The 55,734-nt window shown below is 67.6% G+C and carries 54 protein-coding genes and 1 pseudogene (1 of these 55 only partly in view); 22 read left to right on the top strand and 33 right to left on the bottom strand.

From position 1 onward, the window contains the following. The 4 genes from H0X90_RS25510 to H0X90_RS25495 form a co-directional block, all read left to right on the top strand. On the top strand, window positions 1-763 hold the 3' portion of the coding sequence (locus tag H0X90_RS25510) for an efflux RND transporter periplasmic adaptor subunit (protein WP_006497210.1). Its footprint begins 347 nt before the window's first position; only the last 763 of its 1,110 coding nucleotides appear in the window; its start codon lies off the left edge, out of view; its stop codon occupies window positions 761-763. Continuing rightward, window positions 760-3,906: an efflux RND transporter permease subunit gene (locus tag H0X90_RS25505; protein WP_006489712.1), complete on the top strand. Its 3,147-nt coding sequence runs from the start codon at window positions 760-762 to the stop codon at window positions 3,904-3,906. The genes H0X90_RS25510 and H0X90_RS25505 overlap by 4 nt, the downstream gene beginning before the upstream one ends. A gap of 2 nt (window positions 3,907-3,908) precedes the next feature. Next, entirely contained in the window at window positions 3,909-5,474 is a 1,566-nt protein-coding gene (locus H0X90_RS25500; protein ID WP_060210680.1) for an efflux transporter outer membrane subunit, read from the top strand. Between the two features lie 124 nt (window positions 5,475-5,598). Further along, window positions 5,599-6,627 carry a MerR family transcriptional regulator gene (locus H0X90_RS25495; protein ID WP_034201736.1) on the top strand — a complete coding sequence of 343 codons (1,029 nt, stop codon included), beginning with the start codon at window positions 5,599-5,601 and terminating at the stop codon, window positions 6,625-6,627. A 48-nt stretch (window positions 6,628-6,675) separates the two neighbouring features. Here H0X90_RS25495 and H0X90_RS25490 read toward each other — a convergent pair whose 3' ends face one another. The 4 genes from H0X90_RS25490 to H0X90_RS25475 form a co-directional block, all read right to left on the bottom strand. After that, on the bottom strand, window positions 6,676-7,278 hold the full coding sequence (locus tag H0X90_RS25490; RefSeq protein WP_227739776.1) for a hypothetical protein: 603 nt from the start codon (window positions 7,276-7,278) through the stop codon (window positions 6,676-6,678). A gap of 70 nt (window positions 7,279-7,348) precedes the next feature. After that, the gene (locus H0X90_RS25485; protein ID WP_006488139.1) at window positions 7,349-7,573 is read right to left on the bottom strand and encodes a helix-turn-helix transcriptional regulator; all 225 of its coding nucleotides are present in this window, start codon (window positions 7,571-7,573) and stop codon (window positions 7,349-7,351) included. Window positions 7,574-7,581: 8 nt separating this feature from the next. Next, window positions 7,582-8,142 (bottom strand): DUF2975 domain-containing protein, encoded by a 561-nt coding sequence (locus H0X90_RS25480; RefSeq protein ID WP_006488126.1) that lies wholly within the window; start codon window positions 8,140-8,142, stop codon window positions 7,582-7,584. Between the two features lie 230 nt (window positions 8,143-8,372). After that, window positions 8,373-9,755: a sigma-54-dependent Fis family transcriptional regulator gene (locus H0X90_RS25475; protein WP_058901494.1), complete on the bottom strand. Its 1,383-nt coding sequence runs from the start codon at window positions 9,753-9,755 to the stop codon at window positions 8,373-8,375. 253 nt (window positions 9,756-10,008) lie between these two features. On the opposite strand from H0X90_RS25475, the gene H0X90_RS25470 reads away from it, so the two are divergent. The 3 genes from H0X90_RS25470 to H0X90_RS25460 are packed head-to-tail and all read left to right on the top strand — an operon-like array spanning window position 10,009 to window position 13,417. Then, window positions 10,009-10,893, top strand: coding sequence for an MBL fold metallo-hydrolase (locus tag H0X90_RS25470; RefSeq protein WP_077190421.1), 885 nt, complete (start codon window positions 10,009-10,011; stop codon window positions 10,891-10,893). 28 nt (window positions 10,894-10,921) lie between these two features. Next, window positions 10,922-12,592, top strand: coding sequence for a bifunctional protein tyrosine phosphatase family protein/NAD(P)/FAD-dependent oxidoreductase (locus H0X90_RS25465; RefSeq protein WP_077190423.1), 1,671 nt, complete (start codon window positions 10,922-10,924; stop codon window positions 12,590-12,592). An 18-nt stretch (window positions 12,593-12,610) separates the two neighbouring features. Next, window positions 12,611-13,417 (top strand): sulfite exporter TauE/SafE family protein, encoded by an 807-nt coding sequence (locus tag H0X90_RS25460; protein WP_060264937.1) that lies wholly within the window; start codon window positions 12,611-12,613, stop codon window positions 13,415-13,417. Between the two features lie 80 nt (window positions 13,418-13,497). Here H0X90_RS25460 and H0X90_RS25455 read toward each other — a convergent pair whose 3' ends face one another. The 5 genes from H0X90_RS25455 to H0X90_RS25435 form a co-directional block, all read right to left on the bottom strand. Further along, window positions 13,498-13,899, bottom strand: coding sequence for a hypothetical protein (locus tag H0X90_RS25455; protein ID WP_077215581.1), 402 nt, complete (start codon window positions 13,897-13,899; stop codon window positions 13,498-13,500). 128 nt (window positions 13,900-14,027) lie between these two features. Beyond that, on the bottom strand, window positions 14,028-14,849 hold the full coding sequence (locus tag H0X90_RS25450; RefSeq protein WP_006497202.1) for an ABC transporter permease subunit: 822 nt from the start codon (window positions 14,847-14,849) through the stop codon (window positions 14,028-14,030). Further along, on the bottom strand, window positions 14,846-15,772 hold the full coding sequence (locus H0X90_RS25445; RefSeq protein ID WP_196438237.1) for an ABC transporter permease subunit: 927 nt from the start codon (window positions 15,770-15,772) through the stop codon (window positions 14,846-14,848). The genes H0X90_RS25450 and H0X90_RS25445 overlap by 4 nt, the downstream gene beginning before the upstream one ends. Then, complete coding sequence (locus tag H0X90_RS25440; protein ID WP_006488129.1) at window positions 15,769-16,929, bottom strand: ABC transporter ATP-binding protein; 1,161 nt, start codon at window positions 16,927-16,929, stop codon at window positions 15,769-15,771. The genes H0X90_RS25445 and H0X90_RS25440 overlap by 4 nt, the downstream gene beginning before the upstream one ends. A gap of 86 nt (window positions 16,930-17,015) precedes the next feature. Next, complete coding sequence (locus tag H0X90_RS25435) at window positions 17,016-18,110, bottom strand: polyamine ABC transporter substrate-binding protein (RefSeq protein ID WP_006497200.1); 1,095 nt, start codon at window positions 18,108-18,110, stop codon at window positions 17,016-17,018. Window positions 18,111-18,529: 419 nt separating this feature from the next. On the opposite strand from H0X90_RS25435, the gene H0X90_RS25430 reads away from it, so the two are divergent. The 4 genes from H0X90_RS25430 (at window position 18,530) to H0X90_RS25415 (ending at window position 23,329) form a co-directional block, all read left to right on the top strand. Then, window positions 18,530-18,733, top strand: a complete 204-nt coding sequence (locus H0X90_RS25430; RefSeq protein ID WP_006493160.1) for a DUF1289 domain-containing protein — start codon at window positions 18,530-18,532, stop codon at window positions 18,731-18,733. 590 nt (window positions 18,734-19,323) lie between these two features. Then, complete coding sequence (locus H0X90_RS25425; RefSeq protein ID WP_006488135.1) at window positions 19,324-20,004, top strand: DUF1120 domain-containing protein; 681 nt, start codon at window positions 19,324-19,326, stop codon at window positions 20,002-20,004. A 114-nt stretch (window positions 20,005-20,118) separates the two neighbouring features. Continuing rightward, on the top strand, window positions 20,119-20,856 hold the full coding sequence (locus H0X90_RS25420; RefSeq protein ID WP_006488154.1) for a fimbria/pilus chaperone family protein: 738 nt from the start codon (window positions 20,119-20,121) through the stop codon (window positions 20,854-20,856). Next, window positions 20,837-23,329, top strand: coding sequence for a fimbria/pilus outer membrane usher protein (locus H0X90_RS25415; RefSeq protein WP_077190253.1), 2,493 nt, complete (start codon window positions 20,837-20,839; stop codon window positions 23,327-23,329). Before H0X90_RS25420 ends, H0X90_RS25415 begins: the two co-directional genes overlap by 20 nt. Before the next feature lie 60 nt (window positions 23,330-23,389). Here the strand turns inward: H0X90_RS25415 and H0X90_RS25410 are convergent, their stop codons facing one another. The 3 genes from H0X90_RS25410 to H0X90_RS25400 form a co-directional block, all read right to left on the bottom strand. Beyond that, window positions 23,390-24,028 (bottom strand): OmpW family protein, encoded by a 639-nt coding sequence (locus tag H0X90_RS25410; protein ID WP_006488120.1) that lies wholly within the window; start codon window positions 24,026-24,028, stop codon window positions 23,390-23,392. Window positions 24,029-24,093: 65 nt separating this feature from the next. Continuing rightward, window positions 24,094-25,284, bottom strand: a complete 1,191-nt coding sequence (locus tag H0X90_RS25405; protein ID WP_060210674.1) for a nitronate monooxygenase family protein — start codon at window positions 25,282-25,284, stop codon at window positions 24,094-24,096. 123 nt (window positions 25,285-25,407) lie between these two features. Beyond that, a complete protein-coding gene (locus H0X90_RS25400) occupies window positions 25,408-26,835 on the bottom strand; it encodes an aldehyde dehydrogenase family protein (RefSeq protein WP_077190240.1) in 1,428 nt (475 codons plus the stop codon). Between the two features lie 284 nt (window positions 26,836-27,119). Between H0X90_RS25400 and H0X90_RS25395 the strand changes: the two genes are divergently transcribed. After that, window positions 27,120-27,485 (top strand): hypothetical protein, encoded by a 366-nt coding sequence (locus tag H0X90_RS25395; RefSeq protein WP_006488152.1) that lies wholly within the window; start codon window positions 27,120-27,122, stop codon window positions 27,483-27,485. A gap of 151 nt (window positions 27,486-27,636) precedes the next feature. Here the strand turns inward: H0X90_RS25395 and H0X90_RS25390 are convergent, their stop codons facing one another. After that, complete coding sequence (locus tag H0X90_RS25390; protein ID WP_006493163.1) at window positions 27,637-28,125, bottom strand: DUF2501 domain-containing protein; 489 nt, start codon at window positions 28,123-28,125, stop codon at window positions 27,637-27,639. A 239-nt stretch (window positions 28,126-28,364) separates the two neighbouring features. Here H0X90_RS25390 and H0X90_RS25385 point away from each other — a divergent pair, with 239 nt between their 5' ends. Then, entirely contained in the window at window positions 28,365-28,928 is a 564-nt protein-coding gene (locus tag H0X90_RS25385; protein WP_006485230.1) for a hypothetical protein, read from the top strand. A 16-nt stretch (window positions 28,929-28,944) separates the two neighbouring features. Next, a complete protein-coding gene (locus H0X90_RS25380) occupies window positions 28,945-29,541 on the top strand; it encodes a polysaccharide deacetylase family protein (RefSeq protein WP_077190241.1) in 597 nt (198 codons plus the stop codon). Here the strand turns inward: H0X90_RS25380 and H0X90_RS25375 are convergent. Further along, window positions 29,538-30,524, bottom strand: a complete 987-nt coding sequence (locus tag H0X90_RS25375) for a phosphotransferase (protein WP_077190242.1) — start codon at window positions 30,522-30,524, stop codon at window positions 29,538-29,540. The genes H0X90_RS25380 and H0X90_RS25375 overlap by 4 nt on opposite strands. Window positions 30,525-30,549: 25 nt before the next feature. Between H0X90_RS25375 and H0X90_RS25370 the strand changes: the two genes are divergently transcribed. After that, window positions 30,550-31,239 (top strand): cephalosporin hydroxylase family protein, encoded by a 690-nt coding sequence (locus H0X90_RS25370; RefSeq protein WP_043205648.1) that lies wholly within the window; start codon window positions 30,550-30,552, stop codon window positions 31,237-31,239. Here H0X90_RS25370 and H0X90_RS25365 read toward each other — a convergent pair. The 6 genes from H0X90_RS25365 to H0X90_RS25340 all read right to left on the bottom strand — a co-directional run bounded on the left by H0X90_RS25365 (window position 31,196) and on the right by H0X90_RS25340 (window position 37,938). Beyond that, a complete protein-coding gene (locus H0X90_RS25365) occupies window positions 31,196-32,404 on the bottom strand; it encodes a glycosyltransferase (protein ID WP_077190243.1) in 1,209 nt (402 codons plus the stop codon). The two genes, H0X90_RS25370 and H0X90_RS25365, sit on opposite strands and share 44 nt — an antisense overlap. A gap of 7 nt (window positions 32,405-32,411) precedes the next feature. Continuing rightward, a complete protein-coding gene (locus tag H0X90_RS25360) occupies window positions 32,412-33,488 on the bottom strand; it encodes an asparagine synthase-related protein (RefSeq protein WP_077190244.1) in 1,077 nt (358 codons plus the stop codon). Continuing rightward, on the bottom strand, window positions 33,485-34,363 hold the full coding sequence (locus tag H0X90_RS25355) for a 4Fe-4S cluster-binding domain-containing protein (protein ID WP_077190245.1): 879 nt from the start codon (window positions 34,361-34,363) through the stop codon (window positions 33,485-33,487). The genes H0X90_RS25360 and H0X90_RS25355 overlap by 4 nt, the downstream gene beginning before the upstream one ends. A 1-nt stretch (window position 34,364) precedes the next feature. Further along, window positions 34,365-35,363, bottom strand: a complete 999-nt coding sequence (locus tag H0X90_RS25350; protein ID WP_077190246.1) for a phosphotransferase enzyme family protein — start codon at window positions 35,361-35,363, stop codon at window positions 34,365-34,367. Next, window positions 35,364-36,113, bottom strand: coding sequence for an FkbM family methyltransferase (locus tag H0X90_RS25345; RefSeq protein ID WP_077190247.1), 750 nt, complete (start codon window positions 36,111-36,113; stop codon window positions 35,364-35,366). A 232-nt stretch (window positions 36,114-36,345) separates the two neighbouring features. Next, window positions 36,346-37,938, bottom strand: a complete 1,593-nt coding sequence (locus H0X90_RS25340; RefSeq protein ID WP_062910594.1) for an ABC-F family ATPase — start codon at window positions 37,936-37,938, stop codon at window positions 36,346-36,348. Window positions 37,939-38,106: 168 nt separating this feature from the next. Here H0X90_RS25340 and H0X90_RS25335 point away from each other — a divergent pair, with 168 nt between their 5' ends. Further along, window positions 38,107-38,559, top strand: coding sequence for a lipocalin-like domain-containing protein (locus H0X90_RS25335; protein ID WP_034201722.1), 453 nt, complete (start codon window positions 38,107-38,109; stop codon window positions 38,557-38,559). A 93-nt stretch (window positions 38,560-38,652) separates the two neighbouring features. Here the strand turns inward: H0X90_RS25335 and H0X90_RS25330 are convergent, their stop codons facing one another. Next, entirely contained in the window at window positions 38,653-40,974 is a 2,322-nt protein-coding gene (locus tag H0X90_RS25330) for an AsmA family protein (protein WP_077190249.1), read from the bottom strand. A 152-nt stretch (window positions 40,975-41,126) separates the two neighbouring features. Between H0X90_RS25330 and H0X90_RS25325 the strand changes: the two genes are divergently transcribed. After that, on the top strand, window positions 41,127-41,828 hold the full coding sequence (locus H0X90_RS25325) for an ATP-binding cassette domain-containing protein (protein ID WP_077190250.1): 702 nt from the start codon (window positions 41,127-41,129) through the stop codon (window positions 41,826-41,828). Next, the gene (gene fetB / locus H0X90_RS25320; RefSeq protein WP_006485250.1) at window positions 41,825-42,628 is read left to right on the top strand and encodes an iron export ABC transporter permease subunit FetB; all 804 of its coding nucleotides are present in this window, start codon (window positions 41,825-41,827) and stop codon (window positions 42,626-42,628) included. The genes H0X90_RS25325 and fetB overlap by 4 nt, the downstream gene beginning before the upstream one ends. A 36-nt stretch (window positions 42,629-42,664) precedes the next feature. On the opposite strand, the gene H0X90_RS25315 is transcribed toward fetB, so the two are convergent. From H0X90_RS25315 to H0X90_RS25305, 3 genes are all read right to left on the bottom strand, one after another. After that, window positions 42,665-43,138 carry a PliI family lysozyme inhibitor of I-type lysozyme gene (locus H0X90_RS25315; protein WP_077190251.1) on the bottom strand — a complete coding sequence of 158 codons (474 nt, stop codon included), beginning with the start codon at window positions 43,136-43,138 and terminating at the stop codon, window positions 42,665-42,667. A 218-nt stretch (window positions 43,139-43,356) separates the two neighbouring features. Then, window positions 43,357-43,908, bottom strand: a complete 552-nt coding sequence (locus H0X90_RS25310; protein ID WP_034178470.1) for a DUF6013 family protein — start codon at window positions 43,906-43,908, stop codon at window positions 43,357-43,359. Between the two features lie 158 nt (window positions 43,909-44,066). Beyond that, window positions 44,067-45,083, bottom strand: coding sequence for a zinc-binding alcohol dehydrogenase family protein (locus H0X90_RS25305; protein WP_034201719.1), 1,017 nt, complete (start codon window positions 45,081-45,083; stop codon window positions 44,067-44,069). A 124-nt stretch (window positions 45,084-45,207) separates the two neighbouring features. Between H0X90_RS25305 and H0X90_RS25300 the strand changes: the two genes are divergently transcribed. After that, complete coding sequence (locus H0X90_RS25300) at window positions 45,208-46,146, top strand: LysR family transcriptional regulator (RefSeq protein WP_006485262.1); 939 nt, start codon at window positions 45,208-45,210, stop codon at window positions 46,144-46,146. Between the two features lie 166 nt (window positions 46,147-46,312). Next, window positions 46,313-47,158, top strand: a complete 846-nt coding sequence (gene serB, locus H0X90_RS25295; protein ID WP_012492650.1) for a phosphoserine phosphatase SerB — start codon at window positions 46,313-46,315, stop codon at window positions 47,156-47,158. 87 nt (window positions 47,159-47,245) lie between these two features. Here the strand turns inward: serB and H0X90_RS25290 are convergent, their stop codons facing one another. From H0X90_RS25290 to rimO, 4 genes are all read right to left on the bottom strand, one after another. After that, entirely contained in the window at window positions 47,246-48,427 is a 1,182-nt protein-coding gene (locus tag H0X90_RS25290; protein WP_006497182.1) for a cystathionine beta-lyase, read from the bottom strand. Between the two features lie 113 nt (window positions 48,428-48,540). Then, window positions 48,541-49,080 (bottom strand): hypothetical protein, encoded by a 540-nt coding sequence (locus H0X90_RS25285; RefSeq protein WP_048986474.1) that lies wholly within the window; start codon window positions 49,078-49,080, stop codon window positions 48,541-48,543. A gap of 118 nt (window positions 49,081-49,198) precedes the next feature. Beyond that, entirely contained in the window at window positions 49,199-50,125 is a 927-nt protein-coding gene (locus H0X90_RS25280) for a sugar kinase (protein WP_006485268.1), read from the bottom strand. Between the two features lie 3 nt (window positions 50,126-50,128). After that, entirely contained in the window at window positions 50,129-51,490 is a 1,362-nt protein-coding gene (gene rimO / locus H0X90_RS25275; RefSeq protein WP_006497181.1) for a 30S ribosomal protein S12 methylthiotransferase RimO, read from the bottom strand. Between the two features lie 563 nt (window positions 51,491-52,053). Between rimO and H0X90_RS25270 the strand changes: the two genes are divergently transcribed. After that, the gene (locus tag H0X90_RS25270; protein ID WP_048986472.1) at window positions 52,054-52,314 is read left to right on the top strand and encodes a transporter suffix domain-containing protein; all 261 of its coding nucleotides are present in this window, start codon (window positions 52,054-52,056) and stop codon (window positions 52,312-52,314) included. 143 nt (window positions 52,315-52,457) lie between these two features. Beyond that, complete coding sequence (locus tag H0X90_RS25265) at window positions 52,458-52,712, top strand: hypothetical protein (protein ID WP_012328614.1); 255 nt, start codon at window positions 52,458-52,460, stop codon at window positions 52,710-52,712. 84 nt (window positions 52,713-52,796) lie between these two features. On the opposite strand, the gene H0X90_RS25260 is transcribed toward H0X90_RS25265, so the two are convergent. The 5 genes and pseudogenes from H0X90_RS25260 to H0X90_RS25240 form a co-directional block, all read right to left on the bottom strand. After that, entirely contained in the window at window positions 52,797-53,405 is a 609-nt protein-coding gene (locus H0X90_RS25260) for a dihydrofolate reductase family protein (RefSeq protein WP_227739778.1), read from the bottom strand. A 40-nt stretch (window positions 53,406-53,445) separates the two neighbouring features. Next, window positions 53,446-53,580: a hypothetical protein gene (locus tag H0X90_RS25255; RefSeq protein WP_034201652.1), complete on the bottom strand. Its 135-nt coding sequence runs from the start codon at window positions 53,578-53,580 to the stop codon at window positions 53,446-53,448. A gap of 406 nt (window positions 53,581-53,986) precedes the next feature. Then, window positions 53,987-54,553, bottom strand: a complete 567-nt coding sequence (gene phaR / locus H0X90_RS25250; protein ID WP_006485265.1) for a polyhydroxyalkanoate synthesis repressor PhaR — start codon at window positions 54,551-54,553, stop codon at window positions 53,987-53,989. A gap of 119 nt (window positions 54,554-54,672) precedes the next feature. Continuing rightward, a complete protein-coding gene (locus H0X90_RS25245) occupies window positions 54,673-55,413 on the bottom strand; it encodes a 3-ketoacyl-ACP reductase (protein ID WP_006491801.1) in 741 nt (246 codons plus the stop codon). 121 nt (window positions 55,414-55,534) lie between these two features. After that, window positions 55,535-55,734: pseudogene (locus H0X90_RS25240) on the bottom strand (acetyl-CoA C-acetyltransferase); the annotation flags it as partial.

Raw genomic sequence — 55,734 nt, 5'->3', positions numbered from 1 at the left:
GAAGCAGCAGCTCGACCGCGATCGCGCGCAAGCCCGCGAAAACCTGATCGCGACCGCGCAGCTCGAACAGACGCAGAACAGCTACACGTCGGCGCTCGCGCAGCGCGACCAGGCGCAGCAGCAGCTCGCGCTCGCGAAGAACCAGCTCCGCTACGCGACGCTCGTCGCCGACCATGCGGGCACCATCACCGCCGAACAGGCCGATACCGGCCAGAACGTGTCGGCGGGCCAGCCGGTCTACCAGCTCGCGTGGTCGGGCGACGTCGATGTGGTCAGCGACGTGCCCGAAGCCGCGCTCGCGTCGCTCGCACCCGGCCACACGGCCAGCGTCACGCTGCCGTCGCTGCCGGGCCGCCAGTTCGCCGCGAAGGTGCGCGAAATCGCGCCGGCCGCCGATCCGCAAAGCCGCACCTACCGCGTGAAGCTCACGCTCGGCACGCCTGATCCGGCGATCCGGCTCGGGATGACCGCGGACGTCGCGTTCGACGGCGCACCGGTCGCCGGCGACGCGCAGCCGATCACGCTGCCCGCGACCGCGCTGTTCCACGACGGCGCGCAACCGGCCGTGTGGGTCGTACGCACGAAGGACGACACGCTCGAGTTGCGCCGCGTCGACGTCGCGCGCTTCAACGAGCGCACCGTTACCGTGTCGCATGGGCTGCAGCCGGGCGAGCGCGTCGTGCTGCAGGGCGTGCATACGGTCAGCGCGGGCGAGAAGGTGCGCGCGATCGCGCCGCTGCATCCGGAGGACTTCGCATCGTGAGCGTCTCCCACGAAGAAGGCCGCTTCAACCTGTCCGCATGGGCGCTGCGCCACCAGGCGCTGGTCGTCTACCTGATCGCGCTCGCGACGCTCGCGGGCATCCTCGCCTATACGCGGCTCGCGCAATCCGAAGACCCGCCGTTCACGTTCCGCGTGATGGTGATCCGGACCTTCTGGCCCGGCGCGAGCGCACGGCAGGTGCAGGAACAGGTGACCGACCGGATCGGCCGCAAGCTGCAGGAAACGCCGGCCATCGACTTCCTGCGCAGCTATTCGCGTCCCGGCGAATCGCTGATTTTCTTCACGATGAAGGACTCGGCGCCCGTGAAGGACGTGCCCGACACCTGGTATCAGATCCGCAAGAAGGTGGGCGACATCGGCTACACGCTGCCACCCGGCGTGCAGGGCCCGTTCTTCAACGACGAATTCGGCGACGTCTACACCAACATCTGGACGCTCGAGGGCGACGGCTTCACGCCCGCGCAACTGCACGACTACGCGGACCAGTTGCGCACCGTGCTGCTGCGCGTGCCGGGCGTCGGCAAGGTCGACTATTTCGGCGACCCCGACCAGCGGATCTTCATCGAGGTCAACAACGCGCAGCTCACGCGCCTCGGCATCTCGCCGCAGCAGCTCGGGCAGGCGATCAACGCGCAGAACGACATCTCGTCGACCGGCGTGCTGACGACCGCCGACGATCGCGTGTTCGTGCGGCCGAGCGGCCAGTTCGACAACGTCGCCGCGATCGCCGACACGCTGATCCGCATCAACGGCCGCACGTTCCGGCTCGGCGATCTCGCGACCGTGAAACGCGGCTACGACGATCCGCAGGTTACACAGATGCGAACCAACGGCCATGCCGTGCTCGGCATCGGCGTGACGATGCAGCCGGGCGGCGACGTGATCCGGCTCGGCAAGGCGCTCGACGCCGAATCGAAGGACTTGCAGGCGCAACTGCCGGCAGGCCTGAAGCTGACGCTGGTGTCGAGCATGCCGCACGCGGTCGCGCATTCGGTCGACGACTTCCTCGAAGCCGTCGCCGAAGCGGTCGCGATCGTGCTGGTGGTGAGCCTCGTGTCGCTCGGGCTGCGTACCGGGATGGTCGTCGTGATCTCGATTCCGGTCGTGCTCGCGGTCACCGCGCTGTTCATGTACCTGTTCGACATCGGGTTGCACAAGGTGTCGCTCGGCACGCTCGTGCTGGCGCTCGGGCTGCTCGTCGACGACGCGATCATCGCGGTCGAGATGATGGCCGTGAAGCTCGAACAGGGCTACAGCCGCGCGCGCGCCGCCGCGTTCGCGTACACCAGCACCGCGTTCCCGATGCTGACGGGCACGCTCGTCACGGTGTCGGGCTTCCTGCCGATCGCGCTCGCGAAATCGAGCACCGGCGAATACACGCGCTCGATCTTCGAGGTGTCGGCGATCGCGCTGATCGCATCGTGGTTCGCGGCCGTCGTGCTGATCCCGCTGCTGGGCTATCACATGCTGCCCGAGCGCAAGCGCCACGCGCACGAGGCGCACCTGCCCGACGATCACGAGCACGACATCTACGACACCCGCTTCTACCGGCGGCTGCGCGGCTGGATCGACTGGTGCATCGAGCGGCGCTTCGTCGTGCTGCTGATCACGGGCGCGCTGTTCGTCGCCGCGCTGATGGGCTTCTCGCTGGTGCCGCAGCAGTTCTTCCCGAGCTCCGACCGGCCCGAGCTGCTGGTCGACCTGCGGCTGCCCGAAGGTGCGTCGTTCGCGGCGACGCTGCGCGAGACGGAGCGCCTGGAAAAAGTGATCGACAAGCGCCCCGAGATCGACCATGCGGTGAACTTCGTCGGCAGCGGCGCGCCGCGCTTCTACCTGCCGCTCGACCAGCAGTTGCAACTGCCGAACTTCGCGCAGTTCGTGATCACCGCGAAATCGGTCGAGGATCGCGAGAAGCTCGCGACCTGGCTCGAAACCACGCTGCGCGACACGTTCCCGGCCGTGCGCTGGCGCCTGTCGCGGCTCGAGAACGGCCCGCCGGTCGGCTATCCGGTGCAGTTCCGCGTGAGCGGCGACAGCATCGCGACGGTCCGCTCGATCGCCGAGAAGGTCGCGGCGACGATGCGCGGCGATGCGCGCACGGTCAACGTGCAGTTCGACTGGGACGAACCGGCCGAACGCTCGGTGCGCTTCGCGCTCGACCAGAAGAAGGCACGCGAGCTGAACGTCACGTCGCAGGACGTGTCGAGCTTCCTCGCGATGACGCTGTCCGGCACGACGGTCACGCAGTATCGCGAGCGCGACAAGCTGATCGCCGTCGACCTGCGCGCGCCGCGGGCCGACCGCGTCGATCCGGCGAAACTCGCGGGCCTCGCGCTGCCGACGCCGAACGGCCCCGTGCCGCTCGGCTCGCTCGGCCGCTTCACGCCGACGCTCGAATACGGCGTCGTGTGGGAGCGCGACCGCCAGCCGACCATCACCGTGCAGTCGGACGTGCGCGCCGGCGCGCAGGGCATCGACGTCACGCATGCGGTCGACGCGAAGCTGAATGCGCTGCGCGCGCAGTTGCCGGTCGGCTATCAGATCAACATCGGCGGCTCGGTCGAGGAAAGCGCGAAGGCGCAGAAGTCGATCAACGCGCAGATGCCGCTGATGGCGATCGCCGTGTTCACGCTGCTGATGATCCAGCTGCAGAGCTTCTCGCGCGTGCTGATGGTCGTGCTGACCGCGCCGCTCGGGCTGATCGGCGTGGTCGCGACGCTGCTGCTGTTCGGCCAGCCGTTCGGCTTCGTCGCGATGCTCGGCGTAATCGCGATGTTCGGGATCATCATGCGCAACTCGGTGATCCTGGTCGACCAGATCGAGCAGGACATCGCGGTCGGCCACGGTCGCGTCGACGCGATCATCGGCGCGACCGTGCGGCGCTTCCGGCCGATCACGCTCACGGCCGCGGCCGCGGTGCTCGCGCTGATCCCGCTGCTGCGCTCGAACTTCTTCGGGCCGATGGCGACCGCGCTGATGGGCGGCATCACGAGCGCGACCGTGCTGACACTGTTCTACCTGCCTGCGCTGTACGCGACGTGGTTCCGCGTGAAGCGCGACGAACGCGACCCGCAGGACGGCCCGCCGCCAGGCGGCACGCCTGCCGCGCCGTCGGGAGCCTGACCATGGATCGATCGATGACCCTGAAAACGAAAGCCGCACGCGCGCTCGCGGTGGCGAGCATCGCCGCCCCGCTCGCGGGCTGCGCATGGTTCGCGCCGAGCGGCGAGCCGCCCGCGATGCCGGCGCCCGCGCACTACGGCGCCGCGCCGCAAGTCCAGCAGACCGTGTCCGCGCACGGCGTCGCGCAGCAGTTCGAGGTCGGCGCGCAGCCGGTGCCCGACTGGTGGAAACAGTACCGTTCCGACGCGCTGAACGCGCTCGTCGACGAAGGGCTGCGCAACAGCCCGACGCTGAGCGCGGCGTCGCATTCGCTGGATGCCGCGCGCGAACAGTTGCGCGGGCAGATCGGCAGCTCGATGCTGCCGTCGATCGACGCGGGCGGCCAGGCCACGCGCCAGCGCGCGCTCGGCGTGCCGATTCCCGCGCTCGGCGCGCCGACGCTGCTGTACGACACGTTCGTCGGGCAATTGCAGGCGAGCTATACGGTCGACCTGTTCGGCGTGTCGCGCTTCGCGAACCGCGCGCTCGCGAAACGCGTCGACGTCAGCGCGTTCCAGCTCGAATCCGCGCGGCGCGCGCTGGCCGCGAACATCGTCACCGCGTCGATCACCGTGTCGGTGCTCAATGCGCAGATCGACACGACCGAGCGGCTCGTCGCGCTCGCGAACGACCAGGCGCACGACGCCGAGCGCCGCCACGCGCTCGGTTCGGCCTCGCGCGGCGACGCGCTGAACGCCCGGCAAAGCGCCGACACGTTCGCGGCGAGCCTGCCCGCGCTGCGCCAGCAGCGCGACTCGGCCCGCCATGCGCTCGCGGTGCTGGTCGGCCGCACGCCCGACCGGCCGCCGGCCGATCTCGCGCTCACCGATCTGCACCTGCCCGAGCAGGTGCCCGTCGTCGTGCCGTCGGACCTGCTGCGAAGCCGCCCGGACATCCAGGCCGCCGACGCGGGGCTGAAGGCCGCCGCCGCCGAAGTGGGCCTCGCGACCGCACAGATGTTTCCGCAACTGTCGCTGTCGGCGGCGATGGGCAAAGGCGGCTTCAGCTGGCCGGCGATGCTGTCGGGCGCCGGCGCGATCTGGAACGTTGGCGCGTCGCTGAGCCAGCCGATCTTTCACGGCGGCGCGCTGCTCGCCCAGCGCCGCGCGGCGAAGGCGACCTACGAGGCCGCGGTCGACCAGTACAAGCAGGCGGTGCTCGGCGCGTTCCAGAACGTCGCCGATTCGCTCGCGGCGCTCGAGCACGACGCGGAGGCGCTCGAGGCGTCGTCGCGCGCCGCGCTGTCCGCGCGGGGCGCGTACGACGACGCGGCGGCTCGCGTGCGGCTCGGCGCGCTGCCGCCGTCGGCCGCGCGCGCGAGCGAGTTGCAGTACCGCAATGCGCGGCTCGACGAGATTCGGGCGACCGGCGCCCGGTTCGCGGATACCGCGCGGCTGTACCAGGCGATGGGCACGCCGCCGGCCGACACCGGCGACAAGTCCGCTGAAACCGGCCACGCGGCCGGCGACGGCACGGCCGGCACGCAGGCACGCGCCGCCACGCCCGCGGCCGCCCCTTCGGCGCAGTAACCGGCCCCTTCGATCGGACGCGCGTACGGATTCCCGACACGCGCGTCCGATCGCCGATCTTCCGCTTGACCCTCACGTAGCGTAACGTTCGAGACTCCAGTGTGCGCACCGAACGGAGGAACGAATGCGGCTGAAAGTGGGAGAACTGGCGAAACGCAGCGGGCTGACCGTCCGCACGCTTCATCACTATCACGCAATCGGCCTGCTGACGCCTTCGGCGCGCGCCGACAACGGCTACCGGCTGTACGACCGCGACGACATCGCCCGGCTCCACCAGATCCAGGCCCTGCGTCGCTTCGGACTGTCGCTCGCCGAAATCGGCGACTACCTGAACCGGCCCGGCACCCCGCTCGTCGATGTCGTCGCGAAACAGATCGCGTCGCTCGACCGCCAGCTCGCGCAAACCGCGCAGCTGCGCGAACGGCTCGTGAGCCTGCATGCGCAGCTCACGGCGGGCACCGAGCCGGAACTGGCCGATTGGCTCACCACACTGGAGTTGATGACCGTGTACGACAAATATTTTTCCGAGGAAGAACTCGCGCGCCTGCCGATGTACCAGAAGAGCCAGGCGGGCGACGCAGAATGGATCGCGCTCGTTGCCGACGTGCGTGCGCTGCACGATGCGGGCGTGCCCGCCGAGGACGAGCGCGTCCGTGCGCTCGCCGCGCGCTGGATGGCGCTGCTGGTGCGCGACACGAACAACGATCCACGCTTGCTCGCGAAGCTGAACCTGATGCACGAGCACGAACCGTCGATGCAGTCGAAGATCGGCATTTCGACCGCGTTGCGCGACTATGTGCTGCGCGCTTCGTCGGAAACGAAGATGCGGCTCTTCGAGAAATACCTCACGCCGGACGAGATCCGCTTCATGCGCGCGCACTACGCCGAACGCTCGATGGAATGGCCGCAACTGATGGCCGACGTGCGCGACGCGATCGATGCGGGCACGCGGCCCGATTCGCCGCACGGCCGCGCGCTCGCGCAGCGCTGGCTCGAGCTGTTCTGCAGCTACGCGGGCCAGGATCCGGCCACGCATGCGAAATTCCGCCACGCGCTGATGAACGAGCCGGCGCTGACGAAGGATTCGTGGACCGACGACACGCTGCTCGGTTTCGTGCGCGAAGCGATGGCGCAGCTGGCGCCGGCGCGCTGATCGCATGATTCGCGCGGGCGGCACATGGATTCCCGTGTGCCGCCCGTTTCACCATTGGCAGCCGGTATCGCGAACCGCGTCCAGCGCGAGCATCGGCAACGCGAGCAGGCCTGCACCCGCGTACGCATGCCGGCAATCGGCACGACGCGCGCCCGATATCCCGTCGGCCAGCTGTGCATCGACGGTGCGACGACGCGGCGCCGCGCCGCCCGACGATGCGCCCAACGCGCCGACCGCCGCCTGCGCCGGACTGCGCGCCGCGCGTTGCCGTGCACCGATCGCGTCCAGATCGCGACGCCAGTCGAGATCGGCGCTTGCAGCGGTGGCCGGAGGGCCATCGCGTGCGGCCGTGCTTGGGCCGGCGCGGGTTTCGCTTGGCCTGCGCGACGTACCCGGCGCATCCGGAGACGAACGCGCCGCCCTACGCGCATCCGCCACCGCCGCGGAACGTTTCGCCGATTGTCCGGTGCCGCGCCTGCCCGGGCTCGGGCCGGCCCGCCCGGTCTCGCGTGCGATCACCGCGGGCGCCGGTCGCGCGGGAATCCACTCGACACGCAGCGCGATCCGCGGCTTCTCGCCGGCGTTCGGGCCGGCCGGCCGCGGCGCCCATTGCAGCACGAACCATCCGGCCACGTGGATCGATACGGACACCGCGACGGCCAGCGCAACCACGCGCGACCGACGGCGCCCGCCCGCATCGACGCGCCGCGTGCGCGCTGCGTCAGTCGGGCTCGCCGCCGCCGTCATCGCTGAACGCGAGCAGGTCGCCCGGCTGGCAGTCGAGATAACGGCAGATCGCCTCGAGCGTCGCGAAGCGGATGCCCTTGACCTTCCCCTGCTTGAGCAGCGACAGATTCTGTTCGGTGATGCCGACGGCTGCCGCCAGATCCTTCGAGCGGACCTTGCGCGTCGCGAGCATCACGTCGAGCTTGACTACGATCGTCATCGCGCGCCTCAGACGAATTGCCGATGCTCGGCGTCGAGCTCGCTCGCCTGCCGGAGAATGTGCGCGATGACCGCAATGCACGCGGCGGTGAACAACGCGACCACGTACGGCAGGGTGAAACCGACGCTGACCACCCGATGGCCGACCGGTTCGCGCAGCGTCGCCCACACGCTCAGCAGCGGCTCGCACAGCAGGCTCAGCACCACCCACAGGCCGATCGCCCGCCCCGTCTTGCCGAGGTGACCAGCCGCCTGTGCGGAGAAATAGTCGCGCCGCGCATAGGTGCGGAACAGCGCGCGCAGATGCCGCAGGCCGTTTGCAAGCGCGACGAGCGGCACGCTCGACAGCACGATGCCGACCGCCTTCTGCCACCACGGGAACGCGGCGACATCCACATGCAGGTTGGAGAGCACCGAATCCGTGAGGCCGAAGACGAAGCCGGGCCCCGAGGCCGCGCTCAGCGACGGAAACAGCCAGCACGCGGCGTTGAGCACCAGCATGCAGAAGATGAATCCCAGCGTGACGGTGGCCATCCGCTGGCTGATACGGGCGATGCGATCGGAATGCATGACGTCTCCTCGACGACGAATGAACGAGCGTCGATTGTACGTCGATAATTATCGTAAAACGATAATTAATTGTTGTTCCGTTGTGATTTTTTATCGCGAAGCGTGCTTGACTCGTACCGCCCCGCCCGTATCGCGCGCAACGGACCGAGCGTCGGCCCGGTCGTAGCGCACCGTCCAGTCGGGGTGGGGCAAGGCCGCGTGCCGCTGCCCGCCGCGCGCGACCTGCCCGTTCAGCGCCCGCGCGTGCCGAGGCCGAGCGCCTTCATCCGCCGGTACAGCGTCCGTTCGCTCAATCCGAGCCGCTCGGCCAGCGCCTTGCGCGTGCCGGCGAACGTGCGCGCAATACGGACCAGCTCCGCGTCCGACACGCCGCGCGCGTCCGCCGCCTGCGCCTGCGGCGCCGCCGCTGCCGCGACGAGCTCGGCCGGCAGATGCTCGACGCGGATCGTCCCGTCATCGGCGAACAGGCACGCGCGTTCCAGCACGTTGCGCAGCTCGCGGATGTTGCCGGGCCATGCATATGCGTCGAGGCACGCACGGGCGCGCTCGGTCAGCACGAACGGCCGCGCATGTGCGTCGCCCGCGTTGCCGCGCGCATTCGCGATCCGCCGCAGGATCGATTCGGCCAGCAGCGCGACGTCGCCCCGCCGTTCGCGCAGTGCCGGCAGCGGAATCGGAAACGCGTTGATCCGGTAATAGAGGTCCTGCCGGAACCGGCCGTCGTCGATCATCTCGCGCAGCGGCTTGTGCGTGGCCGCGACGAGCCGGAAATCGGCGCGCAGCGCCTCGACCCCGCCGACGCGCCGGAACGTGCCCGATTCGATCAGCCGCAGCAGCTTCACCTGCATCGGCAACGGCACGTCGCCGATCTCGTCGAGAAACAGCGTGCCGCCCTGCGCGGTTTCGACGAGGCCCGGCTTGCGCTGGTTCGCGCCCGTGAACGCGCCCTTCTCGTAGCCGAACAGCTCGCTCTCGAACAGCGTCTCGGCGATCCCGGAGCAATCGACGACGACGAACGGCCCCATCGCGCGATCGCTCGCCTCGTGCAGCGCGCGGGCGAACAGCTCCTTGCCGGTGCCCGATTCGCCGAGCAGCAGCACCGGCAGCGTCGACGGCGCGACGCGCTGCAACGCGCCGAGCGCCGCGTTGAACGCGTCGGCGCCGCCGACGAGCCCTTCCGCGCTCGGCTGCGCGGACGCGCTGCGCACCGTCGTCAGCCGCTCCACGTACGCGATCACGTTGCCGTCCGCGTCGAAGATCGGCCGCAGCTCGACGTCGACGTGCTCGGGGCCGCGCGGCGTGTGATGGATGTGCAGCACGCGGTTCAGCCCGCGCGACTCGAGCGCCTGCTTCATCGGGCAATGCTCGCCGGCCTGGTCGCACGGCACGTCATAGTGATGCGACACCTGGAAGCAATGCCGGCCCACGTGCTCGACGCCGGCTACACCGAACTGGCGCCGGTACGCATCGTTCGCCGCGAGGATGCGGTAGTCGGGATCGACCACGATCATCGGCTGCGGGTCCTGCTCGAGATACGCGACGAGCGCGCGGACGTCCGGCATCGCGTCGCGGCGCGGTGCGGGAACGATCGGAATGGTGTCGTGCGGAGGCATGCGGAAGCTCGCTCGGCGAAGGGATGCCCGGACGGACTGCCAGGCTGACTGCCAATTCTGCCACGACACTGCCAGTTGTGGCAGTCCTGGTCCGCCACCGGATGCCGCCGTTTCGTCCACCGGGCCGCCACCGCGCCGAAAAACCGAGCCGAATCAAGTCCCTGCCACATCGGCCGGCGCCGCGCGGCCGGCTGGCACGCTTCTTGAGGTAAAGATCGCGATTGCAGATGCAGAACCCGATCGAGGACACCCCGTGAGCAACGCCCCCGCCCTGTCGGTCGAAGGCTTTTTCGACCCGGCCACCCACACCGTCAGCTATCTCCTGCTCGATACGGCGAGCCGCGCGTGCGCGCTGATCGACAGCGTGCTCGACTACGATCCGAAATCCGGCCGCACGCGCACCGCCAGCGCCGACCGGCTGATCGCGCGCGTCGCCGAACTCAGCGCGACCGTGCACTGGCTGCTGGAGACGCACGTGCACGCCGACCACCTGTCGGCCGCGCCGTACCTGAAAGCACGGGTCGGCGGCCAGATCGCGATCGGTTCGCACGTGCGCCGCGTGCAGCACGTGTTCGGCACGCTGTTCAACGCGGGGCCGGGCTTCGCGGAAGACGGTCGCCAGTTCGACCGGCTCGTCGGCGACGGCGACACGCTCGCGCTCGGCGCCCTGACGATCCGCGCGCTGCACACGCCGGGCCACACGCCCGCGTGCATGACCTACTGCGTCGACGACGCGACGCAACGCGCGGCGTTCGTCGGCGACACGCTGTTCATGCCCGACTACGGCACCGCGCGCTGCGACTTCCCCGGCGGCGACGCGCGCACGCTGTACCGCTCGATCGCTCGCGTGCTCGCGCTGCCGCCCGACACGCGCCTGTATCTGTGCCACGACTACCAGCCGGGCGGGCGCGACGTGCAGTTCGTGACGACCGTCGCCGAGCAGCGCCGCGCGAACGTGCACGTGAAGGACGGCGTGAGCGAGGACGATTTCGTCGCGATGCGCACCGCGCGCGACGCGACGCTCGACATGCCCGTGCTGATGCTGCCGTCCGTGCAGGTCAACATGCGCGCCGGCCACCTGCCCGAGCCCGAGAACAACGGCGTGCGCTATCTGAAGATTCCGCTCGACGCGATCTGAGCGCCCGCACCCCACCGAGAACTCCGACATGACCAACATCCGCAAGCTGACCGACGCGCTGTCGGTCTCGCCGCAGATCGCGGCGGCCGACCTGCACGCGCTTCACGCGGCGGGCATCCGCGCGATCATCTGCAACCGGCCCGACGGCGAAGGCGCCGACCAGCCGACCGTCACCGAGATCCGCGCGGCCGCCGCGCCGCTCGGCATCGACGTGCATTACCTGCCGGTCGATACCGGCAAGGTGACCGACGACCAGGCCGCGCAATTCGGCGCGCTGGTCGCGTCGCTCGACGGGCCCGTGCTCGCGTACTGCCGCAGCGGCACGCGCTCGGCCACGCTGTGGGCGCTGTCGCAGGCGGGGCTGCGTCCGCTGGACGACCTCGTCGCCACCGCCAGCGCGGCCGGCTACGACCTGAGCGCGCTTGCATCGCGTATCGCGCAAGGCGGCCGCCCGGCGGCGCCGGCCGTGGACGCACGGCACGACATCGTGATCGTCGGCGCGGGTGCCGCCGGCATCGCGGTCGCGTCGAGCCTGCTCGCGCGCGACGCGTCGCTCGACATCGCGGTGATCGATCCCGCCGACGTCCACTATTACCAGCCCGGCTGGACGATGGTCGGCGCGGGCGTGTTCCAGCCCGGGACCACCGCGCGGCCGATGACCGATGTGCTGCCGCGCGGCGTGCAGCGCATCCGCGCCGCGGTCGCGGGCTTCGAGCCCGACGCGCACGCGGTCGTGCTCGACGGCTGCCGGCGCATCGGCTATCGCAAGCTCGTCGTGTGCCCGGGGCTCAAGCTCGACTGGCACGCGATCGACGGCCTCGCCGACACGCTCGGCCGCAACGGCGTCACGTCGAACTACCGCTACGATCTCGCGCCGTACACGTGGGAACTCGTGCGCGCGTTCCGCGGCGGCAATGCGCTGTTCACGCAGCCGCCGATGCCGATCAAGTGCGCGGGCGCGCCGCAAAAGGCGATGTACCTGTCGTGCGATCACTGGCGGCGCACGGGGCGCCTCGACGCCGCGAACGTCGAATTCCTGAATGCGGGTGGCGCGCTGTTCGGCGTCGCCGACTACGTACCCGCGCTGATGGAGTACGTGAAAAGCTACGACATCGCGCTGTCGTTCGGCCACAACCTCGTCGCGATCGACGGGCCCGCGCGCCGCGCGACGTTCTCGCGCGCACTGCCGGACGGCGGCAAGGAAACCGTCGAGCGGTCGTTCGACATGATCCACGTGGTGCCGCCGCAGAAGGCGCCCGACTTCGTGCGCGCGAGCCCGCTCGCCGACGCGGCCGGCTGGATCGACGTCGATCCGGCGACGCTGCGGCACAAGCAGTTTGCCGACATTTATGCGCTCGGCGACGTCACCAACACGACCAATGCGAAAACCGCCGCGGCCGCCCGCAAGCAGGCGCCCGTCGTCGCGCACAATCTGCTCGCGTCGCTCGGCCGCGCGCACGGCGACGCCGCCTACGACGGCTACGGCTCGTGCCCGCTCACCGTCGAGCGCGGCAAGATCGTGCTCGCCGAATTCCTGTACGGCGGCAAGGTCGCGCCGACCTTCCCCGCCTGGCTGATCGACGGCAAGCGCCCGTCGCGGCTCGCGTGGCTGCTCAAGGAGCGCGTGCTGCCGCCGCTCTACTGGAAGGCGATGCTCAAGGGCCGCGAATGGCTCGCGAAGCCCGCGATCGCAGGTTGACCGGAGCGCGATGACGTCATGCTGATTTCCCTCGTACTCGGCGGCTTCGTGGGCGCCGTGCTCGGCCTGACCGGCGCAGGCGGCGGCATTCTCGCGGTGCCCGCGCTCGTCGTCGGGATGAGCTGGCCGATGCAGCAGGCCACGCCCGTCGCGCTCGTCGCGGTGGCCGGCAGCGCCGCGCTCGGCGCGCTCGAAGGCTTTCGCCGCGGGCTCGTGCGCTACCGCGCGGCGCTGCTGATGGCCGTGGCCGGCGTGCCGCTGACCACCCTCGGCGTGCGGCTCGCGCACGTGCTGCCGCAGCGCCTGCTGCTCACGCTGTTCGCGCTGACGATGCTGGTCGTCGCCGGCCGCCTGCTGCGACAGGCGCTGCGGCGGGTCGCGGCGGATGCCGACGCGTCACCGCTGTGCGTGGGCCGCATCAACCCCGACACCGGACGGCTCGTGTGGTCGTGGCCCGTGGGCATCGCGCTGGCATCGACCGGCGCGGTCACCGGCCTGATGACGGGGTTACTCGGCGTCGGCGGCGGCTTCGTGATCGTGCCGATGCTGCGCAAGTTCACGAACGTGTCGATGCACGGGGTGGTCGCGACGTCGCTGATGGTGATCGCGCTGGTCGGCACCGGCGGCGTGCTTGCGACGCTCGTGTCCGGCACGCGCGCGCCGCTCGACGTGACGCTGTGGTTCACCGTCGCGACCGCGCTCGGCATGGCCGCCGGCCGCGGCGCGTCGCGCCACCTCGCCGCGCGGCACGTGCAGGCCGGTTTCGCGGCCGTGCTCGTGTGCGTCGCGCTCGGGCTGCTGGCCAAGGCTGCGTTCGGTAGCTGAACTCGCGATGCTCGCGGGTTATCGCGCTCCGGACAACGAAACGATGGTCAGTCTCCATCAAAACAAACGCGGCATGATCATCACTTGCGCCATTTGCACAGTTTGTCGGCAATCCGCGATCGCTCGACATAGCACAGCGCCGAAACCGCGCACATCGCTCCGATTGCCGAATACAGCAAGGCCATTCCTTCGCTTCTTGCGACGTTCGGCCATGCTGCATTTGTCAGAACCGCAAGAACGATCGATCCCACCACGCCACCCACGACGACCAGCATCGGTAAGACAACCTTCTGCGGCAGTCGTGTGCCCGCCCAATAGATCGGATACGAGAGCAGCATTGCCACGGGAAATGCAACCGCGAAAGCAACAACGGAAAACGCGATCGAAACGCTACCGAAATCCTTGACGGACAAAAAACCGATGAGCAAGCCTGCCACGATCGCGGCAGTCAGACTTGCACCAAACAATTCTGAAAATTTCATTCCCCCCCCGCGGTACCCACCAGCAATATAGGGACTCTTCCCCCCGCCACTCGTCTCGCCAAAACGAAACGCCCGGGCCGACTCGTCGTCGGCACCGGGCGTTTTTCATGACGGCCGCAATCGGCGCGTCAGGCCGCGAACCCCGCCATCCGCTTGCGTTCCTGACGCAGCATCACGAAGTTCGCGATCACGACGCCGGCCGTCACCGCGATGATGAACAGCGTCGCGAGCGCGTTCATCTCCGGGTTCAGCCCGAGGCGCACGCGCGAGAACACGACGAGCGGCAACGTCGTCGAGCCGGGGCCCGACAGGAACGCCGACAGCACGAGGTCGTCGATCGACAGCGTGAACGACAGCAGCCAGCCGGCGATCAGCGCCTGCGAGATCAGCGGCAGCGTGATCGTGAAGAACACCTTCAGCGGCGTCGCGCCGAGATCGAGCGCGGCCTCTTCCAGCGACGGGTTCAGCTCGCGCACGCGCGACTGCACGATGATCGCGACGTACGAGATGCACAGCATCACGTGGCCGAGCCAGATCGTGAACACGCCGCGCTCGGCCGGCCAGCCGATCCACTTCGCGAGCTCGATGAACAGCAGCAGCAGCGAGATCCCCTGGATCACCTCGGGGATCACGAGCGGCGCGTTGATCATCCCGCTGAACAGCGCGAAGCCGCGAAAGCGCCCCATCCGCGCGAGCACGAAGCCGGCCCATGTGCCGATGAACACCGATGCGAACGCGGTCAGCACGCCGATCTTCAGCGACAGCCACGCGGCCGTCAGCAGCTCGTCGTCCTCGGCGAGCGCCGCGTACCAGCGGAACGAGAAGCCCGACCACACGGTGACGAGCTTCGACTCGTTGAACGAATAGACGATCAGGCTGATGATCGGGACGTACAGGAACGCAAAGCCGACGAACAGCGCCGCGAATTGCAGGTAGCGATTCGGCTTCATCGACGCCCCCCCTGTTCCTTCGCCTGGAAGTGCTGGAACATCGCCATCGGCACGAGCAGCAGCAACACCATCGCACAGGTCACGGCCGACGCCATCGGCCAGTCCGCGTTGTTGAAGAACTCGTTCAACATCACGCGGCCGATCATCAGCGTATTCGCGCCGCCAAGCAACTCCGGAATCACGTACTCGCCGACCGCCGGGATGAACACCAGCAGGCAGCCCGCGATGATCCCGTTCTTCGACAGCGGCAGCGTGATCTGCACGAACGCCTTCCACGGTTTCGCGCCGAGGTCGTACGCGGCTTCGAGCAGGCGCAGGTCCATCTTCACGAGGTGCGCGTAGAGCGGCATCACGAGGAACGGCAGGTACGAATACACCATCCCGATGTATACGGCGTAGTTGGTGCGGTACAGCTCGATCGGCGTATGCGTGAGCCCGATCCACATCAGGAAGTTGTTCAGCAGGCCGTTGTTCTTCAGGATGCCGATCCACGCATACACGCGGATCAGGAACGACGTCCAGAACGGCAGCATCACGCCCATCATCAGCAGGTTGCGGGTGGCCGGGTTCGAGCGCGCGATGTAGTACGCCATCGGATAGCCGAGCAGCAGGCACAGCAGCGTCGTGATCGCGGCGACCCACACCGAGTTCACGTAGGTCGCGAAATACAGGCTGTCCGTGAACAGGAACGCGTAGTGCGACAGGTTCAGCGCGATGTGCACGACGCCGTCCGCGTACGATGCAAGCTCCGTATACGGCGGGATGCCGAGCTGCAGCTCCGCGAAGCTGATCTTCACGACCAGCACGAACGGCACGAGGAAGAACAGCACGAGCCACGTGAACGGCCCGGCGACGACCGCCGTCGCGCCCGTCAGGTTGAAGCGCCGCACCGGCCACTCGAGCAGGGACTTGAACGCGTTCATGACGTCAGCACCACGCCGGCGGTCGCGCTCCAGCGCACGTAGATCTCGTCGCCGAGCGCCGGCGTGTCGAGTTCCGAAATCGCGAGGCTCGACACGTTCGCGATCACCGTCTTGCCGCCATCGAGCTTCACGTGATACAGCGAATAGCCGCCCATGTACGCGACGTTGCTGATCCGGCCTCGCGCCCAGTTGAACGCGCCTTCGGGCGGCTTGCGCGTGAGCGCGATCCGCTCGGGGCGCACCGACACCGTGACCGGCATCCCGAGCGGGCCGGAGATGCCATGGCTCACGTACAGCCGGCTCGGCAGTTCCGGCGATTCGATGTACACGTGATCGGGTTCGTCCTCGACCGTCACGCCGTCGAACAGGTTCGTCGAGCCGATGAATTCGGCCGAGAAGCGGCTGTTCGGGTATTCGTACACTTCGTTCGGCGAGCCGATCTGGACGATCTGGCCTTCGCTCATCACCGCGAGGCGGTTCGCCATCGTCATCGCCTCTTCCTGATCGTGCGTGACCATGATGCAGGTGACGCCGACCTTGTTCAGGATGTTGACGAGCTCGATCTGCGTGCGCTGGCGGATTTGCTTGTCGAGCGCGGACATCGGCTCGTCGAGCAGCAGCAGCTTCGGGCGCTTGACCAGCGAACGCGCGAGCGCGACGCGCTGCTGCTGGCCGCCGGAGAGTTGATGCGGCTTGCGCTTCGCATACTTGCCCATCTGCACGAGTTCGAGCGCGGACGCGACGCGCGCCTTCAGCTCGGCCTTCGGCGTGCCTTCCTGCTTCAGCCCGAACGCGACGTTCGACTCGACCGACATGTGCGGGAACAGCGCATACGACTGGAACATCATGTTCACGGGCCGCTTGTACGGCGGCATCTGCGCGAGGTCCTCGCCGTCGATCAGGATCTTGCCCGACGTGACCGTCTCGAGGCCCGCGAGCATCCGCAGCAACGTCGACTTGCCGCAGCCCGAGCTGCCGAGCAGCGCGAACAGCTCGCCCTGGCGCACGGTCAGGTTGACGCTGCGCACGGCTTCGGTGTCGCCGAATTTCTTGACGACGTCGACGATCTGGACAAAGTTCTCGGCGCGCGCATCGGCGCCGGAGGAGGAAACGGAGAACGGCGCGCCCGCGACCGGCGCGCCCGACTGGCTATTCATGATGTGCTGCTTCTCTCCTGCGTTAGACGAACAAAGCCCCCGGGGGCACCAGGGGCTTCATGACTGCTGATTCACTTCGGCTCGCGTCAGCGGCCCGACTTCAGCTCGGTCCACAGACGCGTCTGCAGACGCTGGATTTCAGGCGGCAGCGGCTTGAGCAGGAACAGCGTCTTCACGACGTCGGCCGGCGGGTAGACGGCCGGGTCGTTCGCGACGTCGGGCCGCACGTACTTGCGTGCCTCGGCATTGGCGCTCGGGTAGTACACCGCGTTGGTGATCGCCGCGTGCACCTTCGGATCCTCGATGTAGTTGATCCACTGCAGCGCGGCTTCCTTGTTCTTCGCATCCTTCGGGATCGCCATCACGTCGAACCACACCGGCGCGCCGCCCTTCGGAATGTAGTACTCGACCTTGTACGGCTTCTTCGCCTCGATCGCGCGATGCTTCGCGATCACGACGTCGCCCGACCAGCCGAACGCGAAGCAGATGTCGCCGCCGACCAGGTCGTTGATGTAGCCCGACGAGTTGAATTGCGTGATGTACGGACGGATCTTCTTCAGCACGTCCATCGCGGCCTTGTAGTCGGCCGGGTTCGTGCTCATCGGATCCTTGCCGATGTAGTGCAGCGTCGCCGCGAACATCTGGTCGGGCGCGTCGAGCACCGACACGCCGCAGGTCTTCAGCTTCGCGAGGTTTTCCGGCTTGAACAGGATGTCCCAGTTGTCGAGCGGCACCTTGCCGAGCGCCTGCTGCGCCTTCGTCAGGTTGTATGCGAGGCCGGTCGTACCGTACGCCCAGGGCACCGAGTACTTGTTGCCCGGGTCCGCGCCGGCGACGAGCGCCATCAGTTGCGGATCGAGGTACTTGAGGTTCGGCAGCTTCGACTTGTCGAGCGGCGCGAAGATGCCGGCGGCGATCTGCTTGCCCGCGTAGTTGCTGGTCGGCACGACGATGTCGTAGCCCGAGCTGCCCGTCAGCAGCTTCGCCTGCAGCGTATCGTCGCTGTCGTAGTTGTCGTAGCGGACCTTGACGCCCGTTTGCTTCTCGAAGTTCGGGATCGTGTCCTTCGCAATGTAGTCCGACCAGTTATAGACATTGAGCTGCGTATCCTTCGCCGCTGCCGCCGATGCACCCACGCACAGCGCGAGCGCTGCGAACCGGCCCACTACCTTTGCTTTCATCCCGTTCTCCCTCCGGCCGGACGCACTGCCCGGCTGCCGTCTGCCTCGTCATGGCGGCGCATTCGGGCGCGCCGCCCCTCGAAAACCCCGAAAACTACCATCATTCGCGCCCCGTCACAAAAAAATCATGCCGGTGTCGCGCAAACGGAACAGATTACCGCCGCCGGCCCGTCGGGCCGCCCGCGCGGCGGGGCGTTCCGGGGGAATTCTATCGGGTAATCGACGGCTGTCCACCCGGAAAAACGGACAGCGGCGAACCGGCGTTCGCATGCCCGGCGTGCCCGCCCGGCGCCCGCAGGCAACGCCCGGCCGTACTGTCCCGCTGCCGCGCCGGGACAGCATGCCGGCGCGAGCGTCCGGCCGGGCCGCCGCGATGCATTAAAATGGCGGCTGACGATTCAACTGCGCGAACCCTCCCGATGGCCTCCAATCTTCACGACCTCCCCGACAGCCCCTGCATCGGCGTGTGCTCGACGCTCTTCGACGAAGTCTGCAAGGGCTGCGGCCGCACGGCGGCCGAAGTGTCGAACTGGGTGTTCCTGAGCGACGACGAAAAGCGCGCGGTGTGGGAACGCATCACGCGCGAAGGCACCGCGATGCGCTTCCAGTACGACAAGCTGTAACGCGTCCCGCGTCGGCGCAGGCCGACGCGATGCGAACGATCGGGCAGCGCCGTCCGCTCACACGCCGCTCGCTCGCCCCCCGGCCGACTTCATCCGGCCAGCCTCCCTGCCCGCCTTCGCTGTTACACCGCCGCGCACCGACGCGACACCTTCCCTCTCTCCCCGCTCTTCCCGCTGCCGACGTACGCGACGTCCGCAATGACGTCACGCGTCCGCCGTCCCGAGCCGCCAATGCCGACCGCTCGGTGCGAACCGTTGGGCACTTCGTTCGTCAACATCGTCGGCGCACGCCGATTCCATATCGCTTCATCGTCGCCGAAGTTTAAAAATATCTGATCTGACATTCTTAACAATTAAAACACCGGCTTTCCGCATGAAAATCGAATTCCCCTCCCGACCAAAACTGGAAATCTCATAAAAAATATCCTCGAAAATTTGTACAAGTCCGATTTCTTTTCGGAAATCGAGTTGATAAATTTCCTCCGCTCATCGGAAATAACCGCGAGCAAGTTTCATTTCATTAATCCAGACAAACCCGGATCGCCGAATCCATTTTCGGCATTCCGGATTGCCACCAGGAACACGTCCAGATGAAATTCGTTAAGATGACGAACCAGGCCTCGCGCCTCGTGATTGCAGGCCTGCTCGCATGGGGCACCACCGCGGCTTTCGCCGACACGTTCGACGTCAAGGTCACCGGCACGGTCAAGCCCGGCGCGTGCACGCCGACGCTGGCCGGCGGCGGCACGTTCGATTACGGGCTGATCGGCTCGGCCCAACTCAGCCCGACCGCGCCCACGCTGCTCGCGATCCTGTCGGATTCGATCACGATCACCTGCGACGCCGCCGCGCGCGTCGCATTGACGGCGCAGGATAATCGCGCCGGCACCGGCGCCCTTTCCGGCAATATCAATTTCTTCGGCATGTCGAAATCGGATAATGTTCAATTCGGCCTCGGCACGGCCAGCGGCAAGAATATCGGCGGCTTTGCATTCCGTTTCCGGAAGAATTCGTTCCAGGCCGACGGCGCGGCCGTCGATTCGATTTATTCGAGCACCAAGGGCACCACCTGGACGGCTTCCGACGGCGTGGTCGACAACACCGGCGGCTACGAGTCGTGGGCCAAGAAAGGCCAGACCGTGCCGGTCGCGGCGAAGGTGTTCTCCGGCACGCTCGACGTGCAGGCCGCGATCGACAAGACGTCGAATCTCGACCTCAGCCAGGAAATCAATCTCGACGGCCTCGCCACCGTGTCCCTCGTGTACCTGTAATGCCGGTACGCGTCGTGCCATTGATTGACTCGATCGCCTGACAGGCGTCGACCGCGCCGCCGCTTCACGAAGCGGCGGCGCGACACACGCTTGCACCAACAGCCAGCCGGTTCCATGACTCTCCCAGCCCTCCATTTCCCGCGGTTTTTCCCGCTCGCCCTGCTCGCCGGTTGCCTGCTCGGCCCGGCCGCCGTTCACGCGATGGGCGTCGTGCCCGAAACGTCGGTCGTGATCGTCGACGAAGCCGACGGCGAAGGCACGATCTCGGTCAAGAACACCGACGATCACCCGACGCTGCTGCATACGACGATCGAACCGATTCCCGAAGACGACGCCGTGCTCGTGGTCGTGACCCCGCCGATCGCGCGAGTCGAAGGCGGTGCGGTGCAGCTCGTCCGGTTCGTCCTCGCCAGCGACGCACCGCTCGCCACGCAGCGCCTCGCCCGCGCGTCGTTCTCGGGCATTCCGCCGCAGCGTCCGGGCCGCAACGAGATCCGGACGATCATCCGCCAGAACCTGCCCGTGCTGATCCAGCCGCGCGATCTCGCGCGCAACGACGCACCGTGGACGTTGTTGAAGTGGTCGGTCGAAGGCGGCGAACTGGTCGTGCGCAACGACAGTCGCTACGTGGTACGCCTCGAACAGAAAGTGCAGCTGCTTCCGACCCGGCAGATCGTGTCGCTGCCGGCGCCGTACGTGCTGGCCGGGCAAACCCGCCGGATCGCGCTCGCCGAGCGTCCCGCAACGCTCGAACAGGTACGAATCTTCCCGGCCACCGTCTACGGCTACTCGGTCGATCACTACGACGCGGCGCTCGCGCCCCGTGCGGCCGATGCGGCCTCGCACCGGTAGACCGCACGGCATCGTTTTCGGACCGTCCATGTCGCGCACCGCTCATCGCCGAAACGCACTGCTCGCGTTCGGGCTGTACGTCGGCGCGGGCAGCGCGCCGTGCGCCGCGCCGGCCGGCCCCGGACACCCGTCGACCGACGCGCTCGAATTCGACGCAGGCGCGTTGCGCGAGCACGGTATCGACGCCACGACCAGCCGCTATTTCGCGCACGCACCGCGCTTCATGCCGGGTCTCTCGGCCGTCCGGCTGACGGTCAACGGCCGGCGCGCCGGCCGTGCCGATGCGCGTTTCGACACCGACGGCAACCTGTGCGTCACGCCCCAGTTGTTGCGTGCGGCCGGCCTCGTCGCGCCCGACACGTTCCGCGACGCGACCGCCTGCCACGATTACCGGCGCGCGTATCCGCAGGCGATCGTCACGTTGCGCCCGGCCGACGGCGCGATCGATTTCGTCGTACCGGCCGACGCCCTCGATACGCGCCCGCGCACGCCGGATACGTTCGCACGCGGCGGTCTCGCCGGCCTGGTCAACTACGACGTGCTTGCGATGACGACACGCAATCCGGCCGGCACGTCGCAGTACTGGCAGGCCGCGACCGAGGCCGGATTCAACGCATCGGACTGGATCGTGCGCAGCAGCCAGATCGTCACGTCGGTGGACGGCCGCGTGGGCGTCGAGCATCAGGCAGCATACGCGCAGCGCACCTTCGCCGCGCGCGGCACGACGCTGCAGGCCGGGCAGATCGTTCCACAATCGACGCTATTCACGGTGGGCCGGATGTTCGGCGTGCAGACGTTTCCCGACGAAGCGCTGGCCGCCGCGCCCGGCGCCGCTGCCCGGGTGACCGGGATCGCCCGGACGCAGGCACGCGTGGAGGTGCGCCAGCTGGGCGTGCTGATCCACGCGTCGCAGGTGCCGCCCGGACCGTTTTCGCTGGGCGACCTGCCGCTCGTCAGCGGCGCCGCGGATCTCGATGTGACGGTGGTCGAGGCAACCGGCGGCGTTCAGCACTTCGTCGTGCCGGGCGCGTCGCTGCCCGGCGCCGGGCTCGCGGCGGCGCAAGGGCTGGCGATCGCCGTCGGCCGCGTGCAGAACGACGGATACGCGCAAGCGCCGTGGCTCGCGACCGCCACGCGCGGCTGGCAGATCCGGCAGCGTGCGCGGCTGAGCGCCGGCATCCTCGCGTCGTCGCCGTTGCAGTCGGGCGCCGCGCGCGTCGAATTCGCGCCGCTTGCCGGGCTCGGTGCGGCCGTCGGCATCGACGTCAGCCGCACCGCCGCCCGACGCGGCACCCAGGCCCGCATCGCATTGGCGAACACGCTCGACACGGCGCTGCGCGCCAGTCTGTCGTTCGTGCGGCGCACGCCCGGATACCGGGAGCTGACCGACGCCGTCCGGTCGCTGGACGCCTTCACGCCACCCTCGCATACCCAGTTCGCGACCACACTCGGCTGGCACGATCGCGCACTCGGCGCGCTGTCGTTCGATTACACGCGCGTCGGGCTGTTCGACGGCCCCGCGCTGCAGCGCGTGTCCGGCACGTGGACGCGTCCGTTCGGACGCGCATCGGTCGCGCTGAACGTGAACCGCACGCTCGGCAGCCGCGGCGCGGGCGGCACCCAGGTCTACGTGAACATGAGCGTGCCGATCGGCCGTCGCAACGTCGGCACCTATGCGAACCTCGACGGCCATGCGGCGCGTTCCGGCGCACGCTACGCCGACACGTTCGGCCGTACCGGCCACTACAGCGTCGCGGCCGACTACGACACCGCGAGCCGGTCGCCGTCGATCCGCGCGAGCGTCAGCGCGACGCCGAACCATGCGCGCGCCACCGTCAATGCGGGCGTGTTCGGCGCCGGCCGCTCGATGCTCAGCGTCAACCTGCGCGGCGCGCTCGCGTGGATCGATGGCGCCGGCATGCTGTCGCCGTATGCGATTCGCGACACGTTCGCGCTCGCGCGCGTCGGCGAACAGCCGGGCATCGAACTCGCGACGCCGTCCGGCCCGGTCTGGACCGATCGGCGCGGCCGGGCCGTCATCGCGTCGCTGCCCGCATACGCGCAAACCTTCATCCGGATCAGGACGAAAGACCTGCCGCGCAATATCGATCTGAAGAACGGCATGCAGACCGTCGAAGCAGGTCGCGGCTCGGTGAGCCGTGTCGAATTCTCCGTCGAGACGACGCGGCGCGTGTTGCTGACCGTGACGCAAGCGAACGGCGCGGCGTTGCCGGTGCTGTCGACCGTCATCGACGACGACGACCGGTTCGTGACCGTATCCGCGAGCGCGGGCAAGCTGCTGCTCGCGGGCGCGCAGTTGAGCATGCCGCTGCGCGTCGTGCTGCCGGACGGCCAGCACTGTCGGCTGACGATCGCACTGCCGGACCGGCCGCCCGTCACGACGCGCTACTACGAGCGGGCCGACGCGCGCTGCGAGCCGGACCCCGATACCGCCCGCGACGCCCGCACATAAAAAAAGCGGCATGCCGACCGCCATGCCGCCAACCCCAACTCTGTTCTTGTTCCGTCGCGTCTAGAACTTCATCCCGACGCCCACGCCGACGATCAGCGGATCGATGTGCAGCGTGCCGATGCCCTTGTCGCCCAGCGTCGCATCGGTGCTCATCCAGATCTTCTTCACGTCGACGTTCATGAACACCTTCTTCGTCAGCTGCACGTCCACGCCGAACTGCAGCGCGGGGCCGAAGCTGCTCTTGTTGATCGACACGCCCTCACCGCCGACGTTGAGCCCGTTGTTGTAGAAATACGTGTAGTTCAACCCGGCGCCGACGTACGGGCGCACCTTGCCCGCATGGTTGAAGTGATACTGCAGCAGCAGTGTCGGCGGCAGCACGCCCACGCCGCCGAGATTGCCGAGACTCGACGTCAACTGATGCCGCGACGTGCCGAGGATCAGCTCGACGCCGAGGTAGTCGCGGATCATGTACGTGAAGTCGAGCTCGGGCACGATCGCGTTGTTCACGCCCGTGTTGATCGCGCCGAGCGTGTCGCTCGCGCGCTCGTTCGGCTGGATGCTGATCGCGCGAAGCCGAACCAGTACGTCACCCTGATGGATGCCGTCGCCCGGCGACGCCGCGTGCGACAGCGACGGCATCGCGATGGTGGCCGCGACGGCGGCAGCGGTGACACAAGTTCGAATCGTTTTATGCATGGTACGGACCCCCAAAGAATGGTTTCCATTCTCCCTGTAGGGTCTTTTCGTCATCTTGATATTGGTCAAGCCAGCGTAAACGTGGGACGGTTTGCCGCAGGCTCGGTCGCACTGCCCGTCAGCAGCAGGTCGAGCAGATCGCGCACGCTGCGGATCGCGCGGCCGAACGGCAACGCCTCCCGGCCGCGGAAGAACAGACCGTTCGCGACATCGCCGCGCAACGCGGCCGCGAGCCGCGTATCGATGCAGAAGTGGCCGAATTTCTCGATGCCGTCACGCAGGCCGCATACGCTCAGGCATTCGAGCGCGGTCGGGCAGCGCTGCTTCAGCGCGCCGAGCTTGGTGCGAATGCGTGTCTCGTTGCGCAGGTAACGATCGAGCCACGGCGTCTTCACCGCGCGTGCCGGCAGCCCCGTCACGCTGACGAATTCGACGATGTCGTCAGGCGTCGCATCGGCGAGCACGCGCTTGAAATGCGGATGCGCATCGCCTTCCTCGGTCACCGCGAACGGCGTCCCGACCTGCACGCCGTCCGCGCCAGCCGCGAACGCCGCGCGCACCGTATCGTGACTGTTGATCCCGCCGGCCACGATCAGCGGGATCGTGTCGCGGGCGATGCCGAGCGACGCCATCACCTGCGCGGTCTCGTCGAGCACGCGCGCGAAATCGAAACGGGCGTCGTGCATGTCGTCGATCTGCGTGACGCCGAGGTGGCCGCCCGCGTGCGCCGGATGCTCGATCACGATCGCGTCGGGCAGGCGCCCCTTCTTCATCCACTTCTTCAGCACCAGCGCGATCCCGCGGCTGTCCGACAGGATCGGGATCAGCGCGATGTCGTGCCCGTGCGTGAGGTCGGGCAAGTCGAGCGGCAGACCCGCGCCCATCACGATCGCGTCGGCGCCCTCGTCGCACGCGACCCGCACGTAGTCCGCATGCGCGCTCACCGCCTTCATCACGTTGACCGCGATCATCCCGCGCCCTTCGCTGTACGTTTTCGCGAGACGGATCTCGCGCGCGAGCGCGTCGAGGTTCGCCGCTTCGAGCGTCGCGCGATCGGGTTGCGCGCGGCAACGCGCGAGCAAATCCGCATGATGGTGGCGCAGGTCGATGCTCGCGATCGTGCCGACCGCACCTTCGCGCGCGACGCTGCCCGCCAGCCGGTGCGCGGAGATGCCGACGCCCATGCCGCCCTGCACGACGGGCAGCAAGGTGCGGCCGCGAATCGTCAGCGGCGGAAAGGAAGTGCGTACGGTCATCTGAAACCTCGTCGGAACATCGGAACCGCGATGATCGACGATCCACCGCCGCGCACCTTGACGGCCGTCAATAAAAAAACGGCACGCGAACGTGCCGTCTCCGGTTCGGGCCGCGCGCGGCGCTCAGGCCGGCTTCAACTGCATCGACTTGTATTCGAGATACTCTTCGAGCCCGTACACGCCGTTCTCGCGGCCGTGCCCCGACTGCTTGAAGCCGCCGAACGGCGCGGCGCCGTTCCACGTGCCGCCGTTGATGTCGACCTGCCCGGTGCGGATGCGGCGCGCAACGCGCATCGCGCGTTCGTCGCTGCCGGCCCACACCGCGCCGCCGAGCCCGTACGGCGAATCGTTCGCGATCCGCACGGCTTCGTCTTCATCGCGATACGTGATGATCGACAGCACCGGCCCGAAGATCTCTTCCTGCGCGATCATCGATTTCGGATCGACGCGGCCGAACACGGTCGGCTTCACGAAGAAGCCCTTCGCGAGCCCTTCCGGCAACCCGGTGCCGCCCGTCACGAGTTCCGCGCCTTCGTCGATCCCGCGCTGGATGTAGGCCTGCACGCGCTGCTGCTGCACGGCCGACGCCAGCGCGCCGAGGCGCGTCGCCTCCTGCCGCGGGTCGCCCGCGACGTACGTTTCGGCCACGGCCTTCGCGATCTCGCGCGCTTCGTCGTAGCGAGCTTCCGGCACCAGCATCCGCGTATGCGCGGAGCAGGTCTGGCCGGCGTTCAGGTAGCACGCGTTGACGGTGCCCTTCACCGCCGTCGCGAAATCGGCGTCGTCGAGGATCACCGATGCCGACTTGCCGCCGAGCTCCAGCGCGACGCGCTTGACGCCCGCGGCCGCCAGTTCGGCCACGCGCTTGCCCGCGCGCGTCGAGCCGGTGAACGACACCATGTCGACGTCCGGGTCGGTCGCCAACACCTCGCCGACGACCGGGCCATACCCGCACACGAGGTTGAACACGCCGGCCGGCAGCCCGGCCTCGTGGATCGCTTCGGCGAGCATGAACGCGTTGAGCGGCGCGACTTCGGACGGCTTCAGCACCACCGTGCAGCCGGCCGCGAGCGCCGGCGCGACCTTCAGCGTGATCTGGTTGAGCGGGTAGTTCCACGGCGTGATCGCCGCGACGACGCCGACCGGCTCGCGCACCACCAGCGAATTGCCGACCCGGGCCTCGAATTCGAACGATTCGGCGAGCTTCGCGTACGCCTTCCAGTTGTAGATCGGGCCGCCGACCTGGATCGCGCGCGACAGCTTGATCGGCATGCCGACTTCGCCGGTGATCGACTGCGCGAGTTCCTCGCTGCGCGCCTGCAGATGCTCGACGATCTTGCGCAGATAACCCGCCCGCGTCGCGGCCGGCGTGGCCGCCCACGCGTCGAAGGCCGCGCGCGCCGCGCGGATCGCGTCCTGTGCGTCGGACGCGACGCCCTCGGGAATCCGGCCGATCACGGCTTCGGTGCCCGAGTCGATCACGTCGATCGTGCCGGTGCCGGCCGGTTTGCGCCATGCGCCGTCGATGTAGAACTGGTCGTAGATTTTCATCGTGTTCCGCCTCCAGGGAAGCCGCCATTCTAGCGAGCGTTTCGGTGACGGGTGTGACGAATGACAGCGATTCGAAAGGACCGGCGCCCCGTCGCCCCGTCGCCCCGTCGCGCCGGTGCTCCGCCGCCCGCCGCACACGGCCGGCGCGGCATCCGTCGGGTCGCCGCCACGTCAGCATCCGCCCGGGTGCGCGGCCGGGCCCGCATCGTGCTATGTTTTTAATATCGGCATCGGCCCGTTGCGGCCGGCGCCGCCCGGAATCGACGCACTTCGTGAGCGCTGCCATGTCCGACGCATCCCATACCCTCGGCTCGCAAGACCGCCTGGAGCTGCTTTGCTGGCTCACCTGCGGCAACCTCGGCGCGTTTTACCTCAACGAATCATGGCCGGACGCCGCGTTCCAGGTGCAGGCCGCGCACCGCTGGCTCGACCGCCATCACCGCCAAGCCGACTGGCTGTCGGTCGCCAGGCTCGCGGCGCTCGCGCAGGACATCGCGAAGCGGCATGCGGGGTTCGTCGACGCGTCGTGGGCGCGCGACGCGGTCGAGGAAATCGTCGATACCGACGATCTCGACTATCGGGCCAAACTCGTGCAATGGGTGTACGAAGACTGCTGCAAGGCGCTCGCGGACAAGCGGCTGGCGGATTGAGCCGCGCGGACCGTGCCCGCGCGCGGGCCGCGGCATCGCCTGACGGGATACGCGCTGTTCGCCGTGACGAACGTCACGGCCTGAATGACTGCCGGGGCACGGCGCATGTGCGCCGCCCCGGCGCCGGCACGCGCAACGCGTGCCGATGCGTTTACAGCAGCGACTTGGCCTGCGTGAGCACCTTGTCGCAGATCTGCTTGGTCACCTGCTGCTTCAGGCCGCCGCCGCTCAGGTCGAGCTTGCTGCCGTTGCCTGCGTCGAGAATCCCGCTCGCACCGCTCGTATAGCCACTGTCGGACGACGCGGACGCGTTGCCGCCGAGCTTGCCGATCAGCGCGTCCTTCACCGACGCCGCGCCGCCGCCGGTCGCGCCGCCGAGATAGTTGTTCTGGATGCAGAACTGCAGCAGGCCCGCGACGTTGCCCGTGCTGCCCGGCATCAGCGACGCACCGCCGCCGCCCGTCAGCGCGCCGCCGAGGCCGCCGAGGTTGCCGAGCGCCCCGCCCGCGCTGCCGCCGGAATCACCGCCCCCGCCGACCTGTTTCAGGACGTCGCCCAGTTGCGCGTGGGCGACCGAAAACGGCGCGAGCAATCCGATCAGCGCGCCGGCAACGGTCGCGCGGTAAAGACGTGCATTCATGTAAAGCCTCCCGGTTGTGATTGCGTGAGTACCGCGAATCGCATCCAAGGATACTCAATCGACCGTGGCATGACAGCCTTCGACGCCGCGTGAAACGTCAGGCATCGTGATATCGCGGCGATTTGACAATGCTTGACGGGCGTTTCCGTGTCGCAGGCCCGCGCGAAGCGTCATAGAATCGTCGTCGGCCGCCTGACCGCTGCGATCCGACATCCACCTCGAACATGAATGACCCTCGCGTGGCGCTTGCCCATCGATTTTTGCTGATCGCCGGCGCATCGGCCGCACTCATGGCCGGCGCCGGTGCCACCGATGTCGCCGCTGCGGCGCCCGTAGCCACGACGGCTTCGGCCTGCACGTCGCCTTCGTTCGACCGTTATCCGGCACCGGCCGCCGCCCGTGCGCCGCGCAAGCCGGCTGCCACGCCTCGGCTCACCAGCAAGGAAGCGCGCCTGTACCGCACCGTCATTCGCGACGAATTCGCGCAACCGGCCAATTTTGCCGGTCACTACCGCGTCGCGATCTGGGGTTGCGGAACGGATTGCCGAAATTTCGCGATCGTCGACAAGGACACGGGCGCGACGTACACGATGCCCGGCGTGAAATCCATCTCGGGCGTGATGGGCAATGACGACGAACGTGTCGACTTCCGTGCCGGCAGCACGCTGCTGATCGTCGCCGGCTGCTTCAACGATGCGTGCGACGACGGCTACGCGAAAGCGGCCCGGTTCTTCTACGAATGGACCGGTTCGCGGCTGCGTCCAGTCGGCCGGTGTCCGCTGGCCATCGAGCCGGTTCAATAAGCGGCCCGGGCCAGCCATGACGACCATTCACCTCAGTTTCGACGACGGCCCCGGCCCCTCGACGCCTGCGCTGCTCGACGTGCTGCACCACGCATCGTGCACGGCGACCTTCTTCGTGCTCGGCAAGCATCTCGCGGGCGCGCTCGACGTCGCAACGAGAATCGCGCGCGACGGCCACCGGCTCGGCAACCACACGTATTCGCACGCGAAACCGGGCGCGCTCGCCGACGCCGCGCTGATCGACGAGATCGACACGACCGACGCGCTGATTCGCGACGTCTACCGTCGCGCCGGCCTTGCCGCGCCGGACACGATCCCGCTGCGCCTTCCATACGGGTTGATGCCGCAGGACGGTCGCGCGGCCGTGCTCGCGCGCGCGCAACGCGAACACACGGGCTGGACCGCGATACTGGACGACTGGCAACGGCCGGCGCCGTCGCCGCACGCGCTGTTCGACGCGATGTGCGCGCATGCCGATGCCTGCGCGGCGCAGCATCGCGACGTGCTGTTCTGCCTGCACGATGGATCGCGGCACGGCGACGCGCGGCCCCACACGGTCGAAGCGGTGCGGCTGTTCCTGAACCGGCAGCGCGCTGCCGCCACGCCCCGTTAGCCCGCGGGCACCGCCCCATCCAGCAACTGCCGCCAGCCGCCGAGAAATCCGATGCCGGGCCCGGGCATCCACAACCCGCGCTGCGCGGCTTCGAGATGGATCAGCGTCTGGTCCGCGCAGAACAGCGTCGTCAGCGCGTCGTGGTGGTCGCGCAGCCAAGCCGGCGCCGCATCCGGGCGCGTCGCCGCATAAGCGTCGAGACTGGCCACCCATCGCCCGCGGTCGAACACGAAGCCATCGTCCCGGTCCGCATCGCGCGACAGCGCGAACGACGCAAAGGCCGCCTCGAGCCATGGCGCGCCCTGGCCCACGTCGTCGAAATCCAGCACGCCGTTCACCGCGTTGCCGACGTACAGCAGGTTGCCCGCGTGATAATCGCCGTGCAGCCAATGCGCCGGCCCCGTCAGCCACGCCGCCGCCGCGTCGAGATGCGCGCCGATCCGGCGGATCACCGTGTCGTAGGCATCGTTCAAATCGCCCGGCAGCGACGGCATCGCGCGCGCCGCGACGCGCGCATGCCGCGCGGACAGCCACGCCAGCGGCGCCGCTTCGCTCGCGGGTATCGCGGGTATCGCGGGTATCGCGGCCAGTGCCGTATGCAGATGCGCGAGCGTGCGCATCGCATCGGTCGCCCCCGCGTGCGGGTCGTCCGGCAGGCCGGGACGGCCGTCGATATGCTCGAACAGATGCAGCCAGCGTCCGTCGGGCAGCCGCACGCCGGTTCGCGCGTCGACGGTCGGCCGCAGCCGCGGCAGCGCGGGCAGCCGCGGCGCCGTCGTGCGTGCCGCGCCGAGACGGCCGAGGATCGACGCCTCGCGCTGCATCTGCCCGAGCGGCTTGCCGGCCCACGACACGCGCAGCACCGCGCGCCCCGCATCGCCCTCGACGAGATACGTTTTGTTAGTATGGCCCGACGCCAGCGCCTGCAGGCGCGCCGGCCCGATGTTCCAGTACCGGTGAAGCCACGGTTCCAGCGTTTTCACGTCACTCCTACTCGTTGCATTGACCATGTCAGAGCGTCCTTCGGCCCGCATGCGGGACATCAACATCGAATGGCTGACGCGCGCCGCCGAATTCGGCCACCTGTTCCAGACCCGCTGGCTCGGCGAGCGCTTCTTCCATCTGCCCGGCGACATGCTCGCGCTGCAGGAACTGATCTGGCGCGAGCGCCCCGACTGCATCGTCCAGACCGGCATCGCGGCGGGCGGCGGCGTGGTGTTCACCGCGTCGATGCTGGAACTCGCGGGCAATCACGGCCGCGTCGTCGCAATCGAGCCGCGCCTGCGCGACGAGGTCCGCCAGCGCCTGCAATCGCACCGCCTCGCCGATCGCATGGTGCTGATCGAAGGCGAATCGTGCGCGCCCGACACGCTTGCATCGGTACGTACGCAAATCGACGACGGCGCGCGCGTGATGGCGATCCTCGATCTCACGCATACGCACGCGCACGTGCTGCGCGAACTCGAATGCTATGCGCCATTCGTGACGCGCGGCAGCTACGCGATCGTGATGGACACCATCATGGAGTATCTGCCCGAGTCGATGTTCGACGGCAAGCCGTACGGCCGCGGCAACAACCCGGCCACGGCCACACGCGAATTCCTCGCCCGCGACGATCGCTTCGAAGTCGACCACGACATCGAGGACCGCGTGCTCATGACGCTGTCGCCAGGCGGGTTCCTGAAGCGAGTGCGCTGATCAGGCGCGCGGCTTGCGCGGAGCCGTCGCGCGCCGCATAGCTGTCGCGGATCCGCGCCGCGTGTTCGCGCAACGGTCCGGCGCGTAACAGGCGTTCGAGCGCATCGGTAATGTCCGCGACACCCGCCTGCTGCAGATCGAGCACGCAGCCCGCACCGGCCCGCTCGACGAAGTGCGCCGAATGAAACTGGTCGTTGCAGAACGGCGACAGCAGCATCGGCACGCCGCACGCGAGCGACTCCATCACCGAATTCGCGCCGCCGTGGCTGACGAACGCGTGCGTGCGCCGCAGCAGCGCCAGTTGCGGCGCGTAACGTACCGCGATCACGCGTGCGTCACCGGCCGGCAGCAGATCCGAATCGACCAGTTCACCCACCGACAGCAGCAGTTGCGCGGACGTCGCGCGCGTCGCGTCGATCACCTTCGCGAACAGGTCCGGATGGTAGTAAAGCTGGCTGCCGAGCGACATGTAGACGAGCGGCCGATCCGCGTCGAGGCGCTCCCACGGGAACGCCGTCTCGTCGCCGCGCGGGCCCGACGGCATCGCAGGGCCGACCAGTTCGACACCCGCGGGCGGCGCGCCGACCAGCGCGTCGGTCGTGAACGCGAGCGTCAGGTGCGGCGACAGCACGTCGCAGCCGCGAAAGCGTGCGTCGAGGCCGTAGCGCGCGAACAGGCGCGTGCGTTCCGGTGCGAGCCATCGCACCGTGCGCAGCAGCTCCGAATCGAGATCGTCCGGCAGCACCGGATTCAGCGAATTCGACATCGACACCCACGGCAGCCCTTCCAGTTCCGCGGCAATCGCCGCCGCATAGAGCAGCGGATCGATCACGACCACGTCGGGCTGCCATTCGCGCAGCACCGCGCGGATGCCGTCCACCTGCGCGGGCGCGAGGTCGATCAGCAGCGTGCGGATCCAGTGCCGCAGCCAGTCGGCGTCGCGAATGTTCGCGGCGAAGCTTGCACCGCGCGACAGGTCGTGGCGCGCGGGCGTCTCGCGCGGCCCGACGAACGCGAAACCGCCGGCGCCGTCGAGCTGGTCGCTGATGTCGGCCGGCGCATAGAACGCGACGTCGCAACCGGCGGCGCGCAGATGCTGGGCTGGGCCGATGCACGGATTGACGTGGCCCTTCTCGGGCACCACGCAGAACAGGATGCGTTTCATGAACGGCTCAGGTGGGGCGATGCACGGAATCGGGATGAAGGCGATCGAGATGATCGAGATGATCGAGGATCAGAGTCAGCGTCGTCCACAGCACGCGTTCGGTATCCGTCTGCAAAGCGGGCGCGGCCACGCCGAGCGTGTCGGCCAGCGCATGCGTGCGGTCGCGATCGAGCAGCGTCGCGAGATCCATCGCCGGCGCGAGCCGCCCGCGCTTGGGACCGTGCACGAGACGGTCCGGCAGGTTCAGGCGCGCCCCGAGATCGCGCAGGCACTGCTTGTTCGGATCGGGCGCGATGCTCGTCAGATGCGCGACGACGGCGGCATCGACGAACGGCGGATGCAGATCCACCGACGCGGCGTCGAACAATGCGTGACACAGCGGCAGATAGTTGGCCGACCGGTCGCGGCGCAATACCTGATCCGCACCGTCGCCGGTTATCGCGACCTCGACGCCGTCCGCTGCCATCGCCTCGGCCAGCAGCAGCTTCGCGACCGGATGCAGGTTGAACATCGGCTCCTCGACCGCATGGGTCGTTCTCGGCAGCGCCGCGATGAAATCGGCCTCGGTCGCGCGCACGATCTTCACGTTCGCCTGCATCTGCGTGGCGAGTTCGAGCGCCGCGTCGCGTTCGCAGTAATCGGGCATGTCGGTCACGAGGATGTAGGCCGTCACGTGCCGCAATGCGCCGAGCTCGCGCAGCAACGCGAGCAGCAGCGCCGAATCGAGCCCGCCGCTCAGCGCCAGCGCGACCCGCTTGCCGCTGTCGAGCGCGCGCTGCAGCGACGCGCGCAGCGCGGTGCCCAGATCGGCGGGCTGCGGCCGCTCGGGCGCCGGCTGCACCGTCAGCCCCTGCGGCGACCGGATCAGTGCATGGCCGGGTGGCACCGCGAGCACGTCGCGCAGCACGGTGCGGCCGACGAGGCGCTCGCCGCTCAGGTAGCCCGCGATGGCGGCCGCGTCCGGCGCGCCGGCCGGTTGCCCCGACGCCCGCAATACGGCGCGGATACCCGACGCCGACACGCCGCTGCGCGGATGGTAGTGCAGACGATCGAAACCGAACGGGTCGCGCGTGCCGACGATCATGGATAACGAGCCTTCAAGGTGTCCACTTCAATGCGTTTGAGGATGCGATGCGGCGCCACCGGCGCGCTGCCACCCTGACAATGCAGGCACGCTTCGAGCGGCGTCTCGCGTTGCAGATAGGCGAGCATCGCGTCGAGCATGCCCGCATCGTCGCGCAGCGGCAGGCCATCGGCCTGAAAATCCTTCTCGCCCTGGTACAGCGTATGGAAATGCGCGGGGCGCGTGCACGTGTAGAACATGCCGTCGCGAATCATATGGCAGCGCTCGCGAATCCAGCAATCGTGATACAGGCGCTGGGCTTCGTCGAGATCCGTGCCCGGCTGGGCGCGGTTCATCGTCGTGAACACGTCCTGCATCTTCCAGTTCAGGCGCACGTCGAAGCGCGCGGCCTGGCGCTCGACATGCGCGACCAGGTCGGCGGAAAGCGCGGGCTTCGGATAGCGCGAGATCGTCAGCGCATCCACCGCTTGCCAGAACGCGTCGGGCATCTCGCCGAGTTTCAGGCCGTTGGTCGTGACCGAGATCACGGGCGCGATGCCGGTCGCGCGTACGCGCTCGATCATTTCGACGAGCGCCGGATGCAGCAACGGCTCGCCGCCGACCAGCTTGAACATGCGCGGGCGCAACACCTTCGCGGCCTTGCGCAGATCGGCTTCGATCGATGCGGGGCTCGCGTACCACTCGGGCAACAGCGGCGACAGCGAGCAGCATTCCGCGCAGGTCAGGTTGCAGTGATCGACGATATGCGCTTCCAGCGAGCGCGTCTGCACGCGCCCGTCCTCGACGCGGTAATCGCGATCCAGCGGCGGCGGAAACACGTGTTGCCGCTCGCCGGAGCGCGGCGGATTCGGGATCTGGTTCGGATTCGCACTCACATCAGCTTCCTGCTTCCACGCAACGGGAAAAGAAATCGATCAGATGGCCACGCGCGTCCACCATCGCGGACGCCATCGTCACCGCGCCATTCAGGTGCGACGCGAAGCACGACGGATCGTGAAGCCAGCCTTGCACGATCCACAGCTTGAGCGCGTGCTGCACGCACGCGGCATCGACCGCCCACGCGATGTGCGCGGGGTTCACCGGCCGCACCCGCTGGTAAGCACGCACGAACGCTTGCGCGAGGTGCGGCGCTTCCAGCGGCAAATGATTCAGGCAGCGCACCAGCTCGTATTCTCGAGGCGCGCCGATCGACGCTTCCCAGTCGACGATCAGCGGCGGCAGCGTGCCCATGAACAGATAGTTGAACTGGTTGTAATCGTTGTGGATCGGGTGCTGCGGATCGTCGGCCGGAAACGCTTCGATGCTGCCCGGATAGTAGCGGTCGAGCATGCGCAGCGCGAGATCGACGTAGCGGCGCAGGTTCGTGGCGTCGGCGGCGTTCGCATCGGCTCGATCGAGTGCATCCAGCAGGTTCCGGCGTACCGCATCCGCGTCGATCGACGTCAGCCGCGCACGGAGCGTATCGAGCGACGGCAGATGCAGTCGTTCGAGGCTCACGTGCAACGCGGCCAGACTCGCGCCGAGCGCATCCCATTCGGCTGGCGAGAACGTATCGTAGGTCTTGAATTGCCCGGCTTCCCAGCGCGTCAGCATCGCGTGCGCATGTTGCCCTGACCACAGCGATGCGCCGGACGTCGTGCGCTCAAGCGTCTGCACATGAAAACGGGGGTCGTCATGCGTTTCCAGATGCGCGAGCACGGCGGTTTCCTTGACTGCGCGCGCATGGTGTTCGAGCGCATAGAGTTTCACTGCCACGCCCGCGCCGCCGCTGGTCGGCAGATGCCACACCCGTTCGCTCACTTGCGTCGGCGGCCCGACGCGACCGAGGTCGTACGCGCCGCGAATCTCGTCGAAGGTGACGGCGAGCGAATCCATTCAGATGTGCTCGGCCGGCCCATGCCGATAAGGATGGCCCGTCAGAAACGTGTTGTGTCCGACGTAGCGCAGCTTGTACATCGCCGGCCGGAACAACACCGACGGATCGTTGTTCGCGATGCCGAGCAGCGGGTACAGGTCGTGTCGCACGAAAAACGCGTTATTGCCCATGTCGTCGCAGCAGACGAGTTCATAGCCTTTATCGCGGCCGAGATGCACGAGCGATTCGAGGCTCGCGCCGTAATAGGTCGAGCCGTCCCATTCGTGGTCCGGATTGAAGCACATGACCCAGCGCTCGGGCGGCGTGTAGTACGGGTTGTATTCGATCACGACGATGCGCGGCTCAAACGCTTGCAGCCCACGCCACACCCAGTAATCGTTGCCGTCGATGTCGATCGACAGCAGGTCGAAGTCGGCCGGTACGTTCGCGTCGGTGAGCAGTCGGTCGACCGTGTCGGGCTGCACGCGATCGTGATGCAAGCGGACGCGCTCCACGCCCGCGTAGTGGGCGGTGAGCTTGCCGAACCGGTATGTGCTGCCTTCCACGAGTACGCCGGCCCAATCGTGTTCACGCAGCAACCGCGCCGTGTTGCTGTTGCGCAGGCCGTCGCTCGCGCCGATATCGACACAGAAACGGTTGGTCGGCGCGATCCGCTCCATCAGGCGCGCCAGGATGCCCTCCTCGGTGCCCTGCGCGTACAGGCTGGGCGCAAGGCCGGACAGATCGAGCGGGAGAGGATGGTCCTGCATCGAGGGCAGCTCCGGGGTGAAATGGGGAATGATGGGGCGTTGGGTGCGTAATTTACCTGAAGTCGATTACGCGGAGGAAACTCGGATGCGCGATGCGGTCGCGTTTTACCGCAGTGGATATGAAAAAGCCCGCATCGACATTACTGTCGATGCGGGCTCGTAGCGGTTCCGGCGATTCGCTCAGTGCGGTAGGCCTACCGTGCACCCACGACCGGAGAAAACCTCAGGACACTTACTCCTGCCCCTGGCTCGCCAAGAACTCCTCGTAATTCCCGCCGAAGTCGAACAGCGTGCCATCCGTCTTCACTTCGATGATCCGGTTCGCCAGCCCGCTCACGAACTCACGGTCGTGCGACACGAAAATCAGCGTGCCTTCGAACTGCTCGAGCGCGATCTGCAGCGACTCGATCGATTCCATGTCCATGTGGTTGGTCGGCTCGTCCATCAGCAGCACGTTGTGGCGGCCGAGCATCAGCTTGCCCCAGATCATGCGGCCCTTCTCGCCGCCCGAGAGCACCTTCACCGACTTCTTGATGTCGTCCGACGAGAACAGCAGGCGGCCCAGCGTGCCGCGCACCATCGTTTCGTCGTCGCCGTCCTTGCGGTACTGGTCGATCCAGTCCATCAGCGTGATGTCGTTCGGGAACTCCTCGTACGTGTCCTGCGGCATGTAGCCGACGTTCGCGTTCTCCGACCACTTCACCGTACCGTGATCGAGCGGCAGCGCGCCGAGCAGCGAGCGCAGCAGCGTCGTCTTGCCCGCGCCGTTCTCGCCGATGATCGCGATGCGCTCGCCCGGCTGCACCGACAGGTTGAAGTTCTGGAAGATCGTGCGCTCGTACTTCTTCGTGATCTCTTCTGCGACCACCGCGACGTTGTGCAGCTTCTTCTCGAACTCGAAGCGGATGAACGGGTTCTGGCGCGACGACGGCTTGAATTCCTCGATCTTGATCTTGTCGATCTGCTTCGCGCGGCTGGTGGCCTGGCGCGCCTTCGACTTGTTCGCCGAGAAGCGGCGCACGAAGTCCTGCAGTTCGGCCACGCGCTCCTTCGCACGCGCGTTCGCCGCAGCCTGGCGCTCGCGCGCCTGGGCCGACGCGAGCATGTAGTCGTCGTAGTTGCCCGGCCAGACCTTCAGCGTGCCGAAATCCATGTCGGCCATGTGCGTGCACACCGAGTTCAGGAAGTGACGATCGTGGGAGATGATGATCATCGTCGAGTTGTACTCGTTGAGCGTGTGCTCGAGCCAACGGATCGAGTTGATGTCGAGGTTGTTGGTCGGTTCGTCGAGCAGCAGCACGTCCGGCTTCGAGAACAGCGCCTGCGCGAGCAGCACGCGCAGCTTCCAGCCCGGCGCGACGTCGGCCATCGTGCCGTTGTGGAACTTCTCCTCGATGCCGATGCCGAGCAGCAGCGCGCCCGCGCGCGCTTCGGCGTCGTAGCCGCCGTATTCGGCGAACTTGCCCTCGAGCTCGGCCGCGTGCATGTAGTCGTCGTCGGTGGCTTCCGGGTTCGCGTAGATCGCGTCACGCTCGGTCATCGCGGCCCACATCTCGGTGTGGCCCATCATCACGACGTCGAGCACGCGCACGTCTTCGTACGCAAACTGGTCCTGGCGCAGCTTGCCCAGGCGGACGTTCGGCTCCAGCGCGACGTTGCCGGCGCTCGGCTCGAGGTCGCCGCCGAGGATCTTCATGAAGGTCGACTTGCCACAGCCGTTCGCGCCGATCAGACCGTAGCGGTTGCCCTCGCCGAATTTGACCGAGATATTCTCGAACAAGGGCTTCGGCCCGAATTGCATCGTGATGTTGGCAGTAGAAAGCACGGCAGGTCCCGTTAAGAGAGAAATCGACGGAAAACCGTGTATTTTAGCAGGTGTCGGAGAAACTGCCGACCGCACCGTCCCGGCGGCGTATTCCCGGCCTCAGGCCCGGCGCCGGCGGCCCGTCAATACGACGGCACGCGCTGCACCGCCGTCTCACCGGAATCCCGCATGCTCGCCAGCCAGCTTCGCGAACAACTCGTCGGCGCATGGCGCCTCGTGTCCTACGAAATCCGCCCACGCGACGGCAGCACCGTCACCTATCCGCTCGGCCGCGACGCGCGCGGCTGGATCCTGTACACGCCCGACGGCTACATGTCCGCGCAGCTGATGGCGGCCGGCCGCCCGCCCTACGCGGACGGCGACCTGCAGGGCGGCAGCGTCGAGGAACGCGCGGCCGCGGCGCGCGGCTACATCGCGTATTCAGGCCCCTTTAATGTCGACGACGACGGCATGTTGACCCATGAAATGGACGTCAGCCTGTATCCGAACTGGATCGGTAACGTCCAGCAGCGCGTCGTCAGCCTGGACGGCAACCGGCTGCAGCTCAGCACGGCCGGACCGGTTCGGATCGACGGCCGGGAGGTCGAGCCGGTGATCGTCTGGGCACGCGCCGGCCGCTGAGCGTGCCTGGGGCGCAGCACGGCCGTCGCGCGGCCGGCCGCGGCCATGATACCGATGCCGCACCATGGTGCATGCCGCTCCCGCGGCTGCGCGTCACTTGCCGGCCTTCTTGGCCGCTTGCTGCGCCGCCTTCGCCTTCATCTGCCCGAACAGTTCGGAGCACGGCACGTCGCGGTTGTTGCTCGGCGCGATCAGCGGGATCAGCGCCGCGAACGGGTTGATCAGCCCGAGGCCGACCATCGCGCCGGCGCGCAGGGCAAGCGCGCCCGCATCGACGCCGACCTTCGGGTTCTTGAACGTGCCCTTCGCATACAACGGCGAGCGCAGCGAGAAGATCCGGAAGCCCTTCGTGTGCGGATGGATCTTCAGGTCGAGCGATTCGTCGCGCAGGTTGATCGGGCCGTCGACGTTGATGAGCGCATCGTCGGTATCGAGCGCGAACACCTTCGGGTCGAGCATGCCGTCGGTCGCCGCGAAATCGATCGCCGCGCAGTTGATGTTGACGTCGCGGTTGCCGAACAGCTTCTCGTAGACCACGTTCGCAACGTTCAACCCCGCGGCCTCCATCAGCAAGCGGCTGATCCGGCCGTTGGTGATGAGCGCCTTCACTTCGCCGGTCGACGTCGCCGCGAGCGCGGCCGGCGAATTGCCCGTTGCCGACAGCGACGCGTCGCCGTTGATTTCGCCGAGCGCCGTCTGCATCACCTTCTGCGTCGGGAACAGCTGCTTGAGCTTCAGATGCCGCGCGGCCAGCGTGAAGCGGCCCTTGAGCGGCGTGCGGCTGCCGTCGAGATGCGCGTTGGTCGCGAGCGTGCCGCCCGCGACGCCGAACTGCAGCGGCTCGAGCGACAGCACGCCGTCCTGCAGCAGGATGTGCGTGTACAGGTTGGTGATCGGCAACTGCGGGCTCTTGATCAGCTTGCGGCCGGTGAACTTCACGTCCGCGTCGATCGCGCTCCAGCGTTCGGTACGGAACGTCGCCACCGGCAGCACGCGGTCGGGCGGCTGACGCGTCGTGTCGCCGCGCTTGGCCTTGCTCGCGGCCGTATCGGCGCCGATCACCGGTGCGAGATCGGAGAACTGCAGCAGGTTCGACACGAGTTCGCCCGACAGCTTCGGACGCGGTTCGCGCTGCGCCCAGGTGAGCGTGCCGCCGAGATCGCTGCCGCCGACGCGACCGTTGAAGTTCTCGTAGCGGAAGGTGCTCGCATGCGGCTTGAAGTTGCCGATCAAGCGCCCTTCGGTCGCGTACGGCGGCGTATCGGGCAGCGTGATGCCGGTGAGCTGGTAAAGGTGCGACATCGACGTGCCCTGCAGCCACAGCCGCAAGTCGAGCGCGGCGAGATGCATCGGGTCGGTCAGCGTGCCGACGATCGCGAGCCGCGTATCGCCGGCCTTCACGTCGGCCTGCAGCGGGAACGGCCGCGACGTATCCTGGATCGCGAGCACGCCGCCGACCTTGCCGGTACCGTTGATCGGCACGTTCTTGTAGCGGCCGTCGACCTTCAGCCCGAATGCATAGGTCGGACCGGACGGTTTCGCGGGCGCCGCGGCCCCGCTCGCGCCGGACGCGGCAGTCGCCGTCGATGCGGAACGCGCGGACGCGGCGGACGCACCCGACGCAGCCGACGCACCCGATGAACCCGATGAACCCGCCGAACCGGCAGCAGCCGAAGCAGCCGACGCCCCCGACGACGCAGCCGCGCTCGGAGCCGACGCGCTCGACGCGGCCTGCGCATCGGCCTTCGCACCCAGTTGCGCGGCGCCGTGCTTGCCGACGCGCTGCGCCGACGCCGCACGCGACGTCTGCTCCTGCTCCTTCAGCACGTCGCCGAGCGGGATCGGCTGGCCGAGCGTATCGATCGCGATGGTCAGGTCGGCCTTCGTGATCGCGTCGCGATACGTGACGGTGCCCTTCGCGAACCCGAAGCTGTCGAGCCGCACCTTCCACCGCGAAGGCTGCGACGATTGCTTGAACTGGAAGGTCCACGTATTGGTGCCGTCCGCGCGCCGCTCGAGATCGACGGCAGGATTCACGACGTCGATCGACGGGATGACGATTTCATGTGCCAGCAGCGGCAGGATCGCGAGATCGAAGTGTGCGGCATCGAGCGTGACGAACTTGGGCGCCTTCGCCCAGTCGGGATTGCCGATCTCGAGCTGGGTGGCCGAGAAGCTCGGCCAGGGCACCCATGCGCGCCAGCCGGTCTCGCCATCGGGGCGACGCCAGCCGACCTTGAGGTCGCCGTTGATCGCGAACGGGCGGCCGAGTGCGGCACTCACCTGTTCGTTGACCCACGGTTTCGCCCGGTTCCAGTCGAACGTGAAGAGAAAGACGCCGGCCGCCGCGATGAGCACCGCGACGATACCGACGATCCATGCAGCCGATTTGCCGATGGCTCGGGTTAGCGTCATGGCGGTTCCGTTGTTGTTCTGAAGCGTTGCCGCACGATGCCGGGCCGCTTGCGTGGACGAACGGCGCACGACAACTGCGGCTTTTCAATCGGTATTATGACGCACGACGTGGCGGCCTTTCGGCGCCATTAACGCTTTTTTTCATTTGTGACATGACCTCCCTCACCGGCCTCATCGATGCGCGGCACATCACGCGGCGCGACGCCAGCAGCGGCAAGACCTTGCTGGCCCCGACCGATTTCAGTCTCGCCGCGGGATCGCGAATTGCTATCACGGGACCGTCCGGGTCGGGCAAGAGCGTGCTGCTGCGCGCGCTCGCGCTGCTCGATCCGCTCGATGGCGGCCAGCTCCTGTGGCGTGGCCGCCGGATCCGGCGCGGTGCGATTCCGCGCTACCGGCGCAGCGTCGCCTATGTCCGCCAGCGCCCCGCGCAGATGGACGGCACCGTCGAGTCGCAATTGCGCTATCCGTATTCGCTCGCGATCTATCGCGACATCGCGTTCGATCGCGCGCGCGCCGAAGCGCTCGCCGCGCAGGCCGGTCGCGGCGCCGACTTTCTCGACAAACGCGCGAGCGACCTGTCCGGCGGCGAAGCGCAGATTACCGCGCTGCTGCGCGTGCTGCAGCTCGATCCCGACGTGCTGCTGCTCGACGAGCCGACCTCCGCGCTCGACCCCGAGTCGGCACGCGCGATCGAAGCGCTCGTCGGCGCGTGGTTCGACGCGGCGCCCGATGCACGGGCCTACATGTGGATCTCGCACGATCCCGCGCAGGCCGCGCGGATCGGCACGATGCAGCTCGTGATGCAGGCCGGCGTGCTGCACGCGGCCAACCCGACGGAGGCTGCGCAATGAGCCCGGCACTGCAGGACCTGAGCCTCGTCGACGTCGGCATCGCGGCCGCGCTCGTCGCGGTCAACGGCGCGATCTCGGCGGCGCTGTCGCTCGGCCTCGGCCGCAAGCTCGCGCTCGCGGCCGTGCGCACCGTCGTGCAGTTGCTCGCGATCGGCTACGTGCTCGGCTGGGTGTTCGGCCATCCGCACTGGTACGTCGTGCTGCCGCTCACCGCGCTGATGACGCTGATCGCCGGTTTCGCCGGTGCGGGGCGCGGCAAGCGCACGTACCGCGGCCAGCGCCTCGACAGCATCGCATCGATCTGGTTCAGCAGCTGGTTCGTCGCGGCGGTCGGGCTGTTCGTCGTGATCCGCATCCATCCGTGGTTCGCGCCGCAATACGCGATCCCGATCCTCGGGATGATTCTCGGCAATACGCTGACGGGCGTATCGCTCGGCGTCGAGCGAATGATGGAAGAACTCACCGCGCGCCGCGATCGCGTCGAAACCGCGCTCGCGCTCGGTGCGACGCGCTGGGAAGCCGCGCAGGACGCCGCGCGCCAGGCCGTGCGCGCGGGCATGCTGCCGACGCTGAACCAGATGGCGGTGGTCGGCGTCGTGAGCCTGCCGGGGATGATGACGGGCCAGGTGCTGGCCGGCCAGTCGCCGCTGCAGGCCGTGCGCTACCAGATCGTGATCATGTTCCTGATCGCCGCGGCGTCCGCGCTCGGCACGGTCGGCGCGGTGCTGATGACCTATCGCCGGCTGTTCTCGGCCGATCACCGCTTTCTCGCATCGCGACTCGAAGAGCGCACGCATTGACGCGTCGCTGCAGCGCGCGAGGCGCGGCCAGCGCGGTCAATGCGCGCTGCGTCGCTTGCCGATCGCCTGCCGGAGTGCGGCCGAGATATCCGCATCGGGCGCGAGCCAGTCGACCGAAGCAATCAGTCGCACCGCGCGCGACGTCGTCACATACGCCTGCGCGCCGACATAGCCGCCGCTGCCGGCCGAGCGCGTGGTCACGACGAGCGCCTGCGGCGCGCGGGCGCCGAGGTCGGCCGTGTACGCATCGACGATCGTGCCGTCGCGCGCATGCAGCGTGCCCGTCACGTAATCGTCGGTATCGAAGCCCGGGGCGGCATGCGCGGTCGAATACACGCGCACCGCGTAGCTGCCGGTCGAGCACGGTTCGAGTGCGCCGCTCGATATCACCGCCACCTGCTGCCGCGACGGCAGCTCGACCTTCTTCACGAAACCGCATTCGTCAGCCGCGTGAGCGTGCGCGACAACGAACGCAATGGCAGACAGCAGCGCGTGCATTCGAAGTTTCATCGGGAAATAGTGACCGGAAGGAGAGGATGCGGGCGAGCATAACGTGACATCCACATGACGTCACGCCTCGCCATTGCACGATCGCGGCACCGTTCCGCGAAGCAGGCGGCCAAACGCATGGCGACGACGGCACGACCCGCTCGCGTGCGGCCCTGCTCGCTCCGCCATCGAACCGGTTGCGCGCGCACCGACAGAAATGCCGGTCCGCGCGTGCCCGCTCAATGCTTGATCGACACCGTCACCTTGGTACCGTCGCTCATCGTCACGGACTTCGACCCGCCGTTGGTCGAGATCGACACCCACTTCACCTGGCTCACCGACACGACGTCGGGGCACTGCAGCGACTTGCCGCCGGCCGTCACGCTGCGCGTGCCCTTCGGCGCGGCCGCCTGGAAGCTCAACTGCACGTTGGCGACGCCCTTCGCATCGACCGACGGTGCGAGCCGCACCTGGGTCTGCCGCACCATCGCGCCGTTCGCGTCGCGCGGCAGGTTGTCGGCGTTCGGGCAGCCGTCCGGCATCGCGACCGCGCCGCTCGGCGGCACCGACTTCCAGTTGAAGTCGTCCGTCTCGCCCGAACGGATCTTGCGGGTCTCCTGCGTATTGCCGAAGGTCTTCGAGTCGACCTTGACGGTGTATTCGAGCTGTCCCGTACCGCCGCCCTTCAGGCTGCCCTTGACCGGCGGCGCCGCGAATACGCTCGCGCTGACGCACGCCGCCGCGAACACGACCGACCACGATGCGGCGACTGACAAGCTGCGTTGGCTCATGCTGACCTCCTTGTAATGCGGCGGCACGCGCGTGCCGCGCGGTTTTCGATGCATGATGCGTTGCCAGTCTACCGCCAAGCGCGCTGCAATGCGCCGCAAACGCATCGGGTGTTACCCCGCTTGCGTTCGCGGCGCCGCAACCTTACGCGCGCTGCCGCTCAGAAGCCGCTCAGCACGAGCTTGCCGATCGCGCGTCCGGCCTCGAGCATCCGGTGCGCGCGCCGCACGTTCTCGGCATTGATCGTGCCGAGCTGTTCGCCGAGCGTCGTACGCAGCGTGCCGCCATCGACGAGCCGCGCGACTTCGCCGAGGATCCGGTGCTGCTCGATCATGTCCGGCGTCTCGAACATCGCCCGCGTGAACATGAATTCCCAGTGAAACGCGGCGCTCTTCGCCTTCAGCAATTCGACCGGCACGGGCTTCCCGTTCTCGACGATCGTGCAGATGCCGCCCTGCGGCCGAATGACTTCCGCCGCGGCCGGGAAATGATGGTCGGTATCGTTGAAGATCAGCACGTAGTCGACGCTCGGATGGCCGGCCTCGCGCAACTGCGCCGGCAGGTCGCCGAAATGGTCGACCACCGCATCCGCACCGAGCGAGCGCACCCAGTCGGCCGACGCCGGCCGCGACGCGGTCGCGATCACGTGCAACTTGCCGAGCGTCTTCGCGAGCTGGATCGCGATCGAGCCCACGCCGCCCGCGCCGCCGATGATCAGCACCGACTTGCCGGCGTCCGCGCCCTGCGGCGACACGCGCAACCGGTCGAACAGCGCTTCCCACGCGGTGAGCGCGGTGAGCGGCAGCGCGGCCGCCGCCGCGAAATCGAGCGTGCGCGGCTTCAGCGCGGCGATCCGTTCGTCGACCGCATGGAATTCGCTGTTCGCGCCGGGCCGCGTGATGCTGCCCGCGTAGAACACTTCGTCGCCGGGCCGGAACAGCGTGACGTCGGCGCCGACCGCGACGACCGTGCCGGCCGCGTCCCAGCCGAGCACGCGCGGCGTCTCCTCGACCTGCGGCTTCGGCGCCCGCACCTTGGTGTCGACCGGGTTCACGGAAATCGCCTCGACCTTCACGAGCAGATCGCGCGGGCCCGGCACGGGTTGTGGCAGTTCGACGTCGAGCAACGCTTGCGGGTCGTCGATCGGCAGATAACGGGTGAGTCCAACGGCTTTCATCTCGATACTCCTTTCAGGGAATCCGGCAGGCTGCGGCGCAACCTCCATGCGTGCCATCGTAGGCAACCCGATCCTTCGAGAAAACCGCTATATTCCCTGAAACATTTTCAGGAATTTCAGAATAATGACGTCCGATCCGATTCCGGCGCCCGACAAGCCGCTCGACCTGCTCGACGTTGCGCTGTTCGTCCGCGCGGCGCTGCTGTCGAACGTCAGCGCGGCCGGGCGCGAATTCGGCGTGTCGGCCGCCGTTGCCAGCGCACGCATCGCGCAGCTCGAACGCCAGCTCGGCGCCCGGCTGCTGCACCGCACCACGCGCCGCATCAGCCTCACGCAGGACGGCGAAGTCTTCATGGCGCGCGCCGACGCGCTGCTGGCGGCCGCCGACGCCGCACGCGCGTCGGTGGGCCGCGGCCGCAGCGAGCCGTACGGGCGCTTGAAGGTGTCGATGTCGTCGTCGTTCGGCCGCCAGCACGTCGCGCCGGTGATTCCGGCGTTCCTGCGCCGCTACCCGTCCGTGTCGCTCGATCTGCGGCTGTCCGACGAGATCGTCGACCTGGTCGACGACGGCTACGACGTCGCGATCCGCCTCGGCGCGCTGAAGGATTCGACGCTCGTCGCGCGCAAGCTCGCCACGAACCGCCGCGTGCTGTGCTGCTCGCCCGCCTATCTCGCCGAACGCGGCACGCCGCGCCATCCGGCCGACCTGACGCAGCACGAGTGCGTGATCCTCGGCGACCAGCGCGACTGGTCGTTCGCGACGCCGCAGGGGCCGCTCACGGTGCGGGTCGGCGGCCGGCTGGTGGCGAGCAACGGCGAGGCGATCCGTGAAGCGCTCGTCGACGGTTTCGGGATCGCGATCAAGTCGACCTGGGACGTCGGCCCGCTGCTCGCTAGCGGCGCGCTCGTCAGCGTGCTCGACGACTATCCGTTCGCGGAAGACGTCGCGATCTGGGCCGTCTATCCGAGCCGCGCGCACGTGCCGCTGAAAACGCTCGCGTTCATCGCGTTCCTGGCCGAGCATTTCGGCGATCCGCCGTACTGGGATCGCGCGAACGGGTGACCCCGCTGCCGCGCACGGTTTCGTGCCGGCCCCGGCCGCCATGCGCGGCCAACCGGCTACAATGGCGCGTTCGCGACGCAATGGCCCGCCGCCGCACCGGGCCCGCGCTCGCAGGCGGCCGCCCGTGGGCCGCGCACGTCATTCATTCGTCTCCCAACCACTCGTCATGACCCACAATCTCGTCATCCAGAGTCTTGCGCCGCTGTCGGACGCCCATCACAAACCGCTGCTCGCGCTGTCGCGCGGCACCCGCATCGTGCAGACCGACGATCACGCGCTGCGCATCGAAAACGCGAGCCCGGCGCAGCGCCTCGACATCGACGCGTACTGCGGCACGCATGCGCTCGACTTCGGCTTCGTCGAGGCCGGCCGCACGCTCGGCGATTTCGGGCTCGCCGTGATGGACATGGATTCGACGCTGATCACGATCGAATGCATCGACGAAATCGCCGATTTCTGCGGGCTGAAAACGCAGGTCGCGGAGATCACCGAAGCGTCGATGCGCGGCGAGATCCGCGACTTCAACGAAAGCCTCACGCGCCGCGTCGCGCTGCTGGCCGGGCTCGACGCGCACGCGCTCGAGCGCGTGTACGAAGAACGGCTGCAACTGTCGCCGGGCGCCGAGACGATGCTGGCCGGCGTGAAGGCCGCCGGCATGAAGACGCTGCTCGTGTCGGGCGGCTTCACGTTCTTCACCGAGCGGCTGAAGGCCCGCCTCGGCCTCGACTACGCACATGCGAACACGCTCGAGATCGTCGACGGCAAGCTCACCGGCAAGGTGCTCGGCGAGATCGTCAACGCCGACGTGAAAGCCCGCCTGCTGCGCGAGACGTGCGCGTCGCTCGGCCTCGAACCGCACCGCGCGATCGCGATGGGCGACGGCTCGAACGACCTGAAGATGATGGCCGAAGCCGGGCTGTCGGTCGCGTTCCACGCGAAGCCCGTCGTGCGCGATGCGGCGACGGTCGCGTTCGACCATGTCGGCCTCGACGGGCTGCTGCGACTGTTCTGATTTCGCGGCACCGTCAATGAAAAACGCCGGCGCGACAGAGCATCGCGCCGGCGTTTCGTTTTTGTGCCGGACGTGGCCGCCCTGCGATCAACCCAGTGCGGCCTGCATCGCACGCTCGATGTCCGCGCGCAGATCGCCTTCGTCTTCCAGACCGACGTAGAAACGCACCAGCGTGCCGCGATGCGGCCAGTCCGGACGCATCGACGCGACGTCGTAAGGCATCGCGAGGCTGCACGCGCCGCCCCAGCTCCAGCCGATCGCGAACAGCTCGAGCGACTCGACGAAACGGTCGACCTGCTCCGCGCTGTAGCGTTCGTCGAACACCACCGAGAACAGCCCGCCCGCGCCCGTGAAATCGCGCATGAACGACGCGTGCCCCGGGCAGTCGGCGATCTGCGGATGCAGCACCGTCGCAATCTCCGGCCGCGCCTTCAGCCATTGCGCGAGCGCGAGCGCGCTCTTGCTGTGCGCGTCGAAGCGCACCTGCATGCTCGGCAGGCTGCGCAGCACGAGCGAGCAATCGTCGACCGACACGCCGATCCCGCAGCGCATCCGTGCGAGCTTCAGCTTCGCATGCAGCTCCGCGTTCGCGGTGATCGTCGCCCCCATCAGCACGTCGCTGCCGCCCGACTGGTACTTGGTCAGCGCCTGCACCGAAATGTCCACGCCGTGCTCGAACGGCTTGAACGCGAGGCCCGCCGAAAAGGTGTTGTCGATCGCGGTGACGATGCCGCGCGCCTGCGCGGCCGCCGTGATCGCCTGCACGTCGGGCACTTCCATCGTCACCGAGCCGGGCGCCTCGATCCAGATCAGCCGCGTGTTCGGCTGGATCAGCTCGGCAATGCCGGCGCCGATCAGCGGATCGTAGAAGCGCGCGGTGATGCCGAAGTCCTTCGCGAGCCAGTTGCCGAAATCGGCGTTCGGGCCGTACACGTTATGCGGAATCAGCACGTCGTCGCCCGCTTTCACGATCCCGAAGTAGACGTTCATGATCGCCGCGAGGCCCGACGGCTGCAGCAGCGCGTGCGTGCCGCCCTCGATCTCGGCGAGCCGCTGCGCGAGCGCGAGCGACGTCGGCGTCGCGTGCAGCCCGTAGCGCCACTGGTTGTCGTTGTGCCAGACCAGCGCGCGCATCGTCGCGAGATCGGGGAACACGACCGTCGACGCGCGCGCAACCGGCGGCACGAACGAACGGAAGCCTTCCGGAATGACGTCGTCGGGTTGAACGATGCGGGTTTGCAGCGCGCGCTTGGGAGTGGATGCAGTCATGACGGGGAGCCGGGCACGAGGCCGTTCGGTTGCGGAATATGTCGTTAGAGTAGCCAAAATCGGCGCGCTTGGCCCGGTACAATGCGCGCCGCGCACACCGAGCCAGCGCGTGCTCAGTCGTCGGTACGCAGGTTGACGACGCCGCCTACCGTCTCGATTTCGTGCACGCGACCGTCGCGCACCTGCAGCGCCGCGCGCTTGCCCGGCGCCAGGCGCAGCACGACCGGCTGCGGGTCCGATTCGTCCGAGTTCATCCGGTCGGCCTTCAGGTCGCCCGTCGCGTCGAAGCGGCCGATCCACACGCCGGTGATGTTGGTGCCGTCGTTCGATTCCTCGATCTCCAGCGTATCGCCGTCGCGGTCGCCCGCGAGCAGCACGACCTCGCCCGTGTCGGCGAACTGATATTCGCCGTGCACGCCTTCCTCGTCCGTCTTCGGGCCGAGATGCACGACGATCGGCCGGTCGCCGAGCGTGCCTTCATAGCGCGGCAGGCGGGCGAACTCGGGATTCGGTTTCAGCGGCCGCGCCGGCGCCGGTTCATCCTGCTGCACGCCCGGCGCGACTGCCTGCGCGGCGACGCTCCCCGGCATCGCGATACCTGCGACCAGCGCGCCGGCGACGAGCGCCCGTTGCCATTCCCAATATCGACCCACGTTGTGTTGCTCCTTGCTTCAGATTCGCCCGACATCGCGGACGGCACCGGGTCGAGACCCGGTTCCTGCGTGACCGCGCAAGCCTGCGCGGCGAATGCGCCGGCCTGCGCGTGTCGCGTCAGCCCTGCATCAGGCGTTCCACCGCATCGCGACGCGGAATCGGCGCGACCGCGCCGTAACCGGTCGTCGACAGCGCCGCCGCCGCGTTCGCATAACGCGCGGCCGCGAACGGATCGTCGCCCGCGACGATCCGCGCGACGAATGCGCCGCCGAAGCAGTCGCCCGCACCGGTCGCGTCGACGGCCTCGACCGCGAAGCCCGGCACGACGCGCCGCTCGTTCGGCGTCGCGACATACGCGCCTTCCTTGCCGAGTTTCAGCGCGACGACCTGCGGCCCGTGTTCGAGCATCGCGTCGACGATCGCGTCGCGATCGTTCGCGCCCGTGAGCGCCGTGACGTCGTCCCAGCTCGGCAGGCAGATGTCGGTCTGGCGCAGCGCCTCGCGCATCACCGCGCGAGCGCGCGGCAGCGGCCACAGCTTCAGGCGCAGGTTCGTGTCGAAGCTGACCTTCGCGCCGTGGCGACGCGCATGGTCGATCGCCGCGAACGCCGCATCGCACGCGGCCGTGCTGATCGCAAGACTGATCCCCGACAGGTGCACGGCCTTCGCGGCCGCCAGCGCGTCGAGCGGCAAGTCGCCTGTCGCATAGCGGCTCGCAGCCGACCCCGCGCGCAGATAGTCGAACTGATGGCCGTCGGCGCCGTGCGTGACGAAATACACGCCGGTCGGCGCCGCGCGGTCGATTCGCACGTACGTCGTGTCGACCTGCTCCGACGCCCACATGTCGGCGAGCAGGCGGCCGAACGGATCGTCGCCGATCGCCGACACGAAGCCCGTCGATGCGCCCTGGCGCGCCGCCGCGATGCAGAAGTTCGACGTGTCGCCGCCGAAGCCCTGCAGGAATTCAGGGCGTCCCGGCTGCGACTGGTTGAATTCGATCATCGCCTCGCCGAGCGCGAGGATCTCCGGAAATACCGCGGCCATCGCTTACACCTCGCCCCACAGATCGTGGCCGTCGGCGCCCGTGATCTTCACGGACACGAAATCGCCGACCTTGTAGCGCTTCGATGCCTTCGCCGCCGGTTCGACGTAGACGACACCGTCGATCTCCGGCGCATCGGCTGCCGTACGGCCGATGCCGCCTTCCTCGCCGACTTCGTCGATCAGCACCTTGAGCGTCTTGCCGACCTTGCGCTGCATGCGGTTCGCCGACACTTCCTCGGCGACTTCCATGAAGCGTGCACGGCGTTCCTCGCGAACCTCGTCCGGCAGCGCGCCGTCCAGGTCGTTCGCGGTCGCGCCTTCGACCGGCGAATACGCGAAACAGCCGACGCGATCGAGTTCCGCTTCGCGGACGAAGTCGAGCAGCGTTTCGAACTGCTCTTCCGTCTCGCCGGGGAAACCCGCGATGAACGTGCTGCGGATCGTCAGGTCCGGGCAGATCTCGCGCCATTTCTGCACGCGCTCGAGCACCTTCTCCGCGTTCGCGGGACGCTTCATGCGCTTCAGCACTTCGGGGTGCGCGTGCTGGAACGGCACGTCGAGATACGGCAGTACGTGGCCCTTGAACGGACCTTCCGCCATCAGCGGAATCACTTCGTCGACGCTCGGATACGGATACACGTAGTGCAGACGCACCCACGCACCGTACTGCGCCGCGAGTTCGCCGAGCGCGGCGACCAGGTCGGTCATGCGCGTCTTGATCGGCTTGCCGTTCCAGAAGCCCGTGCGGTACTTCACGTCGACGCCGTACGCGCTCGTGTCCTGCGAGATCACGAGCAGTTCCTTCACGCCCGACTTGAACAGGTTCTCGGCTTCCAGCATCACTTCGGCGACCGGGCGCGACACGAGGTCGCCGCGCATCGACGGGATGATGCAGAACGTGCACCGGTGATTGCAGCCTTCGGAGATCTTCAGGTATGCGTAGTGACGCGGCGTGAGCTTGATGCCGGCCGCAGGGACGAGGTCGACGAACGGATCGTGCGGCTTCGGCAGGTGCGAATGCACGGCCTGCATCACTTCGCCCACCGCGTGCGGGCCGGTGACCGCGAGCACCTTCGGGTGGACTTCCTCGATCAGGTTCGAGCCGCTCGCGCTCGACTTCGCGCCGAGGCAGCCGGTGACGATCACCTTGCCGTTCTCGGTCAGCGCTTCGCCGATCGCGTCGAGGCTTTCCTGCACGGCTTCGTCGATGAAGCCGCAGGTGTTCACGACGACGAGGTCGGCGCCGTCGTAGGTGCCGGAGATTTCATAACCTTCGGCGCGCAGTTGCGTGATGATTTGTTCGGAATCGACGAGCGCTTTCGGGCACCCGAGGGATACGAACCCTACTTTGGGGGATTGGGACATCTGGAGTGTGGGGGCGTGGCAGCAAAAGCGTGAGTTTACAGGGATTTAGGGGTGGCGAGGCAAAATGAGCGACCGGGAAGGATCGTCGCGTGCCGGATTGGCTGAAGCGCCACATCGGCGGTGCCGGGCGGTGCGATCGACACATGCGGGCGCCTTCTGCTCGGCAACGGGATCGCCATGCGGTTTCGAAGCTGCGCTGCAGAAAAAACAGGGCCAAGGTGCGGTTTTTCGTTGCGCCGCCCAAGCACGGTCCATACCGGGCCACACCCGATGTACGCCGGCAGCCCGCGACAACGGTATGCCGCCGCGCCGCCTTCCTGGCCAAGCTTGCCGCTCCCGTCCCGACTCCTGTGCGTCGGACGCGCATGTTTCCGCTCGTCCGGCGATCGAGATTGACGCCGCGCGGCATCGCGCCTCATAATGCGACGAACTACTCCGTTTATTAATTTTCGCGCAGCGAACCGAAGCATCTGCCAGCAGCGAGATGACCGCCCGGCGGGACTTCCGGCCGCGCAACGCCCGCGCAAACAAACCCTGCTCGATCCCCGTCAGAAGGACATGCGATGCCCCAATCGAAATCGAACATCAGAAAGAAAACCGGCCTGGCCCTACTGGGCGTCGTGCTGTTGTACTGGATCGCGGTGCCGATCCTTCCGTTTACGTCCATCCCGAACAAGGCGTTCGTGATCCCGGCGCTGGTCGTGATCGGCGAGATCGTGTTCGTGGCCGCCGTCGCGCTGCTGGGAAAGGAATACTGGGCCCAAATAAAAGGATGGGTGACTCGGCGCTTATGCAGGAAAAACGCGAGTGGCATCGGGAAGTAACGCTCTGTCGCCGGCGCCGGCGGTCTGGGAAGACATGCCACGCGGTCGGTCAAGCCCATCGCACGAGAATCGGCATGGACTCGCGAAGCCGCTATGCGAAAATCTCGGCATCCGCTCTCTTCAATCGACCCAACGGGGCTCGCATGACTACCCACCTCACGATCGAATTCACCGAACACGCCGCAGAAGCCATCGGCGAACAGACCAGCACCAGCTTTTCCTACGATCAGGGCGCCCATGTCCCGCAACCGGGCGACTTCGTCGAACTCGAAAACTCCCGGCAGACGTTTCTGGTGATCGGCCGCGTGTTCTCGCTGAAGGCCAACTACAGCGCCGTCAAGCTCGTGCTCGACCTGCCGCCGTCGGACGACGATCAGGATTTCGGCCCGGCGCACTGAGTCACGACGAAACGCGTCACGCCAGTCAAAGCCAACGCGCATGCAACGCCGGCCGCGGCGCTGCATGCGTCACCGCCATACGCGTCAATCCTGCGTGACGGGCACATACATGGCCTGCATCAGCCCGCTCGGCAACCGCTTCGTATCGTCGAGCCGCAGCACCGTTTGCGGCAGGTCAGCACCGAACAGCGGAATCCCCGTGCCGAGCACGATCGGCACCCAGCTCAGCGTGATGCGATCGACGACGCCGGCCTTGAGGCCTTCTCGCACGGTCAAGCCGCCGTCCAGATAAACGTGACGATGGCCTTGCTTCGCCAGCCGCTCGAACAGCGCCGCAAGCGTGCCGTCGAACGGTTCTTCGCCGTGGCGCGACGCCAGTTCGCGGCGCGTCATGACGACCATCCGCTTGCCGGCATACGGCCACGGGTCGAAGTTGATCACCGTGTCGTACGTATTGCGCCCCATCACGATCACGTCGATGTCGTTCATGAGCGCCGTGTAACCGGTGTCATCCGGCGAATCCGATGAAAACGGCTCCAGCCATGACAGATCGCCATTGTCGCCGGCGATGAATCCATCGAGACTGAGCGCGAGAAACACACTGACGCGAGGGCGCATACGAAGCATCCTTTCATGAATGCAAGGATGGCGAGTATAGCGGCGATCCGCGTACCCTGCCGCTGCTTGCGCCACATCGACAGAGCGGCGTCGCTCGGCTCGATCGCCGGCCGGATCACGCTTCCATGGTCGCCTTCGCCGCCAAGCGACCGAGCCACGGCGTCAGAATCACGCCGGGGTGCGCAACCACCGCATACACGCCTGCGACGCCGGGCAGAAAGCCATTGAGCGGCACGCCGTCGCTCGTCATCGGACGAAGCGCCGACCTCGCGGACAACGGCGCGAGTGTCGCCCGCCCCGCATCGGCGCGGCATCGTACCGCTCGCCTTGCGCGGGAACCGCTCGCGCGTTTCGCGCCTCGCCGTGCAGCGCCGCTTATGGTACGACAGGCGAGCACGAGCCCACACCATCAGGCGCGGCGCGTCCCGGCTTTCGTTCGTATGGACTGGATCTCGATCGACTGGACAACGGCGATGCCCGCGCAGACGAAGCACGGGCATTCGATGCCGACGATCCTGGACGACCGTCGGCGATTTTTTCCGCAGGCGGCAGCCGCGCATCGTCGTGCCCGAATGCACGACCGCGAGCGGCCGCCCTGCTTCGCGGCGCCGACGTCCGACGGCTCGCGCCGCCGCGGCCGGCCTGCCGCGAAACCGTTACTTCTTTTCGGGCTCCGATGCGCCCGGCTGCTTGAACGGGAACGTGCTGAACATCGACTTCGCCTGGTTCTGCATCTGTTCCTGCATCTGCACGAACATGTTCTTCGACTGCTCGATGTAGCTCGTCATCATCCCTTGCATCATCGGCGCCTGCATGTTCATGAACTGCGACCAGACTTCCGGATTCATCGCGTTACCTTCGTAGAGGTTCTTCGATTGATCCGCGAGCTTGTTCTGGATGTCGATGAATGCCTGGATGTTCTTTTCCAGGTACGTGCCCATCATGCCCTGCATCGCATGACCGTAGAAACGGATGATCTGCGACAGCATCGACGACGAGAACATCGGCACGCCACCGCTTTCCTCTTCGAGGATGATCTGCAGGAGAATGCTGCGCGTCAGGTCTTCGTTGGATTTCGCATCGACGACCTTGAAATCCTCCTGCTCGAGCACGAGCTGCTTCACGTCGGTCAGCGTAATGTACGTGCTTGTCTCGGTATCGTAGAGCCGGCGGTTCGGGTACTTCTTGATGAGCCGTTCGGCCGTCTTCTTTGTAGTAGTCATGTAACGCCTTTGAGTGCAGCGTAGCGCAAGTGACGAATCCCCGCCGCCCGAATCCGGGAGGCGGGGGCCTTCGGAAAACGCCTGGCTGCGCGGCCACCCGGCCCGCGCAGCCAGGACGCTCAGCCCATGTGCAGGCCGCCGTTCAGCGAGAAGTCGGCGCCCGTCGCGAAGCCGGAATCGTTCGACGCGAGCCACGCGACGATCGAGCCGATTTCCTCGGGGCCGCCGAGACGCCGCACCGGGATCGTCGCAACGATCTTCTCGAGCACGTCGGGGCGGATCGCCTTCACCATGTCGGTGCCGATGTAGCCCGGCGACACGGTGTTGACCGTCACGCCCTTCGTCGCGACTTCCTGCGCGAGCGACATCGTGAAGCCGTGAATGCCGGCCTTCGCGGTCGAGTAGTTCGTCTGGCCGAATTGCCCCTTCTGGCCGTTCACCGACGAAATGTTGATGATGCGGCCCCAGCCACGTTCGACCATCCCGTCGATCACCTGCTTCGTGACGTTGAACAGGCTCGTCAGGTTGGTGTCGATCACGGCGGTCCAGTCTTCATGCGTCATCTTGCGGAACACGACGTCGCGCGTGATGCCCGCGTTGTTGACCAGCACGTCGATCTCGCCGACTTCGGCCTTGACCTTGTCGAACGCTTCCTTGGTCGAGTCCCAGTCGCCGACGTTGCCTTCCGACGCGATGAAGTCGTACCCGAGCGCCTTCTGGTCCTCGAGCCATTTCACCCGGCGCGGCGAGTTCGGGCCACAACCTGCGACCACCTTGAAGCCGTCTTTCGACAGACGCTGGCAGATGCTGGTGCCGATGCCGCCCATCCCGCCCGTTACGTACGCAATTCGCTGAGACATAAATCTCACTCCATTTTTTGGTTTCGAGAGCTGCCGGAGGCCCCCTCTGACTTCACGTGACGCCGGCCGAAGCCGCAATCGGCCGGCGCACGGATTCGGTACGCCGGTGACGAACGGCCGGTTACGGACGCTCGACCGCGAGCGCGACGCCCATCCCGCCGCCGATGCACAGCGACGCCAGCCCGCGCTTCGCATCGCGCTTGACCATCTCGTGCAGCAGCGTCACCAGGATCCGGCAGCCCGACGCACCGATCGGGTGACCGATCGCGATCGCCCCGCCGTTCACGTTCACCTTCGACGTGTCCCAGCCCATCTGCTTGT

The sequence above is a fragment of the Burkholderia sp. 9775_39 genome (assembly GCF_015712225.1).
Classification (GTDB): domain Bacteria; phylum Pseudomonadota; class Gammaproteobacteria; order Burkholderiales; family Burkholderiaceae; genus Burkholderia; species Burkholderia cenocepacia.
This window is presented reverse-complemented; position numbering and strand designations above follow the sequence as displayed.

What these genes read in the sequence shown, in the direction of transcription:
- H0X90_RS25480 (WP_006488126.1), bottom strand. Translation starts at nt 8,142, where the DNA reads ATGCATTCCGATCGCATCGCCCGTATCAGCCAGCGGATGGCCACCGTC.
- H0X90_RS25435 (WP_006497200.1), bottom strand. Translation starts at nt 18,110, where the DNA reads ATGAAAGCAAAGGTAGTGGGCCGGTTCGCAGCGCTCGCGCTGTGCGTG.
- H0X90_RS25460 (WP_060264937.1), top strand. Translation starts at nt 12,611, where the DNA reads ATGCTGATTTCCCTCGTACTCGGCGGCTTCGTGGGCGCCGTGCTCGGC.
- H0X90_RS25325 (WP_077190250.1), top strand. Translation starts at nt 41,127, where the DNA reads ATGACCTCCCTCACCGGCCTCATCGATGCGCGGCACATCACGCGGCGC.
- H0X90_RS25345 (WP_077190247.1), bottom strand. Translation starts at nt 36,113, where the DNA reads ATGCAGGACCATCCTCTCCCGCTCGATCTGTCCGGCCTTGCGCCCAGC.
- H0X90_RS25305 (WP_034201719.1), bottom strand. Translation starts at nt 45,083, where the DNA reads ATGAAAGCCGTTGGACTCACCCGTTATCTGCCGATCGACGACCCGCAA.
- H0X90_RS25410 (WP_006488120.1), bottom strand. Translation starts at nt 24,028, where the DNA reads ATGCATAAAACGATTCGAACTTGTGTCACCGCTGCCGCCGTCGCGGCC.
- fetB (WP_006485250.1), top strand. Translation starts at nt 41,825, where the DNA reads ATGAGCCCGGCACTGCAGGACCTGAGCCTCGTCGACGTCGGCATCGCG.
- phaR (WP_006485265.1), bottom strand. Translation starts at nt 54,553, where the DNA reads ATGACTACTACAAAGAAGACGGCCGAACGGCTCATCAAGAAGTACCCG.
- H0X90_RS25360 (WP_077190244.1), bottom strand. Translation starts at nt 33,488, where the DNA reads ATGATCGTCGGCACGCGCGACCCGTTCGGTTTCGATCGTCTGCACTAC.
- H0X90_RS25420 (WP_006488154.1), top strand. Translation starts at nt 20,119, where the DNA reads ATGACTCTCCCAGCCCTCCATTTCCCGCGGTTTTTCCCGCTCGCCCTG.
- H0X90_RS25280 (WP_006485268.1), bottom strand. Translation starts at nt 50,125, where the DNA reads ATGGCCGCGGTATTTCCGGAGATCCTCGCGCTCGGCGAGGCGATGATC.
- H0X90_RS25310 (WP_034178470.1), bottom strand. Translation starts at nt 43,908, where the DNA reads ATGAGCCAACGCAGCTTGTCAGTCGCCGCATCGTGGTCGGTCGTGTTC.
- H0X90_RS25500 (WP_060210680.1), top strand. Translation starts at nt 3,909, where the DNA reads ATGGATCGATCGATGACCCTGAAAACGAAAGCCGCACGCGCGCTCGCG.
- H0X90_RS25290 (WP_006497182.1), bottom strand. Translation starts at nt 48,427, where the DNA reads ATGACTGCATCCACTCCCAAGCGCGCGCTGCAAACCCGCATCGTTCAA.
- H0X90_RS25450 (WP_006497202.1), bottom strand. Translation starts at nt 14,849, where the DNA reads ATGAAGCCGAATCGCTACCTGCAATTCGCGGCGCTGTTCGTCGGCTTT.
- H0X90_RS25315 (WP_077190251.1), bottom strand. Translation starts at nt 43,138, where the DNA reads ATGAAACTTCGAATGCACGCGCTGCTGTCTGCCATTGCGTTCGTTGTC.
- H0X90_RS25455 (WP_077215581.1), bottom strand. Translation starts at nt 13,899, where the DNA reads ATGAAATTTTCAGAATTGTTTGGTGCAAGTCTGACTGCCGCGATCGTG.
- H0X90_RS25445 (WP_196438237.1), bottom strand. Translation starts at nt 15,772, where the DNA reads ATGAACGCGTTCAAGTCCCTGCTCGAGTGGCCGGTGCGGCGCTTCAAC.
- H0X90_RS25255 (WP_034201652.1), bottom strand. Translation starts at nt 53,580, where the DNA reads ATGACGAGCGACGGCGTGCCGCTCAATGGCTTTCTGCCCGGCGTCGCA.
- rimO (WP_006497181.1), bottom strand. Translation starts at nt 51,490, where the DNA reads ATGTCCCAATCCCCCAAAGTAGGGTTCGTATCCCTCGGGTGCCCGAAA.
- H0X90_RS25245 (WP_006491801.1), bottom strand. Translation starts at nt 55,413, where the DNA reads ATGTCTCAGCGAATTGCGTACGTAACGGGCGGGATGGGCGGCATCGGC.
- H0X90_RS25495 (WP_034201736.1), top strand. Translation starts at nt 5,599, where the DNA reads ATGCGGCTGAAAGTGGGAGAACTGGCGAAACGCAGCGGGCTGACCGTC.
- H0X90_RS25265 (WP_012328614.1), top strand. Translation starts at nt 52,458, where the DNA reads ATGACTACCCACCTCACGATCGAATTCACCGAACACGCCGCAGAAGCC.
- H0X90_RS25350 (WP_077190246.1), bottom strand. Translation starts at nt 35,363, where the DNA reads ATGGATTCGCTCGCCGTCACCTTCGACGAGATTCGCGGCGCGTACGAC.
- H0X90_RS25415 (WP_077190253.1), top strand. Translation starts at nt 20,837, where the DNA reads ATGCGGCCTCGCACCGGTAGACCGCACGGCATCGTTTTCGGACCGTCC.
- H0X90_RS25440 (WP_006488129.1), bottom strand. Translation starts at nt 16,929, where the DNA reads ATGAATAGCCAGTCGGGCGCGCCGGTCGCGGGCGCGCCGTTCTCCGTT.
- H0X90_RS25335 (WP_034201722.1), top strand. Translation starts at nt 38,107, where the DNA reads ATGCTCGCCAGCCAGCTTCGCGAACAACTCGTCGGCGCATGGCGCCTC.
- H0X90_RS25430 (WP_006493160.1), top strand. Translation starts at nt 18,530, where the DNA reads ATGGCCTCCAATCTTCACGACCTCCCCGACAGCCCCTGCATCGGCGTG.
- H0X90_RS25465 (WP_077190423.1), top strand. Translation starts at nt 10,922, where the DNA reads ATGACCAACATCCGCAAGCTGACCGACGCGCTGTCGGTCTCGCCGCAG.
- H0X90_RS25400 (WP_077190240.1), bottom strand. Translation starts at nt 26,835, where the DNA reads ATGAAAATCTACGACCAGTTCTACATCGACGGCGCATGGCGCAAACCG.
- H0X90_RS25365 (WP_077190243.1), bottom strand. Translation starts at nt 32,404, where the DNA reads ATGAAACGCATCCTGTTCTGCGTGGTGCCCGAGAAGGGCCACGTCAAT.
- H0X90_RS25425 (WP_006488135.1), top strand. Translation starts at nt 19,324, where the DNA reads ATGAAATTCGTTAAGATGACGAACCAGGCCTCGCGCCTCGTGATTGCA.
- H0X90_RS25330 (WP_077190249.1), bottom strand. Translation starts at nt 40,974, where the DNA reads ATGACGCTAACCCGAGCCATCGGCAAATCGGCTGCATGGATCGTCGGT.
- H0X90_RS25380 (WP_077190241.1), top strand. Translation starts at nt 28,945, where the DNA reads ATGACGACCATTCACCTCAGTTTCGACGACGGCCCCGGCCCCTCGACG.
- H0X90_RS25390 (WP_006493163.1), bottom strand. Translation starts at nt 28,125, where the DNA reads ATGAATGCACGTCTTTACCGCGCGACCGTTGCCGGCGCGCTGATCGGA.
- H0X90_RS25300 (WP_006485262.1), top strand. Translation starts at nt 45,208, where the DNA reads ATGACGTCCGATCCGATTCCGGCGCCCGACAAGCCGCTCGACCTGCTC.
- H0X90_RS25485 (WP_006488139.1), bottom strand. Translation starts at nt 7,573, where the DNA reads ATGACGATCGTAGTCAAGCTCGACGTGATGCTCGCGACGCGCAAGGTC.
- H0X90_RS25370 (WP_043205648.1), top strand. Translation starts at nt 30,550, where the DNA reads ATGTCAGAGCGTCCTTCGGCCCGCATGCGGGACATCAACATCGAATGG.
- H0X90_RS25475 (WP_058901494.1), bottom strand. Translation starts at nt 9,755, where the DNA reads ATGCCTCCGCACGACACCATTCCGATCGTTCCCGCACCGCGCCGCGAC.
- H0X90_RS25395 (WP_006488152.1), top strand. Translation starts at nt 27,120, where the DNA reads ATGTCCGACGCATCCCATACCCTCGGCTCGCAAGACCGCCTGGAGCTG.
- serB (WP_012492650.1), top strand. Translation starts at nt 46,313, where the DNA reads ATGACCCACAATCTCGTCATCCAGAGTCTTGCGCCGCTGTCGGACGCC.
- H0X90_RS25270 (WP_048986472.1), top strand. Translation starts at nt 52,054, where the DNA reads ATGCCCCAATCGAAATCGAACATCAGAAAGAAAACCGGCCTGGCCCTA.
- H0X90_RS25405 (WP_060210674.1), bottom strand. Translation starts at nt 25,284, where the DNA reads ATGACCGTACGCACTTCCTTTCCGCCGCTGACGATTCGCGGCCGCACC.